This window comes from Mesorhizobium sp. M7A.F.Ca.US.006.01.1.1, assembly GCF_003997935.1.
In the GTDB taxonomy this organism is placed as follows: Bacteria; Pseudomonadota; Alphaproteobacteria; order Rhizobiales; family Rhizobiaceae; genus Mesorhizobium.
The window spans coordinates 1-42813 of record NZ_RZQL01000025.1; the positions used below are offsets into that span (position 1 = coordinate 1).

Below are 42813 nucleotides of genomic sequence, written 5' to 3' on the forward strand. Positions count from 1 at the left end.
TCGCTTTGCGGCACCGCCAGTCCGACAAGCTGCATGCGGTTTCCGCGCGAGGCCTCTTCGGTGAACAACGAGCGGCGGCCGACGAACTCGGTCTGGCGTTTGGCGCGCGGGCCGTCGACACCGAGGTCGTGTGGCAGCGTGGTGCCGTCAGTGTCCTTGCCGATGACGATGAAACCTTTCTCTGCACGCAGGATCATCAGCGCTTCGAGGCCGATGACGACGGCGTCGAACGCCTGGCCCGCCTGGCGCAGTCGCGCCCATAACGGTTCGGCGCGATCGGCCCGGATCGAAATCTCGTAGCTCCTGTCACCGGTGAAACTGACGCGGGCGATGCGGACCTCATCACTGGCATAGGTGCCGTGGCCGATTGCCATATGCGGCAGGTCGGCGTCGTCGAGCGAGAGGCCGAGGCCAAGCGTTTCGAGCAGTTTTCGGGAGTTTGGCCCCGAGACGGTCAGCGTCGCCATGTCTGATGTGGCGTTGTGGATGTAGACGGCGTTGCGGCCAAAACGGTCCTGGCGCCATTCCTCCAGCCGCGCATGCACGGCAGCGACATGCGAGGACGAGCACGACACGACGAAGCGATGTTCGTCGAGCCGCACCAGAACGCCGTCGTCGAAGACCGCACCATTCTCCGACAGCATGAAGCCATAGCGGCAGCGGCCCGGCTTCAGCGTCGACATGGTGTTATAGTAGAGGAAATCGACGAACGCCGCCGCCTGCGGTCCAATCACCTCGATCTTGCCGAGGGTCGAGCCATCGAACAGCGCGACCGACTCGCGTGCGCGCCGCGCCTCGTCCGCGATCGAACGCTCCGCGTCCGCGTTGCCGCCATAGTGGACCGGGCGCAGCCAGCCGCCATATTCCTGGAAGACGGCGCCGCTGGCGCGGTGCACGTTTTCGAGCGGCAGCCGGCGCACCGGGGCCATCAATTCGCCGACGCGCGCGCCGGCAAAGCTTGCCAGCGGCACCGGCGTGAACGGCGGGCGGTAGGTGGTGGTGCCGACCTCCGGCACCGTGCGGCCGGTGATTCCGGCCATCAGCGCCAGGCCGGGCAGATTGGAGGTCTTGCCCTGGTCGGTCGCCATGCCAAGCGTCGTGTAGCGCTTCAGATGTTCGACCGAGACGAAGTTTTCGCGTGCGGCCAGCTCGACGTCCTTCACCGTCACGTCGTTCTGGTAGTCGATCCAGATGCGTCCCTTCGAGCCCGGCATTGGCCATGCCGCCAGATTGCCGCCTGTCGCCTCTGGTCCAGTGCTGCGCGGTGGGGCAGACTGTGTCTGGCCGAGCGATGCCACGGCGGTGCCGGCGCCAGCAAACACCTCCGACAAGGAAACCGCGCCGGCGGCGGCACCAGCCGCGGCGATGCCGTCGACCGGATCGCCCGGCAGGAAGGCCGCGCGCGCCTCGCTCCAGGCGAGCTTGCCCTTGGCCTGGCCGAAGAGATGAATCGTCGGCGTCCAGCCGCCGGAGACCAGCACGCAATCGGCATCCAACCTTGTGCCGTCGTCGAGCGTCACACCGTCGACGCGCAGCTTGCCGCTGGCGGATACGAGAGAACGCCCTTTGACCAGCCGGACATTGGCCGGCGCGGCAGGCGTGCCGTCGCGCCGGATGTCAACAAGCGTGACTTCGGCGCCGGCCTCGGCAAGCGCCCCGGCCACCTCATAGGCGCTGTCATTGTTGGTGGCGACGGCGATGCGGCGGCCGACAAGCACGGCGTGGCGCCTGAGATAGGCGAGTGCCGCATCCGCCGACATGATGCCCGGCAGATCATTGTTGGCGAAGGGCAGCGGCCGCTCGATAGCGCCGGTCGCCAACACGATCCGGCGCGGCCTAACGCGCCACAGAGTATCCGGCCGGGCGTCGAAATGGCGCTGGTTCAGCCCGACCAGATTGTGGTCGTAAATGCCGAAGGCAGTGGTCGAAGGCAGGATCAGCTGGCCGGCCGAAGCAAGCTCCGCAACCGTCTCCGCAATCCAGACGGCCGCCGATTTCCCGTCGATCTCACCGGCGCGGTGGCTGAGTGATCCGCCTGGTTTCGGCTGGTCGTCGACCAGCAGGACGGTCAGACCCGCACCAGACGCCAGTCTTGCCGCCGCCAGCCCGGCTGGTCCCGCGCCCACCACCAGCACGTCGCAATGATGGTTGATCTGGTCGGCTGTGCCCGGCGAGGTCCAGTCCGCATCGACCTTGCCCAGTCCCGCCATGGCGCGGATGCGCGGCTCGAACCTGTGCCAGTCCGGCCACATGAAGGTCTTGTAGTAGAACGCCGCCGGAATAAAGCGCGCGAAACGGTCGAGGAAGGCGTTGCGGTCGGCCAGCGCGCTGGGCGTGGCGTTGACGCTTCTCGCCACCAGCCCGTCGCGCGCCGGCTCGGTCGTGGCGCGTGTGTTCGGCGTTGCCGGCACACTACCGCCGAGATCGACCAGCGCGTTCGGTTCCTCGACGCCGGCGCCCCAGATGCCGCGCGGCCGGTGGTATTTGAAACTGCGGCCGACGACCGCGGCATCACCCGCCAGCAATGCGGAGGCGATGGTGTCGCCGACAAAAGCGTCCACGGTGGTGCCGTCGAAGCTGAAGCGGATCGGGCGCGAGCGGTCGATGGCGCTGCCGCCGGTGGCAAGACGCGAGGCGGTCACGCGACGTGCTCCCCACCGAGAGCGGCCGAGGACAGCACCTTGTGGCTGACAGTGTCGCGCTCCATGACGAAGAACTCGCCGCAGTTCATGTGGACCCAGATTTCGCGCGCCGTGCCCTTCGGATTGGTGCGCAGATAGAGATAGTCAGCCCAGCGCTCGATCGGCACGTCAGTGCCATCCGGCCTGATGTTGCCGGCATCGCCGCCATAGTGGAATTCGGTCTCGTCGCGGGGGCCGCAAAACGGGCAAGGGAAAAGCTGCATGATTGCCTCTAATGCGCGATGCCGGAGCCGGCCGCTTCGTCGATCAGCCGCCCGCTGGCGAAGCGATCGAGGTCGAACGGACGGCTGATGTCGTTGTGCTTGCCTGATGCCAGCAGGTTTGCCAGCAGCGTGCCGCCGGCGGGAATGGCCTTGAAGCCGCCCGTGCCCCAGCCACAATTGAGGAACAGGCCGGGCAGTGGCGATTCGCCGATGATCGGCGAAGAATCCGGCACGACGTCGACAATGCCGGCCCATTGCCGCATCAGCTTGAGCTGGCCGAAGATCGGGAACATCTCCAGCAGGCCGGCAATCACCCCCTCCAGCGTCGGCAGATTGCCGCGCTGGGCATAGGAGGGAATGCGGTCGAGGCCGCCGCCGATGACGATCTCGCCCTTGTCCGACTGGCTGACATAGACGCCGCAGCCCGGCGACAGCACGACCGTGTCGAGGATCGGCTTGACCGGTTCGGAAACGCAGGCTTGCAGCGCATAGGAATTGATCGGCAGCCGGAAGCCGGCCTTGGCCGCCAGCACCGAGGAATGCCCGGCCACCGCCATGCCGATACGCTCGGCACGGATCACGCCACGCGAAGTCTGGACGCCGCGACAGCGGCCGCCCTCGATGATGAAATCGGTGATCTCGCAGTTCTGGATGATGTCGACGCCGAGCCGGCTCGCCGCCCGCGCATAGCCCCAGGCGACGGCGTCATGGCGCGCCGTTCCCGCCCTGCCTTGCCAGATGCCGCCGAACACCGGGAAGCGCGCGTCCGGCGAAAAATTATAGATAGGCGCCACCCGGCGCACATCGTCAGGTGAAAATAGTTCCGCATCGATGCCGTTGATCTGCATGGCGTTGACGGTGCGCGCGCCGATCTCCATTTCGGCGGTCGAGTGGCAGAGATTGACCATGCCGCGCTGCGACAGCATGACGTTGTAGTTCAGGTCTTTCGACAATCCCTCATAGAGCCGGTGCGCCAGACCGTAGAGCTCGACGCTTTCCGGATAATAGTAGTTGGAGCGCACCACGGTGGTGTTGCGGCCGGTGTTGCCGCCGCCGATCCAGCCTTTTTCCAGCACGGCGACCCTGGCGATGTTGTGATTCTTGGCCAGGTAGTAGGCGGTCGCCAGGCCATGGCCGCCGCCGCCGATGACGATCGCGTCATAGGATGACTTCGGTTCTGGCGAACGCCAGGCCGGCTGCCAGCCGGTCTGGTCGGCCAGGCCCTCCTTGAACAGCGACAGGGCGGAGTAGCGTCGGGTCATGGCGTGCCGGACAGGCCTGATTTCGAGGGAGAACCGTGGATCATCGCATGGTCTTCCGCACCGACGTCATCGGTTCGATCGGTCATGCCCGCATCGCCTTGCCCACTGGATCGTATGGCGACGAAGCGATGACGCGCGTACCTCTTTCGACGCCGACGATGTGGGTTGTCAACTGCGTATCGATATCGGCCGCTTCGCGGTCGACCAGCGCCATGGCGAGGCTCTTGCCGACCGTATGGCCATAGCCGCCGGAGGTGACGAAGCCGGCAAGCCTGCCTCTGTTCCAGACCGGCTCGTAGCCACTGGCATCGGCGTCCGCCGCGCCGATTTCGAGCGTCACCAGCGTGCGCCTCGATGGAGCCTTCTGCTCCTTCCGGGCCGCCTCACGGCCGATGAAATCGCCCTTGTCGAAGGCAATCCAGCGGTCCATGCCGGTCTCATCAGGCGTGTAATCCTGCGTGAACTCGCGCGACCAGATGCCAAAACTCTTTTCGAGCCGCAGCGAATTGACCGCGCCGAAGCCGTATTCGGTGACGCCCAGATCCTTGCCTGCCGTCAGCAGCGCGCGGCGCAGCGCCGCGTGTTCATTGGCCTGGCAATGGATCTCGTAGCCGAGTTCACCGATGACCGACAGTCGCCCGACCTTTGCCCGCACCAGCCCGACATCCAGCGTCCTGCAGGCAAGAAAGCCAAAGGCCTGGTGCGAAACGTCCTGATGTGTGAGGCGCTCAAGCAGAATTCGCGCATTGGGACCGGCTAGCGAGAAACCGACGACGGCGTCGGAAATGTCGCGGACGGTGACGCCGTCGCCGAGATGCTGTTCGAACCAGCGCATATGCCACTGGCGCAGATAATAGGACCCCATGATCCACCAGGAGCCATCGCCCCAGTTGAAGACGGTGAGGTCGCCCTTGAGCTTGCCGTTTTCACCCAGCATCGGCGCGAGTTTGGCACGGCCCGGCTTGGGCAGCGCACAGGCAAGCAGCCGGTCGAGCCAGGCTTCCGCCTGCGGCCCGGTGATCTCGTAGCGCGAGAAGGCGGATATATCGAGCAGGCCGACACCTTCGCGCACTTTGCGGCATTCCTGCGCGACGATGTCGAAGGCGTTGGAACGCCTCAGCGTTGGTGTCTCGACGAAGCCCTGCGGCGCGAAATAGAGCGGCACTTCCATGCCCCATGAATTGCCCCAGCGCGCGCCGGCGGCATCCATTGCGTCATGCGCCCCGGCTGTCTTCAAGGGCCGTCCCGCCGGCAACTGCTCGTTGGGATAGCTCATGACGAAGCGGCGCGAATAGAACTGCCCGGTGGTCTGCTTGATGTATTCGCGGTTGGAGGCGAAATCGCCATAGCGGGCGATGTCCATGCCGTAGACATCGGCTTCCGGCTCGCCATGGATCATCCATTCGGCAAGCGACTTGCCGACGCCGCCGCCTTGCAGGAAACCGGCCATGACGCCGCACGCCACCCAGTAGTTGGGAACGCCGCGCACCGGGCCGACCAGCGGATTGCCGTCCGGCGAGAAGGTGAAGGCGCCGTTCACCCAGCGCTTGATGCCGGCATTCTCCAGGCAGGGGTAACGGCTGAAGCCGAGCGCCAGTTCGTCGGCTATGCGGTCGGTGTCTTCCTGGATCAGCTCGATGCCGTAGTCCCACGGCGCGCCGTCCATGTTCCAGTGCTTGTGGTTGATCTCGTATATGCCGAGCAGCAGGCCCTTCTGCTCCTGGCGCATGTAAGTGAAGCCTTCGAGATCGACGATCAGCGGCAATTCCTTGTCCAGCGCCTGGATTTCGGGCAGCGCCTCGGTGACGAGGTAATGGTGCTCCATCGGCGATACAGGCAGGTCGATGCCGGCCATCCGCCCGACCTGCTTGGCCCACAGCCCGCCGGCATTGACGACATGCTCGGCAATCACCGTGCCCTTCTCGGTGACCACGTCCCAGGAGCCGTCCGCGCGGCGGTTGAGTGCCAGCACGCGGTTGTGCTCGATGATGTCGGCGCCGCGCAGCCTGGCTGCCTTGGCATAGGCGTGCACGACGCCCGAGGGATCGATATGGCCTTCGCGCGCGGCATAAAGCCCACCCAGCATGCCGTCGGTGTTGAGGATCGGGCAGCGCTGCTTGATCTCATCGACGCCGACCAGATGGACATCGTCGATGCCCATGGTCTGGAAGATGCGGTAGGAGGCCTTCAGCCATTCCCAGCGTTCCGGCGCCGAGGCGACGGAGATGCCGCCGGTCATGTGCATGCCGATGCTCTGGCCCGATTCCTTCTCGACTTCGGAGAGCAGGTCGATCGTATAGGCCTGCAGGGCGGCGATGTTGGGATCGGCGTTCAGCGCATGGAAGCCGCCGGCCGCATGCCAGCTCGACCCTGCGGTCAGCACCTCGCGTTCGATCAGCGCGACGTCGCTCCAGCCGAGCTTCGCCAGATGATAGAGCACCGAGGCTCCAACCACGCCGCCGCCGATGACGATCGCCCTATATTGGGATTTCATCCTGTCGCACTCCACCCAGTCAGTGTGGCGCACCCTACCGGTATTGTACATGTGTGTCTAGATCTTGACAGACGACGGAATGAACGGCCCATGACGCCGCTCTGCGCCGATGCGGCAGAGAGCTTCTCTGCTTCTGTCGGCAGAAACCGTGCTTGCTATTGGCTGATGCGCTAAGCGAAATCGTCAGGCCGCGGCGGCCGGGCGGGCCGTACTATCGGTTGCGTGAAAGCGTCTTCTCGACATAGCGCGAGAAGTCCTCGACATCCTCCGCCGGAGGCTCCTGGCCGGTGAAGCTGCGCAGATAACCGGCGACGTGAGGAAGGCGGCTGCTCATCGGCTCGTTGAGCTCAAGCGAGTAATAGCCGATCTGCATGAAATACAGCACGCGGGCGCGCACGAAGGCGTCCTCTTCCTCATAGCCATGGCGCGTGAACATGTCGCGAATGGCGTTGACGCGTTCCTCGTCGGCCTCGTCGAGCGCGCGCCGGATGGCGGGCGAGCGGCGGGCCCAGGCCCTGATCGCGAAATCCAGCTGCGGATCGAACAGCCTTTCGTCCACCCAGCATTCGAAAATGCTCATCACCCCGCGGATGACGGTCGCGGAAGGCCGCCTGGCCCGTTCGACGATGAATTTGGTGTTGGTCTGCCGCCAGTAATCCAGCAACTGGTCGAGGAGGTCCTGCCGGCTTTTGAAATACCAGTAGAAGCTGGAGCGCGACACATCGAGCTTCTGGCCAAGCGTCAGCACGCGGACGCGTTCGACACCGTCTGAGATCAACGTTTCAAGCGCAAGCTTTAGCCAGTCTTCGCGAGTGGCCTTGATGTTGCCGGTGGCGCCGGCGCGCTGAATCGTCGTTTCGAGAGCTGCCATCGGCACGACGCATGACACGCTGCCTCAGGCAAATCAAGGCTATGGACATAAGTGTACAGGGTAAATCGACCGAAGCTGGGCGATGCGTCATGGATGTTGGCCGCATCGAGGGCTCGATGAGGCGTTGTCGTCACCCCGCCATCCGCGCGGCGCAAGCAGGGGGATTTTTGTCGCGGCTGCTGGCTCACTGTTTGCTTTCCCGCGACGCAATTGTCTGGCAAATACCAGTTCAGACAGATGCCCGCGCGGCCAACAAGCAGGAACACACGATATGACGCTGTTTCGAAAGAACCTCATCGATGGCGAGTGGGTCGGCGACGCCGGTTCGCGCAACATCAACCCCTCGGATACCGGCGACGTCGTCGGCGACTATGCCTCGGCGGGTGTCGAACAGGCCCAGCAGGCGATCGCCGCGGCCAAGGCAGCGTTCCCGGCTTGGTCCCATTCCGGTCCGCTGGCGCGTCACGCGGTGTTGAAAAAGGCCTCCGACGAGATTCTGGCGCGCAAGGACGAGATCGGCCGCAATCTGGCGCGAGAGGAAGGCAAGACGCTGGCAGAAGGCATCGGCGAGACCATTCGCGCCGCCCAGATATTCGACTTCTTTGCCGGCGAAACGTTGCGTTTGACCGGAGAGGTCGTGCCGAGCGTGCGGCCGGGCGTCGGCGTCGAGATGACGCGCGAGGCGGTCGGCGTCGTCGGCATCATCACGCCGTGGAATTTTCCCATCGCCATTCCGGCGTGGAAGATTGCGCCGGCGCTGACCCACGGCAACACCGTCGTCTTCAAGCCGGCCGAGCTGGTTCCCGAGAGCGCCTGGACCATCGTCGACATCCTGCATCGCGCCGGCCTGCCAAAGGGCGTGCTCAATCTCGTCATGGGCAAGGGTTCGGTCGTCGGTCAGGCGATGCTCGACAGTCCCGATGTCAACGCCATCAGCTTCACCGGCTCGGTCGGCACCGGCAAACGCGTCGCTGCGGCAAGCATCGAACACATGCGCAAGTTCCAGCTTGAAATGGGCGGCAAGAACCCTCTGGTCGTGCTCGACGATGCCGACCTTGCGATCGCCGTCGATTGCGCGCTCAATGGCGCCTTCTTCTCGACCGGCCAGCGCTGCACCGCCTCATCCAGGCTGATCGTGACCGAGGCCATCCATGACCGTTTCGTCGATGCCCTCAAGGATCGCATGAGCAAACTGGTCATCGGCGATGCGCTCGACGCGCAGACCCAGATCGGCCCGGTCGTCGACGCGACGCAGCTGAAGCAGGACGAGGACTATATCGCCATCGGCGTCAGGGAAGGTGCCACGCTCGCCTTCGGCGGCGAGCGGCTCGACCGCAAGACGCCGGGCTTCTACCTGCAGCCGGCACTGCTGACCGAGGCCACCAACGCCATGCGCAGTTCGCGCGAGGAGATCTTTGGGCCTGTCGCCAGCGTCATCCGCGTCAAGGACTATGACGAGGCGCTTTCCGTCGCCAACGACACGCCCTTCGGCTTGACGTCGGGCATCTGCACCTCGAGCCTCAAGCACGCCACCCACTTCAAGCGCAATTCGGAGGCCGGCATGGTGATGGTCAACCTGCCGACGGCGGGTGTCGATTTCCATGTCCCCTTCGGCGGCCGCAAGGGTTCGAGCTATGGCCCGCGCGAGCAGGGCCGCTATGCGGCGGAGTTCTACACCACGGTGAAGACGGCCTATACATTCGCAGGCTGATCGGCCACTGGCGGATCATGCCGGGCTGATCGGCCGTCGAGTATGCCGGCAACTCGCCATGCACATCTGGATTGGAGCGGCGCGAAGGGATGACAGTGCAGAACCTGACCTGGCTTAACCCGCCGCCGCACCATTCTATCGACGGCGACAGCGTTCGTGTGCGCACCGGCAAGGAGACCGATTTCTGGCGCGAGACCTTCTACGGCTTCTGGCGCGACAACGGCCACTTCCTGCACCGGCCGGTCGAGGGCGATTTCAGCGCCGAAGTCACGGTCAAAGGCGACTACCAGGTCCTCTATGATCAGGCCGGGCTGATGATCCGGCTCAGCGAAACGCACTGGATCAAGGCCGGTATCGAGTACACCGACGGCCTTGCCTATTTCTCCGTCGTCGTCACCAACGACACGTCGGACTGGTCGCTGGTCGCCATTCATGCCGGTCCGGACGGCGTCAGGATTCGGTTGACCCGTCACGCCGAGACGATCCGTGTCCAGTACCTCGATGCTTCCGACGGCCACTGGAAGCCTGTGCGGCTCGCCTGCTTTCCGATCTCCAGGACGGTTGATGTCGGCATGATGTGCTGTTCGCCGCAGCGCGAGGGTTTCGAGGTCACGTTCTCCGATTTCTCCGTCGGTCCGCCAATATCGCGGGAATTGCACGATTGACGCTTTCGGTTATCCATCCAGGCTAGGAGTTGCCGATGGCCAAGTTGCGATGGGACCGCGTGAAAAGAGCCGTCTATCCCAAGGCGCTGAGGTTTCTCGGCGTTCCGCCCGTGCTGTGGTCCCAGGGCATCGGGCATTTCTGCGATTTCGCCGGGCCACCCTGGTACCGCTGCGCACCAACTGCATCGACACAGAGCGAGGCATTTTTCCGCCAACACTTTAGCGGTGCGCACGGCATCGTCTGGCTGCGCCTGAGCACCTTGTCCAGGGATGCTCAAACCTGCGACCTCGACACGTTCGTCAGGATCGTGCTGCCGACGATCACGGCACCGTTCACGCTGCTGACGACCGATGGGGATGCTTCGGTGCCGTCGGATCTGGCGAAGGGCACCGTGGACCAGCTTCTCGCCAACCCTTTCCTAGTCTCCTGGTACAGCCAGAATTGTGATGGCACTCATCCAAGGATCAAGCCTTTTCCGATTGGGCTCGATCTTCACACACCTCGGTCCCTTACCACGCCGGCAGCGCTTGTGAGGCAACTGGAAATCATACGCGCCCGGCAGGATCATGTGGGCCGCCGCCCGCCGAGGCTGTTCTCTGATTTCAGCATCAGCAATGGCTCGAGACAGCGCCGGGAACTGCTTGATGCCTTGGGCGGATGTCCGCATGTCGATTTCCTGACGAAACGCGTCTCGCAGCGCTCGATCTGGCAACTGTACTCACAATACCCGCTTGTGCTGTCCACCGAAGGCAACGGCCTGGACTGCCATAGGACATGGGAGCTGTTTTATCTCGGCTGCATCGTCGTCACCAAGACCTCGCCGCTCGACTCGCTCTACCACGGCCTGCCGGTCATTGTCGTCGACGACTGGCATGAGGTCAGGGACCCAGATGCGCCGAGACGCTGGATAGAGCAGGTCGCGCATCTGACCGACCGGGACCATGTTTGGGGACGCTTGCATCCGCAAACCTATCTCGAGCCCATTCGGCAAGAACTTCAGCACGCATCCCGATAGGGCCACGAAATTCCGCTTGGACGCTGTGCGAAGCGGGGCTCCTGCAAGCGATGTCGAACGATGCCGCTCCTCCATATCTGGCGGAGGCAGGATCATGCGCCAGCCTCGTCCAGCCCCAGCCCGCCGCGGACTGCATCGCGGATGGCTTCTGGGCCGAACCTTGCCCAAACCGCTTGATGCGCGCGGATGCGCTGCCGTGCTCTGCGGTCCGCATCCAGGCAAAGTCCGACGGCCATCTCGGCAAGCCCTTCATCGGTCTCCGACAGCAGCAGCGCCTCTCCGTCGACCAGATCCAGACCCTCGGCCGCCAAAGGCGTGGCGATCACCGGCACGCCCCACGCCATCGCCTCCAGAATCTTGATGCGGGTGCCGCCGCCTGCCGCAAGCGGGATGATGGTGAGATGCGCCCTCGACAGAAGCGGCGCCATGTCTTCGGGGTCTTCCACGAGCTTCACGCCAGGCAATCCTGCCAGTGCTTGCACGGCCGTTTTAGGATTACGCCCGGCGAGAATTAGTGTCGCGGTCGGCAGGACCCGTCGGATTCGCGGAAGTATGGAGCCGGCTAATCTCTGGACGGCATCGACGTTTGGCGGATAGCCGAGATGGCCGACGAACAGGATCACCGGAAAGCTTTCGTCGGATCCGGGCTCGGCGGGCAACGTTTCGGGACTGTGCCCGGCGTGCGGAATTCCATTTGGAACGACATCGATCGGCGGTCTGTGCCGGGAAAGCGCCATCAGCCGCTCTCGATCCTCGCTCGAGCAGACCCAGACCCTGTCGACAAGGGCAAGCGCCTTTCTCTCGAGACGCCTGATGCCAAGGCCCGCGCTGATCGCCGCCACCGCGGGCCGCTTCGCATCCACGTGCCGCAACTGTCCCGCCAGGTCGGACTCGACATTATGCATGTCGAGAATGAGCTGTTTCGTCAGTGCCCGCAAAGGCCGCAGCAGCTTGAACAGGCCGATACCCTCGATCAGCACCGTGTCCGGACGGAAGTCCCGAACCAGTGTCTCCAGCCGCGTCAAGGCGACGCGTGAGATGCGACGCTCCGCCCTTATGCGCCACCACCCGATCGAGGCGGAGCGGGCCTCTCCCTTGATCGACAAGGCTTCGGTGCGGATCGACGGATCGGTTGTTTCCGTCGCCTGCGGCAGCACAGATACCAGGCAGACCGGGGCGAATTGCGCAGCAGACTCAGCATTGCGATAGGTCCGCAGATCCGCGCCGGAGATCGGCGGAAAGGCCGGATCGTGGGACACAACCAGCACACGTCGCCCGGTTTTCGCGGCGGAGACAACGTCGGGCGGTTGTGCGCTCGAGGGCTTCAAAGCGGACGCTCTGGGCTATGCGCCGGAGGCTTCATTCCAGACGGCATGCGAAACGGCTCCAAAACCACAACAATCGGCTTCGACTTGTTCAGCCGAACGCCGCTTTCGTCAAGCGCCGCATCGTCTGAATGTCAGATGCACCAGCTGCGGCGAGCTGCCGGAATGTCACCATCGCCTGGACCACGCCAACCAGCGGCCAGCCAGACGCTTGCACGATGAGGTGAGCCTTGTCCGCCGATAGGCGTCGCCGGCCATCTTGATGCCATGCGCTTGCGTCGGGAATGGATGGATGACGTCGGCCAGCGCACGCAATCCCATGCCCGATTTGATCGCCAGCGACACCGCATTGATCATCTCGCCGGCATGACTGGCGACGACCGTGGCGCCCAGGATGCGGTCGGACCCTTCCCTGACGTGGATTTTGACGAAACCCTCTTCCTCGCCGTCCATCACCGCACGGGCGACGTCGTGCATCAGCACTGTATAAGTCTTGACCGGGATGCCGTTCTGGCGCGCCTCCGCCGGATAGAGGCCGACATGGGCGATCTCCGGGTCAGTGTAGGTGCACCACGGAATGACCAGCTCGCTCAGTTTCCTGCGTCCGAGAAACAGGGCATTGCGCACGACCATGCGGGCTGTTGCCTCGGCGGTATGGGTGAATTTGTAGGCGAGGCAGACATCGCCCGCCGCATAGATGCGCGGATTTGTGGTGCGGAGATAGTCGTCCACCTTGATGCCGTCGGCATCATATGCCACCCCGGCGTTCTCCAGGTCGAGACCGTCGACATTGGGCGATCTGCCGATGCCGGTGATGATCTCGTCGACGGAAATCGTTGTCGTGATGTCGTCGCACACCAGGTCGGCGAGCTTCTTGCCGCCTTCCGTTCGTACCGCCACCACCTCGGTGTTGAGGCGAACCTCGACCCCTTCGCGCGCCAGCGCGTCCGAAAGGATCTGGGCGGCATCGCGTTCCTCGCCGGGCAGGAACATCGGTTCGCGCTGCGCCTGGATGACCTTCGCGCCCAGCAGGCAGAAGGCCTGCGCCGCCTCGCAACCGAGCGGGCCGCCGCCGATGACCAGAAGCCGCTTCGGGCACTCGGTGAGATCGAACATGGTCTCGTTGCTGAGATAACCGGCCTCGGCAAGCCCCGGGATCGTCGGCAGCCTGGGGCGCGCGCCTGTCGCGATCAGCGCCTTCCTGAAACGCAAGGTTTGTCCGGCTACCACGACAGCGTCCCTCCCGGAAAACCGCGCTTCGCCGAAATAAAGGTCGATGCCTTCGGAAACCAGGCTATCGGCGGCATCGGCACGGCTGATCCGCTGCCGGATCTGCCGCATCCGCGTCATGGCGCGCTGAAAGTTGACGTGAAGACGGTCCGGCGTGTCGCCGCCGAAATTCTCGGCATCGCGCATGTCGGCATAAAGCCTCGCGGTGCGGATGATCGACTTCGACGGGATGCAACCGACATTGACGCAAGTTCCGCCGATCAGGTTGCGCTCGATGAGCGCGACCTTTGCGCCGAGGCCGGCCGCTTCGTAGGCGGCAGTCAGCCCAGCCGGCCCGGCACCGATGACAACGAGGTTGTAGGGCCCGTCCGGCTGCGGGTTCTGCCAGTGCGGCGGATGGGCGCTCGCGATCAGCTCGATGTCGTTGCTGTCGACGGGGAAGGCGGTGGTCCTGGCCCGGTCACGCGACATCGCCGCCACCTGACGCCGGGCTTGCCGACTGAGACAGCCAGCCGCCATTGAATCCGGCCTTGCGCAGGCCGTTGCGGATGTGCTGATTTGACCGCATCAGCCGCCAGATCAACCCTGATCGATGGTTCTCGATCATCATCGCCACGATGCCTTGATCCAGCCCATAGTGGCCTTCCGACACCCAGCCGTGCCGGCCGAATTTCCGCCGGTTCGCCAATGTCGGATTGAAGCCGCTCGGCAGCCGGAAATTGTCGATCACCTCGGGGTAGCGATCACCGAGATGGCGCAGCGCCGCCAGGCAGATCTCCGGGGCGAAAGGCAGTGATGCCGGATAGGACCAAGGCGCGATCGTCCCGTCATCGGGCCCGAACGGAGCGCCGCGCGCGGCATAGCCGGAAAACCGTCGGCGCTGTCGCTCCACGCTGGTGCGAAAGCCGCCTGGGCCGTCGCCCGCCGAAAGTCCCCACAAATTCTCGTCGTAGCCGCTATAGCTGTAAGGGTTGTGGCGCGCATAGTCGCGGTGCAGGTAGGTCGAGCGGCGGCTGTTCTCGAAATAGTCCGAGTTCTTCTCGCGCATGAAGGCGTCGCGGATGCCGTCGAAGTCGATCCAGGCATGCGAGAATTGGTGCATGAACAGCGGACCGCCATACAGCACGTCGTAGCCGTAGATGTTTTCCCACTGATAGGTCGCGGTCCAGCCCTCGTAGCTGTTGTCCGAGGTTGGACTGTCGGGCGAAGCCATCGACAGCACGTAGAGGATCGTCGCTTCGTTGTAGCCCTCCCAGCCATAGTGGAGAAAGCCGCCCTTCGGCTTCCAGCCTTGTCGCAAGGTCGGGCTTGAGCCTTGTGCCCACCGCCAGTCGACGCGCCGGTAGAGCGCCTCCGCCAGTTGCCGGATTTCGAATTCCTCGTCATCGTCACCGGAGAAATAGGCGCCTGCCACCAGCATGCCTGATATCAGCAATGCGGTATCCACCATCGACAGTTCGCAGCGCCAGACGCGCAGGCCGGTCCGCATATCGAGGAAATGGTAGTAGAAACCCTTGTGGCCGGTGACGTCGTCGCCATTGCCTTGCGGGCTGGCCGAGAAGAAACGCAGCGCGGCCAGCGTAAGCTTCGCGGCGGCATCGCGCGCCATCCAGCCGCGCTCGACGCCGATCGGATAGCTGGACAGCGCGAAGCCGACCACAGCGATGCTGGCCGGCGAATTCGGCCGCGACGTGTCGGCGACCAGACCGTTTTCGGGATTCACGTTCTCGATGAAATAGTCGAAGGCGGCGCGCTGATAGCGGTCCAGAAGCTCGTCGTCGGACAGTGCGGCAGGCTCGGCTCTAAGCAAAAGAAGCAAGCTCCCGCCGGATGGCTGCATCCCCTGTCATGATTTCCCACTTAGCTTCGTTGCATCATTGTCGATTCGAAGTCTGGGACTATACGCCCGTGCGCTCCCGTTCGTTGCACCGTCACGCGGAATTGAGATTCGCTCTGCCTCAGTAGGTGGCGCGGCCGCCGGAAACATCGAACACGGCGGCCGTCGTGAACGAACACTCTTCCGAGGCGATCCAGCAGATCAGCGCCGCCACCTCTTCGACCTCGCCAAAGCGCGCCATCGGGATCTTGGACAGCATGAAGTCGATGTGCTCCTGGCTCATCTGCTTGAAGATCGCGGTGCGCACGGCCGCCGGCGTCACACAATTGACCGTCACCTTGGTCTTGGCAAGTTCCTTGCCGAGCGACTTGGTCAGGCCGATCACCGCGGCCTTCGAGGTGCTGTAGGCGGAGGCGTTGGGATTGCCTTCCTTGCCGGCGATCGAGGCGATGTTGACGATGCGGCCATAGTTGCGCTCGAGCATGTGCGGCACGAGCGCCTTGTTGCAGTAGAAGACGCCGTTGATGTTGATGTCGATGACCTTCTGCCAATCCTCGGTCGTATAATTCCAGGTCGTCATGTTGGGGCCGGTGATCGCGGCACTGGTGACCAGGATATCGACACCGCCAAGCGCTTCGAGCGTCCGTGCGGCGGCAGTCTCGACACCTGCGGCGTTGGCAACGTCGACAACCACGCCATGGAGGCCTGGGACAACAGCCTTGGCCTGTTCGATCTGGGCGGGATCGCGATCCCAGACCGAAATCCGTCCGCCCTCTTCGACGATTCTCTGCGTCACCGCCAACCCGATGCCCGATGCGCCGCCGGTGATGACCGCTACCCGATCGCTGAACCGTCCTGCAAAATTCATAGGCATCCGATTTCCCCCGTCACCTGAACCCGATGGACGCTGACGACGCGATCGCTGTACCATCGGCGGCGACTGTGCGGTCACCGCCAGGTAAGTTCAAGCCGGCATGCAGGCCGATCGTCTGGGCCAATCCCGTTACCCGGGATTTCCCTCGAGCTCTCTGCCCAGCGCCTTCACCATCGCCATCAGCGCCGGTCCGATCTCGGCATGCGCGCGGTCCTCGGTGATGATCTCGCCGATGCCGCCGCAGGTGATGGCAACCAGTGGCGAGCCGTCACGCGGACGGAACGGCACGCCGACTGCATGGATGTAGCTGTGCCAGGCGCCGAACGACGTCACATAGCCCTGGCGTGCATATTGGGCGATCGCATCGTCGATCGCCGCCGCGACCATAGCTGTCTTGTCCGGCTCCGCCTCCTGCAAAGCCCGCACAAGGTCGGCGCGATCCTCGGGTGAAAGGGCCGCCGCATAGGCCAACCCCATCGATGTCTTCCAGATCGGCAGGTAGGAGCCCGGATTGAGCCGCAGCGTGACAAGACTCTCCGACCGGCAGTTGGCGAGATAGACCATGTTCAGGCTGTCGCGCGTGCCGAGAGCCACCGCCGCCCCCGTCAAATCGGCCAGCGGCTGCATCAGCGGCCTGGCGACGTGAACGACGGCGCTGGAACTGAGCGCCGAATAGCCCAGCGCCACGGTGGCCGGTCCCAGGCTGTAGCGGCCGAGGTCCTTGTCGTACAGGAGGTAGCCGAGCGCGCTCAGGGTGTAGGTGATGCGCGAAACCGTGGCTTTGGGCAGGCCGGTGCGGGCAATGATGTCCTGGTTGCCGAGCGAGGCATCGCCCGGCCGGAAGGCGCGCAGGATGCCGAGCCCACGCATCAGCGACGATGAAAGCTGCGCGCCTTCGCCTTCAAGCTCCGTCTCGTCCCTGGTCGCTCGCTTGCGCACGCTGCGGGTCTTTCTGGCGTCGTCGTCCGCCTGTCGGGCCGGGGGAGCCGGCGCTGTCGATCAAAAATGAAATTAAATTCCATTTATATTGACAGCGGCTTTCGCGGACTGTCAATATGCTTCCATCGATGGCATGTCCCAGCGCCTTGTGCCATCTTACGAAACCCCTCCTTGTGAAGGTAGCCACGTGTCTCGCTATATTTTGCGCCGGCTTATCGCAATGCCGTTTCTGGTGCTCGGCATCGTCACGATCGCCTTCCTGATCACCACGGTGACCAAGGGCGATCCGCTGACCGCCATTGTCGCCGAACAGCAGATGAGCAACCCGGAAGTGGTGGCCGCCGCCAAGGCGCGTTGGGGTCTCGATCGTCCTTTGCCGGAACGCTATATGATATATCTCGGTAATCTGCTGAGCGGCGATCTTGGCACCTCCTTCATCACCAAGCGCAATGTCGGCACCGACATCCTCTACCGCTTGCCGGCAACGCTTGAACTGGTTTTCGCTGCGATGATCTTCGGCACCACGCTCGGCATCGTGCTTGGTGTGCTGGCCGCCTATTTTCGCAACAGCCTGATCGACCATGGCGCGCGGCTGTTCGCCTTGTTCGGCTCGTCGCTGCCGGTGTTCTGGTCGGGGCTCGGCCTGTTGTTCATCTTCTCGGTCACGCTGAACTGGCTGCCGGGGCCGGGCAGGGTCGATGCCCGCCTGGCATTGCCGCCCGGCATCACCGGTTTCCTCACCATCGACTCGCTGCTGGCCGGCGACTGGACCGTCTTCAAGGACGCCCTCCGGCACCTGCTTCTGCCGGCCTTCGTCCTCGGCTGGACGGTTTCGGGCACCATATCGCGGCTGGTGCGCGCCAACATGCTTGATGTGATGAGCCGCGAGTTCGTGCTCACCGCGCGCGCCAAGGGGGCGAGCGAATTCCGCGTCGTCATCGTTCACGCGTTGCGCAACACCATGGTGCCGACCTTGACCGTCATCGGCTATTCCTTCGCCTATCTGATCACCGGCGCGGTGCTGACCGAAACCATCTTTTCCTGGCCCGGCATGGGCTCCTATGCCGTCGAGGCGGCGCGCGCGCTCGACTTCCCGGCAATCATCGGCGTCACCATCGTCGGCGGCCTTGCCTTCCTGATCACCAACCTCATCACCGACATCCTCTATGTCGTGGCCAATCCGCGTGTGAGGTTGAGCTGATGTCGGCGGTCGCAACCAAATCCCGTTCCGCCGCCGTTCCTGAATGGCTGACCGCGCCATTGGTCATCGGCACGGTCGTCATCCTGTTCTGGCTGTTCATGACCGTCTTCGCCAATCTGGTCGTGCAGTTCGATCCGCTCGAAATGGTGGCGCGCCGCTTGCAGCCGCCGAGCTGGGCGCATTGGCTGGGCACCGACGCACTCGGCCGCGATGTTCTCGCCCGCACCTTGCACGGGGCGGCGCATTCGCTGCCGATCGCGGTTCTGGTCGTCGTTTCGGCCGTCATCATCGGCTCGCTGCTCGGCGCCATTTCCGGCTTCGTCGGCGGCCTGACCGGCGCGGCGATCATGCGGCTTGTCGACGTGACCTTGTCGTTCCCGCCGATGCTGCTAGCCATGGCCGTTGCGGCGTCGCTTGGGCCGGGCCTCGGCAATGCGGCCATCGCCATGGTGCTGGTCTGGTGGCCGGTCTACGCCCGGCTGATGCGGGCGCAGGTGCTTGAGGTGAAGGAGCGCGAGCATGTCGAGGCGGCGATCGCCGCCGGCGCCAGGCCGCGCCGCGTGCTGCTCACACACATATTGCCGCTTTGCTGGACCCCGGTGCTGATCAGCGCGACCATGGATCTCGGCCAGGTCGTGCTGCTTGCCGCGTCGCTCAGCTTCATCGGCCTCGGCGCCACGCCGCCGACGCCCGAATGGGGGTCGATGATCTCCGATGGTGCCGTCCACTTCTACCAATGGTGGATCGCCTTCGGCCCCGGCGTCGCCATCCTCACCATCGTGCTCGGCTTCAACTTCATCGGCGACGGTTTGCGCGACATTCTCGATCCAAGGTCGGACTAGGCGATGAGCGCACAGATATCTTCAGCGCAGTCCGGCGCAGTCGACAAGGCAGGCGAGCGCGCGCCGCTGCTGTCCATACGCGGCCTGCGGGTCGGGTTCCGCAAGGCCGGCAGTCAGTTCGAAGCGGTGCGCGGCATCGACCTCGACGTCGCCAAGGGCGAAGTGGTCGGCATTGTCGGCGAGTCCGGCTCGGGCAAGTCCGTTGGTATGCTCGCCGCGCTCGGCCTCACGTCAAAGAACGCGGTGGTCACCGGCTCGGTCCGCTTCAACGGCGACGAACTGGTCGGCAAACCGGCACACGAGATGCGCAAGATCAGGGGCGCGCGCATCGCCATGATTTTTCAGGACCCGCTGTCCTCGCTAAACCCGGTGATGACCGTCGGCGCCCAGATCGCCGAGGCGGTCAGGCTGCATCAGCGCGTGACCCGCAAACAGGCGATGGCGCGCGCGGTGGAATTGCTCCATCTGGTGGCGATCCCGCAGCCGGAGCGCCGCGTCAACCAGTATCCACACGAATTCTCCGGCGGCATGCGCCAGCGCGCGGTCATCGCCATGGCCGTCGCCAACGATCCAGACCTGTTGATTGCTGACGAGCCGACCACGGCGCTCGATGTCACGGTGCAGGCGCAGATCCTGTCGGTGCTGCGTTCGTTGCAGGAGCGGCTCGGCCTTGGCCTGGTGCTGATCACCCATGATCTCGGCGTCGTCGCCGGCCATGCCGACCGCGTCGCGGTCGTCTATTCCGGCCGCGTCGTCGAACAGGCTGGCGTGTCCGAGCTGTTCGCCGACCCGCGCCATCCCTACACGCGCGGCCTCATCGCCTCGATCCCCAACCTCGAGGAAAGCCGCGAGCGGCTGTTCTCGATCGACGGTTCGCCGCCCGCGCTCGGCCGCTTGCCGGGCGGCTGCGCCTTCCATCCGCGCTGCATCTATGCCGAGGCACGCTGCCGGACCGAGGACCCGCCTTTGCACGATATTGGCGGCCGTCTCTCTGCCTGCCATTTCGCGACGACCTTGCCGCCCTTCCACAGTGCTGTGCTGGCGGCGGCAAGCCTGGACAGTGGAAGCGTGGCCCCATGAGCGCGGCGGAGCAAATTCAAGTCGAAACCAAACCGGCGTCCGCATTGTCGGTTCGCCATCTCGTCAAGGACTTTCCGGTTCGCGGCGGCCTCGCCTTCGACCGCGCCGTTGCCCATGTCCGTGCGGTCGCCGATGTCTCGTTCGACGTAGCGTCAGGCGAAACGCTGGGCCTCGTCGGCGAATCCGGTTGCGGCAAGTCGACCCTCGGGCGCTGCCTGATGCGGCTGATCGAGCCGACCAGCGGCGAAAGCTGGTTCCGTGGCCAGAACCTGCTCGCCCTCAACCACGAAGACATGCGCCTGATGCGGCGCTACATCCAGCTGGTCTTCCAGGACCCCTACGGGTCGCTGCATCCACGCATGCGCATTGCCGACAACATCGCCGAGCCGCTGCGCATGAGCGACATGTCGGCGGCCGACCGCCGCGCGCGCGTCGCCGAACTGCTCGAACTGGTGCGGCTCAATCCCGAGCATGGCAAGCGCTATCCGCACGAACTGTCCGGCGGCCAGCGCCAGCGTGTCGTCATCGCCCGCGCGCTCGCGCTCAATCCGCAAGTGGTGATCCTCGACGAGCCGGTTTCGGCCCTCGACGTTTCGGTGCAGGCCGGCGTGCTCAACCTGCTCAAGGACATCCAGCAATCCTTCGGCACATCCTATCTGTTCATCGCCCATGACCTCTCGGTCGTGCGCCACATCTCACATCAGGTCGCGGTGATGTATCTCGGCAAGATCGTCGAAATTGCGCCGGCGGCCGAACTCTATTCGAGGGCGCTGCATCCCTACACGCAGGCGCTGCTGTCGGCGGTGCCGCTCGCCAATCCCGAGAAGGAGCGCAAGCGCGAGCGCATCGTGCTGACCGGCGATGTGCCGAGCCCGCTCAACCCGCCCTCCGGCTGCCGCTTTCGCACGCGCTGCTTCAAGGCGCAGGCGATCTGCGCAGCCGTCGAACCACCGCTCGATCCGGCTGGCGGTTCGCATCGCGTAGCCTGTCATTTTCCGGAGCCGGTCAACACGTTCAAGATCGTCTGACAGACCTGCCGAATTCATCCGCGAAGGAATTTTGATCGTGACTGAGGACCATTCCGAAAATGCCGGTACGGCAGGACCCGCACGCTTGCCGCTCGAAGGCATCAAGGTTCTCGACCTCTCGCGTGTGCTGGCCGGGCCGTGGGCGACGATGAGCCTTGCCGATCTCGGCGCCGAGGTCTGGAAGATCGAGAACATCGATGGCGGCGACGACACCAGGGCGTGGTCGGTGCCGAGCTACAAGGGTGTCTCGACCTACTATCTCTGCGCCAATCGCGGCAAGCAGAGCATCGCACTCGACATGAAGAGCCCGCAGGGGCTGGCGATCGTGCGCGAGCTGGCGGCCAAGGCCGACATCGTCGTCGAGAATTTCCGCTCCGGCACCGCCGACCGCCTCGGCGTCGGTTTCAAGGAACTCAGCGCCTCAAACCCGCGCCTGATCTACTGCTCGATCTCCGGCTACGGCCAGACCGGGCCCGATGCCGGACGGCCCGGCTATGATTTCGTCATGCAGGCCGAAAGCGGCCTGATGGCCATCACCGGCGAGAGCAATGGCGAGCCTATGCGCGTCGGCGTCGCCATCACCGATATCGTCTGCGGCATGGTCGCGACGCAGTCGATCCTGGCAGCGCTTTTCGAACGCGCGACGACCGGCAAGGGCCAGTTCCTCGACCTGTCGCTGATCGACTGCGCGCTCAGCCTGCTGATCAATGTCGGCAGCGGTTACCTCAACACCGGCCGCGAGGTCGCCCGCTACGGCAATGCGCATCCGACAGTCGTTCCCTACCAGATATTCGAAGCTTCCGACGGCGGCTTCGCGCTGGCCGTCGGCAACGATCGTCAGTTCGCGGCGCTGTGCGAGCAGGTTGTGCACTTGCCACATCTGGCTAGGGATGCGCGCTTCATCAAGGCGGGAGCGCGGGCCACCAACCGCGAGGCGCTGATCCCGCAGCTTGCCGCAGTCTTCAAGACCAAGCCACGTGACCACTGGATGGCCACCTGTGCCGCCGCCAGCGTGCCGGCCGGCACGGTAAAATCGATACCGGAAGTCTTCGACAGTCCCAATGTGCGCGAGCGCGGCCTCGTCCAGACCTTGCCGCATCCGCATCTCGGTTCCGTCGCCATGGTGCGCCCGGCGCAGGGACTTGCCGCGCAATTGGCCGCCGACTTCACCGCGCCGCCGATGCTGGGCCAGGACACAGCTGCCGTGTTGGCCGACGTGCTCGGCTACAGCGCCGAGACCATCGACCAACTGATCGGCTCCGGGGCTGTCAGCGTCTATGCGCCTGCAGCCGAACCGATCCTCGCCTGATTTTCCACGGAACGTGGCAGCCCTCGTCTCGCATTTGCGGGTCGACTGAGTGGTTCTTCACTTCAAGAGCGCGAAGAGCCGTTCCCGGAATTGCTCGGCCGGCTACTTCTGCTGGCCGTAATTCTTGTAGCGCCCGCGAATGGCGGCAATCTCGGTGCCCTCGATCAGCACCGGCGTGCCGGCGCTACGCGCCAAAAGATATTGCCGCGCCAGGGTTTCCAGCTTGATGGTGCGAATGAGTGCCGTGTCGAGATCCCCGCCGAAGGCGATCATGCCATGATTGGCGAGCAGGCAGGCCGATCTGTCCTTGAGCGCGACGACGGCGACCTTCGCCAGTTCGCTTGATGCGAACAGCGCATAGTCCGAACAGCGCACATCATCGCCACCGAAACCCGCCACCATGTAGTGGAACAGCGGCAGTCCTTCGCGTAGGCACGACAGTGCCACGCAATGGTCGGGATGGGCATGCACGACGGCGCCGGCCTCGGGAAACGCCTTGTAGATTTCGGCATGCATTTCCCATTCGCTCGACGGCCGGAATGCACCTTCCCAGGATCCATCGAGCTGCATCGCCACCATCTGCTCCGGCCGCAAGGCGCTCGTGGCTATTCCCGTCGGCGTGATCAGCATGCCGCTTGTCGTACGCACGCTGATGTTGCCGGTGGTGCCGACATTCATCCCGCTGGCGTCCAGCGTTTGCGTCGCGGTGATCAGGCTCGTGCGCTCGATTTCGAGATCCATCACGATGCTCTCCTTGCCGGGGGCCATGTGTCGATTGCCGGCGCAATAGTGCTCGGCCGTGTCATGTCTCGCAAAACGTCGGTGAAGATATCGGGGCCGCCGAGCTTCCCCGATTTCAGCATCAGCGCCAGCGGATCGGATGGCAGGCCGGGGAGGTGGGCGATGGCGCGCGACAGTCCGGGGCCCTCATAGGCCCCCATGGCGATGCGGTCGATGCCCAGCGCCTTGACCACCGAACCGGCGGTCTCGCCGCCGGCGACGACCAGCCGCCGCACACCGAGATCGAGCACAAGAATTTGTGCGATCCCGGCCAGGATCTCTTCCGCCCTTGCCGCCACCACATCGCGGCCGTGCGCCTGCTGCAGCGCTTCGACCGTCGCTTGCGGCGCTGTCGTGGCAATGGCGATCATCGTGCCGGGCAAATGCTGCTGGGCGAAGGCACGCGCTTCGGCCACGACATCGGCGCCGGCAAAGGCGCTGGCAAGGTCGATCGTCAGCAGTGGATTGTCTTGCGCAAAGCGTTCGAGCTGTTCGATGGTGCGGTCGGCGACGCTGCCGGCCAGCACCGCTGCCGGCCCTTCGACGGCCGGCAGGCTGGCGGCAAGGAGATCGCCTGAATTCAGCAGCCCATGCGTGAGCCAGGCCGGTGGCAGATGCGCAGCGACTGAGGAATTGCCGGTCATCAGCGGCAGGTCGAAAGTCGCTTCCGCGATCGCCGCCAGGTCGCGCTCGCGGATCGTGTCGGTGACCAGCAGCGTCTCGCCGCGCGCGCTGTGCTCTCCTATGGCGCTGCGAATGGCCTGAGCGCCGGCATCGACGACGGGATAGGGCACCAGTCCGACCTTGCCCTTGCTCTGCGCCTGCAGCACGCGCACCAGATTTGAATCGGTCATCGGCGTCAGCGGATCGAAGCGCTTGGGCGATTCAGCCAGCAGCTGAGCGCCGCCGAACATATGCCCCTGATAGACGGTGCGGCCGGTCTCACACAGCGCAGGGGCGAACAGCGTGACGCCGCCGCCAAGCCGCTTGAGCAGCGCTTCGGCGCAAGGGCCGATGTTGCCGGCTGGTGTTGAATCGAAGGTGGCGCAGTATTTGAAGAAGATCTGCCGCGCGCCCGCTTCCACCAGCCGGTCCGCTGCCTCCAGCACCTGGCGCACCGCATCGCAGGCCGCGATGACGCGGGTCTTGAGCAGGATCACATGGGCGAGATTGCCTGATGGGATCGGCGCGTCCAGCCCGACCGTGCATCCCGTTGGAATGCCGCGCGCCACCAGCATCGACGCCAGTTCTGTGCCGCCGGTCAGGTCGTCGGCAATGGCGCCGAACAGCAGGGAAGGCATCGACGCGGTCATGCGGCCCGTCTCATGTCTGCCGGTTTCATGTCGGTGGTCAGGCCATTCGTGGTATCATATACACAGGCCACGCGACGCAGGCGACACCTGCGCTGTTGCAAGAACGGAGAGCGGATGTGACTGCTTCTATCGCGCCGATCGCGCGCGACAATCTGACGACGCGTGTCTACGAGGAGCTTCGCCGCGCCATGATGGAAGGCCGTTTCTGGCCGGGCCATCGCTTCAAGATCCGCGACCTTGCCGCCAGCCTTCAGGTTTCTGAGACGCCAGTCCGCGAGGCGCTGATGCAGCTGGTCCGCGAAAAGGGTCTGGAGATGGAGGCGGGCCGCTCGATCACCGTCGCCCAGTTGTCGCTGGCCCAATATCTGGAACTGCGCAGCATCCGGCTGCATCTCGAAGGCATGGCGGGTGCAGCGGCGACGACGCGCATCGAGCCGCGCGAGATCGACCGTCTGGCGGCGGTGCATGAGAAACTGATTGCCAACGAGGACCATGGCCATTGGTTCGAAGCCGTCCGCGACAATTGGGAATTCCACCACTCTATCTACCAGGCGGCGCAAATGCCGGAGCTGCTGGCGATCATCGAGGGCATCTGGCTGCGCAACGGACCGCTGGTGAACTATCAGTACCCGCACGCGCGGCCGACCTATGACGGCCGCCACCGGCATCTCGACATCCTCGACGCGCTGCGCGCCCGCGACGAGAACGGCGTGCGCAAGGGCATTCAGCAGGACATGATCGAAGGCGGCCGCCTGTTGGTCCAGGTTCTCGAACGGCTGAACGACGGTGCGGTCACGCCGGAGGAACTGCGCCGCGCCGCGCAGAACGGCCGACTGGTGTCGGCCGCCGGCTGAACAGTCTGTTCTTTCCCACCGCATCGGCGCCGGTCACGCCACCTGCGCCGCAGCAGCCATGCCGGCATCGGCAGCCTGCAGCGCGAGATCTATGTCTTTTGCGGTGTGCGCGGCGCTCAGGAACATGTTGTGCCGGGGATGGAAATAGGCGCCTTCGCGCAAGGCGGCCGAGCAGAAGGCATTGGCCAGCTTGAATTCGGCATCTTCGTCGAACAGCACCATCGGCATCGACACCGGACCTGTCTGGCGCAGCGAAAGGCCATGCTTCTTCGCCGCCGCGTCGAGACCTGAGCGCAGCCTGTCGCCGGTCTGCGTCATGCGGGCGATAGCGTCGGTGTCGCGCAGCGTGTTGATGGTGGCGATCGCGGCGGCCATGGCGACGGCGCCATACCAGAACGACCCCGTCACATAGACCTTGGTAGCGGCTTCGCGGAACCGGTCGGTGCCGGTGATCGCGGCAAGCGGATAACCATTGGCGATCGCCTTCGAGAAGGCGGAAAGGTCCGGCCGTACGCCGAGTGGCTCCCAGCTGCCGGCGAGGTCGATGCGGAAGCCGGCCCTGACATCATCGACGATCAGCGCCGCGTCGGCGGCGATGGTGAGCTCGCGCGCCCGTCTGGCGAAGGCGGCGGTCGGCAGTTCCTGGTCGCGGGCGATGTCGTGCCGGAAGGCGGTCACCACGACAGCGGCGAGATCGTTGTCGGCCTGCTCGACGGCTGCCTCAAGGCTGGCAATATCGTTGTAGTCGAAATGGATCAGATGGGCGCGGTCCTCGGCGGTGACGCCGGCGAGCGAGGGTGTGCACCACGGCACGGCGCCGTGATAGGAGCCGCGCGCGACCAGCACCTTGCGCCGGCCGGTGCCGGCGCGTGCGATCGTCACGCAGGCTGTGGTGGCATCGGTGCCGTTCTTCTGCAGCATCGCCCAGTCGGCATGCGCGACCGTCTTGACCAGCAGTTCGGCCAGCTCGACCAGCACTTCACCCGGGCCGTTCATCGCATCGCCGAGGCGACGCTGCCGCTCGGCCGCCGCCTCGACTGCCTGGTGATGATGGCCGAGGATGTTGGGGCCCCAGCTGCACATCAGGTCGATGTATTCGCGCCCGTCGACGTCCCAGACCCGGCAGCCGTCGGCACGCTCGAAGAACTGCGGATAGGCGGAGCCGAGATAGCGCGTCGCCATGTGTCCCCACATGCCGCCCGGAATGACCGAGGCCGCGCGCTCGCGCAGCAACTGGTCCTTGGAGTTGATCAGGGAAGGCATAGCGAGGTCTCCGCACGTTGATATATCATATATTGATTTTGGCGCTGGAAGAGCAGGATTTGCTGGTCGTCCAGGATGAGGAAGCGGAGGGCGTCTGGCCGCCTCCCGCTTCTTTTCGCCTAGTGGCTGAGTTCCGCCAGCGGCAGGTTGCAGCAGGCACTGTAGCGTATGCCCTTGACGTCCGACTTGTAGGCCAGGATCAGGTTAGGACTGATCAACGGCAGGATGATCCTGTCCTTGATCATCTCTTCGCCGGCCTGGTGCCAGAGCTTGGCGGCCTCGTCGCCGCTTGCCGCAAGGGCTGCCTTGTAGATCTCCGCTTCCTTCGGGTTGAGCACCGACGGGTCGCGCTCCGCGCCGGCGCGGCGCGACCACGGGCTGCCCTTGGTCATGGCGAAATAGTCGATGTATTGCGAGGTGCCGTAATAGTCCGGCGCGTAGAACACCGCCGTCATCGGGATGCCGTCGCCATTGACGCGTTCGCGCCAGTTGGCGAAGGGGATCGGCTGCAGGTCGAGCTTGATGTTGATCTTGGCCAGATCCTGCTGGACCTTCTGCATTAGAAGCGACAGATCGACGCCATAGACGTTCATGCCGGGGAACGCCGCTTCCATCTCGAAGCCGTCGGCATGGCCGGCCTTGGCCAGAAGTTCCTTTGCCTTGGCGACGTCATAGGGCTGCGCCTCGAAGCCCGAACCGCCGGGGAAGCCGAGCGGGATCGGCGCGCTGATCAACTGGCCCTCGGAGCCGATGGTGAAGTCGAGGATGCTCGGACGGTCGAGGCCGAGCGAGATCGCCTCGCGCACCTCGGGCGTCAATGGCACCTTGTTGGCCTTGGCGCCGGGCGACAGCGCCACATAGATGAAGTTGTAGGACGGCACGGTCTCGATTTTCACGTCGCTGCCGGTCATCGTCTTGGCCGTGTCCGGGTCGATCTGCATGGCGATGTCGGCCGTGCCGCTCTGCAGCATCTGCGCCTGCGCCACCGCATCCTTGGTCTGCCGGATGACGACTTCGCTCAGCGCCGGCGCGGTGCGCCAGTATTTGTCGTTGCGCGCCAGCCGCAGTTCCGAATTGGGCTCATAGGATTTCAGCACGAACGGTGCGCTGCCGGCTGAATGCGCCAGGAACCAGGCCTCGGCATTGTCTGTCGTCGAAGCGTCCGCATCGGCCTTGGCGCCGGCTTCGGAAGCGACCTTGCTGTTGACGACAGCTGCGTAGGGCGCCGCCGCGATGTTGAGGAATTCGGAGCTCGGCGCGACCATCTTGACGACGACCGTATGCGCGTCCGGGGTCTCGATCGAGGCGACATTGTCCATCAGGAACGAGGCGCTGCCCTTGAGGTTCTTCAGCCGCTCCCAGGACCATTTGACGTCCTTGGCTTCGACCGGCGAACCATCCGAGAATTTGGCGGCCGGGTCGAGCGTGAAGGTGAAGCTGCTCTGGTCGGCATTACCTTCCCACTTCGAGGCGAGCAGCGGGATCAGCTTGTTGTCCTTGTCCAGTGTCAGCAGCGATTCATAGACGCTGGAATTGTAGATCTGGCAGGTGTCGCAGAAAGCGCGGTGCGGATCGAGCGAGTTGAGGTCGATGTTGCGCGCGATGACCAGCGGCTTGCTGTCCTGCGCGAAGGTGGCTGGTGCCCAGAAGGCGCTGGTGGCCAGCAGCACCGCTGCCAGCATCGTCGCCCTGGTCTTGTTTCTCGGTAGGATGGTCATGTCAGTTCTCCCATTTTCTTGTCGGATCTTGTGGCAATGCGTTCGCTCTATCCACCCACGGCAGTGAGGGATTGAAGCGCGGCCTTGAGCTTTTCAGCGCCGCCCAGTGCGGCACGGTTGAGCGGGGCCGATACGACGGGAGCCGAGAGGCTTCCCGTCACATGCAGAATCTCGTGATCGAGATAATCGAACACGCGATCCTGAATCTCCTGTGTCAGCCGTCCGCCAAGCGACAGCCCACGCTGCACCTGCTCGACGACGGCCACCCGGTTGGTCTTGCGGATCGAGGCCTCCACCAGCGGCCAGTCGAGTCCGGTCGGGTCGAGGCTGCGCAGGTCGACGATCTCGGCGTCGATGCCGGTCTCCTCGACCACCTGGCTGGCGACGGCAACCATGCTGGCGCTGGTGAGCAGTGTACAGGCGCTGCCCGGCCTGACGATCTTCGCCTTGCCGAGCCGCACGCAATAGTCGCGGTCATCCGCAGGCACAGGCCCCTCGCTCGGGAACAGTTCGACATGCTCGATGACGACGACCGGATCGTCGCATTTCAGTGCTGAATTCATCAGGCCGATATAGTCGAAGGGCGTCGTCGGGGCGACGATGCGCCAGCCGGGAAACAGGGCGAAAAGCCCGGACGGATCGCCCGAATGCTGCGAGCCGTAGCCGGTGTGCGGCGAGACGCGCACCCTGACCACGATCGGCACCGGGAAGCCGCCGCCGAACATGTGGCGCACCTTGCTGACTGCGTTGAACAGCTGGTCGGCGGCCACCAGGCAGAAGTCGCCGAACATGATCTCGACAATCGGCCGCAGGCCGCAAAGTGCTGCACCCAGCGCCACGCCGACAAAACCGTTCTCTGCGATCGGCATTGCCAGCACACGCTCCGGCCAGCGTTCCAGCGCACCCTTTGTGGCGCCCGAAACACCGCCGCGCAGACGGTGCACATCCTCGCCCATGATGATGATGCGCGCATCCAGCTCCATGGCGCGCGCAATCACCTCTGACGCGGCAACCATGAACTTGACCGGCCTGGTGTCGGCAGGCGGCACGTCCTCGATCTCGAGGAAACGCTCGTCTCTCAGCTCGGAAAGATCACCGCGTATCTGGTTGTCGACGCCGCCTGGGTCTGGCCACAGATGGTCGGGAATGCGCAGCGCGTTGCCACTCATCTCGGTGAGCGAATCGGCGGCGGTGTTGACCACCTCCATGACGCGTTGGTCGAGTGTCCCGAGTTCCGAAGCGTTCAGAATGCCCATCGTTTTCAGGCGAGCGGCCATCGTGACCAGTGGATCGCGCGCTTTCCAGGCATCCTCTTCGGCCTTGGTGCGGTAGCCGAATTCGCTGCCGGGACGGGCGCCGCTCTGGTGCAGAAAACGGTAGCAAAGCGCCTCGACCAGCACCGGGCCGCCGTCTTCCTCGATCGTCCGGCGTGCCTCGCGCATGGCGTGATGGACCGCCACCACATCCATGCCGTCGCATTCGATGCCGTGAAAGCCGAGCATGGGTCCGCGCGAGGCCAGCCGCGTCTCGCGCGTCTGCTCCTTGATGTGTGTCGAGACCGCATAGAGATTGTTTTCGGCGAAAAAGATCACCGGCAGCCGGTAGAGTGCGGCGATGTTCATCGCCTCATAGGCCGGCCCCGCCATCATCGTACCGTCCCCGAAAAAAGCGACCGAGATGTTGCCGGTGTCGAGCAGCTTGTCGGCCAGCGCATAGCCGGCCGCGTGCGGCAGGTTGCCACCGATAATGGCGCTGGTGCCCGGTATGCCGGAGGTATCGTCGCGCATATGCATCGAGCCGCCACGGCCGCCGCAATAGCCTGACTTGAGGCCCATGATCTCGGCCATCAGGCCGCGCACCGAGCCCTGCATGTCCGGGTTGAAAGCGTCATGCAGCGGGTCGAATCCGCCGGGCGTCTGCGCGTTGACAAGCTTGGCCAGGACCTGGTGATGGGCGCGGTGGGTGCCGTTGATGCGGTCGCCGGTGCCGAGCACGGACATGGCGCCGACCGCCGTCGCCTCCTGGCCGATGCTGGCATGCGCCGGACCATGCACCAGCCCGGCATTGGCAAGGTCAAGCACTTTTTCCTCGAAACGGCGGACGAGCAGCATCTGGTGATACCAGCGCAGCAGGCTCGAAACCTCGGCATCGTTCCAGTCCGAATCATCGACCTCTAGCCGCAACCAGGGCGCCGATGGCTGGATCGATGTCTGCTGGACCATGTCAGCTAGTTCCGTTCTGGTAGATGATATATCAAATATTTTCTCAGTCGATTGCGTCCGAGCATTTTCTTCGAAAGGCTGTGACCTGCAGACTCGTCAATAAATGGAATTAAATTTCATTTTCTGCCCGAGGCCGAGACTAAGCCGGGATGGCGGCGTTCCGCAAGAGGAATTTTGAGGCGCGCTTTTGGCCATTCCAGAGATAAGCCAGAGCACCGATTTGCGGCGGGAGCTTGCTGGCGGATCGGCAGGGTAGACGCTCGGCTACCGCTCCGCCCGGTGCTGAAAAAACTGCAAAAACAATTCCCGCTCGGTGGTGATGTCGAGCTTCTCGTAGATGCGCCGGCGATGGTTCTTGACCGTGCCGACGGTGATGGCGAGGCGCTCGGCGATGTTGGCCGTCGGGTGGCCGGCGAGGATCAACTGGACCAATTCCCGCTCGCGCAGCGACAGCTCCGGCCACAGGCTGGCCGGAATGGTCGGCTCCTGCCGGGGCGATGCGCCGGGGCCTGTCGGCGCCGACGTGCGGGAGAATTCGGTTCCGCGCGCCTTGATGTCGAGCGCGTGCAGCGCTGCGAATACCGGCAGCCGCTCATCCAGCAGGGCAATCTCGCTATCCTTGAATGGGGTGGTCGAGCGATCAAGAAAGATGCCGAGGCACCAGTCGCCGCCGTCGGCCAGCATGATGCCGACCTCGTCGCAGATCTCCGACTGCGCCAGGAAGCCGGCTATATACTGGCCGCGCTTGGCCTCGTCGTCGGCAAGCCGTTTCAGCGGCATGATGCCCAGCCTTCGCTCGCGCCGCCACGAGGCATAGAACGGGTCGAAGACGTAGTAGTTGTCTAGATAGCGCCGGACCATCTCGTCCGAGAAGCGCCGGTGCTTGATGAATTCCGGCGTCTGCGTCGCCGAATAGCGCGTCACCGTAACGAGGTCGTGCTCGATGTCGGCGCCGATCAGGTCGATCAGGCAGTCGACATGCCTGTCCGTGCCGGTGGCGGCGATCGCCCTGGCGAGCGGCGCCCAGATGGTCCCCATGCGCATGCCCTTTTCTCGGCGATGTCAGCCCAACCGTCATTATGTCTTTAGGCATATGGCGCGAAGCCGCCCATCGAATCTAGCCTGGTGTCAACCTAGACCAGATCCCGAGGCGACCGTGACCCAACCCAATCTCACCGCCCCTATTGTCGGCAACCCAATCGTCATCGGCATCGACGCCGGCGGCACCATGACCGACACGATCCTTGTCGATCAGGACGGCCACTTCAAGATCGGCAAGTCTGCGACCACGCCGAAGAACGAAGCCGAAGGTTTCCTGGCCTCGGCGGAGGACGCGGCGGATGCCTGGGGCATCTCGCTGGAATCATTGTTTTCCGGCGTCAACGTCGTGCTCTATTCCGGCACCGGCATGCTTAACACGCTGTTGTCGCGCACCGGCCGTCGGCTCGGCCTGATCACCACCAAGGGCCTCGAGGACATGATCCTGATGGGCCGCGGGCTGCAGGCCTGGGCCGATTATTCCTACGCCGACCGGCTGCATGCGGTCACCCACCATCATCCCGATCCGCTGGTGCCGCGCCGCCGCACCCATGGGGTCACCGAGCGCATCGACCAGTTCGGCGACATCGTGCTGCCGCTCTACGAACATGAGGTCTCCGCCGCCGTGAAAAAACTGATCGCCGACAAGGTCGAAGCGATCTGCATCATGACCATCTTCTCGCATGTCAATCCGGTGCACGAGAAGCGCATCGCCGAGATCTGCCGTGAGGAGGTCGACAAGGCCGGCGCCGACATCATCGTCTACACCAGCCATGAGGTCCGCCCGGTCATCCGCGAGCAGTCGCGGCTGAACTCGGTGCTGATCGAGGCCTACGCGACTTCGCGTGGCCGCAAGCAGCTTAGGGGCATCGAGGACGTCTCGAAGAAATACGGCTTCAAATATGGCGTGCAGACGCTGCTCTCCTTCGGCGGCCTGACGTCGATCAACCATCCGCGCCTGCATGAAACCATGATCTCCGGCCCGATCGGCGGCATCCTCGGTGCTGCCTATGTCGGCAAGTTGATCGGCAATGATTCGCTGATCTGCTCCGATATGGGCGGCACCTCTTTCGACATGGGCGTCATCACACGCGGCCAGACGCGGATCGAGAACGAGCCGCTGATGGACCGTTTCAAGCTCAACGTGCCGACGCTGCATCTCGACACGATCGGCGCCGGCGCCGGCATGATCCTCAAGGTCGACCCGCTGACCAAGAAGGTCAGTCTCGGGCCGGAAAGCGCCGGCTCGGATCCCGGTCCGATCTGCTTCGATCGCGGCGGCACCGAACCGACCATCGCCGATTGCGACGCCATTCTCGGTCGCCTCAATCCGCACTATTTCCTCGGCGGCAAGGTCGTGCTGCAGGTCGAAAAGGCCCGCCGCGCCTTCCAGGAGAAATGCTCCGACATCCTGGGCGTCGGGCTGGAGGAAGCCGCCGAAGGCATGATCGACATGCTGGAGTCCGATGCCAACAACGCGTTGCGCCGGGTCATCTCGGGTCAAGGCATCCACCCCTCCGAGTTCACGCTGCTGTCCTATGGCGGCTCCGGCCCGTTGCATCTGGCCGGCTGCTCCAGGGGCATCGGCTTCAAGGACATCATCACCTTCCAGTTCGCCGCCGCTTTTTCCGCCTTCGGCTGCACCACCGCCGATTTCATGCGCCGGCATTCGGTATCGACGCAGCACGACATCCCGTCACGCGCCGACGAGGCAACGCTGGCCGCCTTCGGCGCCAAGGTCACCACGGTCTGGAACGACCTGACCAAGGCGGCGGTTGACGAGATGATCGCCGACGGCCATGCCCGCGAGAAGATCAGGACCGTGCCGTTTCTGATGATGCGCTACACCGGCCAGCTCGAGGATGTCGAAGTCATGGCGCCGCTGGCCGAGGTCAATTCGGCCGACGATATGCGCAAGGTGATCGACGAGTTCGAGGCAGTCTACGCCAAGGTCAACCACCGCGTGTCGCGCTATGGCGAAGCCGGCTTCACCATCACCGAACTCGGGCTGATCGCCACCGCTGACAAGGTCAAGCCGGTGCTGCTCAAGCGACCCCTCGGCGCTTCCAATCCTGCTTCCGCCCACAAGGGTGTGCGCGAGGCCTACATCGGCGGGCGCTGGCACAAGGCCAATCTCTACGAGATGGATCTGCTGCAGCCCGGCCACGAAGTGATCGGCCCGGCCATCATCGAACATCCCGCCACCACGCTCGTCGTTCATCCGCAGGACCGCGTCCATGTCGATGAATGGACGCTGCTGCACTACACCCACGCTTGAGAGGGCATCGCCATGTTGGACAAACCTGCTTCGGCCCTGCGCCTTCGCGAAAGGCTGCTCGATTCCGAGCGGCTGATGGAAGAGACCGGTTGCTATGACGGCATCACGGAACTCACGCTGCGCAACCAGGATCCGCTGAAATTCGAGACGCTGCACACCAAGCTGCGCGCCTATTGCGTCTCGGCACGCGAAATGGCCCGCCGCATCTCGGCCTCGCCCGGCGTGCGCGAGGTCGGCGAAATGGTGGTCGCCATCTACACCCCCGAGGGAGACGCCATCGCGCTCTCCAACGGCATCATGGTGCATGTCCATACGATGAGCCGCTTCATCAAATGGATGATCAAAAACGGCTACGAGGACAACCCGCGCATCCGCGAAGGCGATATCTTCGCCAACAACGACGCCTTCATCGGCACCGTGCAGGTGCCCGACGTCATGGACGTGGTGCCGATCTTCCATGAAGGCACGCTGGTCGGCTGGGCGGGCGCCGTCTGCCACGAGCTGGAAGCCGGCGGCATCACGCCTGGCGGCGACGTCTGTCTCGCTCAGGAGCGCTTCACCGAAGGCCTGTTCGTCTGCGCCGAGAAGATCGGCGAGAACGATGAAATCCGCCGCGACTACGTCATCCGCTGCGAGCGCAATCTGCGCATGCCGATCTACTGGGTGTTGGATGAGAAGGCCAAGGTAGCCTCCTGCATCGACATGCGCGAAAGCGTCAAGCAGCTGATCTCCGAGATCGGCCTCGACTACTGGATGAAGGTGTCGAAGGAGTTCATCGAGGAAGGCCGCCGCGCCCAGCTTGCCCGCGCCCGCCAGCTCACCGTGCCCGGCATCTATCGCGGTCACACTTTTTACGGCCACGTCACGGCGGGAAAGCCCGGCTTCCAGCTGCTCGGCGATCCCGACTGGCTCTACAACATCCCGATCGAGATGGAGATCACCACCGACGGCAAGATCACCATGGACTTCGAGGGCACGCAGCCCTGGGGCTACCATTCGATGAACTGCACGCCAGCCGGCATGGATGGTGGCATGTTCGTCACCTTGACCCAGCACATGAATTTCGAAGGCCTGGTCAATGACGGCGCCTGGATGGCGACCGAACTGAAACTGCCGCACGGCACCTGGACCAACCCCGACAACGAAATGGTGGCGACCGCCACCTCATGGGCCCTGCTGCTGCCGGCCTATGGCGTCTTCCAGCGGCTTTTGTCGCGCAGCTTTGTCGCGCGCGGCTTTGTCGAGGAGGCCTTCGTCGGTCAGGTCAACAGCCCGATGATCGAGATGGGTGGCGAAAGCCAATACGGCACGCCGTTCGGCATGGCGCATTTCGAATGTGCCGCCGCCGGCTCCGGTGCGCTTGCCATCAAGGATGGTCTCGACACCGCCTATGTCGGCTGGAATCCGGAATCCGACATGGGCAACATCGAGGTCTGGGAACAGTCGATGCCGATGGTCTATATCGGCCGTTCGATCGTGCCCAACTCCGGCGGCGCCGGCAAATATCGCGGCGGCTGTTCCTTCGTCTCCACCTGGCTGATCAACAAGACCTCGCATCTGCGGCTCCACACCTCTGAGCACTCCTCGCGCGTGTTCGACAACGCCGGCATGTGCGGCGGCTATCCGGCGCCGACCTGCCAGAAGCATCGCGCCGTGCGCAACTCAGACATTCACGAACTGGCGGCAAAAGGCGAACCGCTGGCGCATGCGCCCGGCATCGATCCGCATGTCTCGGACTACGAGCGGAACATCGGCGGCGACCATGTCGTGGTCGAGGGGCCCTACATCACCTCGCCGCACAAATCCGGCGATATCTTCAGCCATTCTTACAATGGCGGCGGCGGCTATGGCGACGTGCTGGAGCGCGATCCGATCAAGACTGCCTGGGACGTCGAGAACGGCTTTCTCACCCGGCAAGCGGCTGACCAGGTTTTCGGCATTGTGCTGAAGGACGATGAAGACGGTTATCCCATCGCCGATATCGACGCCACCGTCGAGCGCCGCGCCGCCATGCGCAGGCAGCGTCTGGCCAAGGCGATCCCAGTGGCGGATTGGATCGCCAAGGAGCGTGGCCGTGTCGAAAAGGCTGACTTCGCCCCGGAGGTGAAGAAAATGTTCGCCAGCGCGATCAAGCTGTCGTCGCGCTTCACCAGGGAATTCAGCGATTTCTGGAACGTCGACGCCAGATCGATCTTCACGCCGGGAGCAAAGCCATGACCTCATACAGCAAGGAAGTCCTGGGTGATCTGGCCGCAGGCAAGCTGCCCTGGCCACAGACAAGGCGCATCATGAGCGCCTACAAGGACGATGACCGTTTCTTCAGGATGGTCGCCGTCTATCAGGACCGCGTCGCCTGGAAGGATCCGATCCTGCTGCCGGTCTCCGACCATCTGTTCATCTGCCAGAGCGGCGATGAGCGCATCACCCGCTGCGAATGCGGCCACTCCTTTGGCGACTATCGCAAGAACTGGAAGCTCAACGCCGCTATTCATGTGCGCAACACCGAGGAGGCTTTGCGCGAGATCTATCCCAACAGCGATCTCCCCGATCCCGAATGGATGGAAATCCGTGAATTCATCTGTCCGCAGTGCGGCACGCTGCACGAGGTTGAAGCGGCGGCACCCGGTTATCCCATAGTCCACGATTTCGAGCCCGACCTCGAAGGCTTCTATCGCGAATGGCTGGGCAAACCGCTCCAGGAAATGGGGGCTGCGCCGGTGTGATTGCCAAATCCGGTCAGGCCTGATTGCCTGTCCGGAACGAAGCGGAGAGCGTGCGCCATGAACAACCTTTCCGGCCGCAGTGCCATCGTGACCGGGGGGTTCTCGGGCATGGGCTTTGCCATTGCCACGGCTTTGGCTGAAGCCGGTGCCAATGTCGCCGTCGGCTCCTACATCGCACCCGCCGGCGCCGACAGATCAGACGCCGCCTATTATCCAGGCGCGGACGAGATCGAGCGCGTGAGTGCGGCTCTTGCCGCCCATGGAACAAGGGTTCACGCCGCCCATCTCGACGTGCGCGACAGCGACGTCACCAACCGTTTCGCCGCGGACGCCGAAGCGGCCATCGGCCCCGCCGATATCCTGGTCAATGCCGCTGGGACGACCGCGGAGCAGCCGGTCTGCGGCCATTCCGACGCGCTGTGGGACAAGATCGTCGACACCAACCTGACCGGCGCCTTCCGCACTACCCGCGCGGTTCTGCCCGGCATGATCGAGCGCGGCTGGGGCCGCATCGTCAACATTGGCTCGACTGCCGCTTCGGTTGGCTGGAAGGACAACCCTGCCTACTGTGCGTCCAAGGCCGGCCTTCTCGGCCTCACGCGCTGCGTGGCGCTGGAAGGAGCGGCGCACGGCGTCACCTGCGTCATGATCAGCCCGACCTGGGTCGAGACCGAACTGATGCGCCGCAATGTGGCGCAGGTCGTCGAGCGCGAAGGCAAGGGGCGCACGGCAGAAGAAGCGATGGCCGAGATCGCCGGGGGCAACCCGCAGCAGCGAATACTGCAGCCGCAGGAGATTGCCGCTCTGGCGGTGTTCCTGTGCTCGGATCTCGCCAAGGGCATCACCATGGAAAACATACAGATCACCGGCGGAGCGCTGTGGTAGCGCTCCTGCCGGATGGGCGGCGTCCTTGGGACGGATGTTCATTTTTCGCGCGCGCCCTGCATCTCGCATGTGCGAGAAAGTTCTTTCGCATCTGCGAGAAAAGGTGTTTACTGTTCTTGTAGCGCTCGCCATTCTCACAGGCTGATCCTAGATGAAAGTAGCCGGTCTTCGGCCATTCCTGATAGCCGTATTGGCGGCAGCTGGGTTAAATGGGCTCACCGATCGCTGTGCGCTTGCCGGGGAATCGGAGTTGCACGGCGCCCGGCTGGTTGGTCGCTTTTTAGCGACGGGAACCGAAGCCACATTCGAATGGCCGGGAACTGCCATCGAGGTCGAATTCCAAGGGGCATGGCTCGACGTAGTGCTTGACGACACAGGTCGGAACAGCATGGTCGTTGACGTTGACGGTTCTGTATCCCGCCTCGACTTGAAGAAGGGCGAACACACCTACAGGGTCTTATCGGATACGGTGGCTGCCCGGCACGCCGTACGTCTTGTCCGCCGAACCGAAGCGTCATTCGGCGCGACTGTTCTCAAGGATATTCGGACCGACGGATCTTTTCTGCCGCCGCAGCCGAAAACCCGCAGCTTTCTAGTCATTGGCGACTCCATCTCGGCTGGTTACGGCGTCGAGGGCAAGGACGCCAAATGCCGGTTTAGCGCCGATACCGAGAACCAGTACTTGACCTTTGCCGCAGTCGTGGCGCGCCGCTTTGGAGCAGACGTCACGACGCTTGCAGCGTCCGGGAAGGGTCTTGTCCGCAATTATGATGGCAGCACAAACGCAACGATGAGCGACCTCTACACGCGACTGCTGCCGTCACGTCCAGACCGGGAACAACTGCCTGATACCAGTGTCATTGTCGTGCATCTCGGCAGCAACGATTTCAGCGGCGGCGCGCGGCCGCCCGATTTTGTCGCACGCTACGCGGACTTGCTTGCCCAATTGCGCGCCAACGCGCCTGACGCAATGATCTATGCCGGTATCGGCCCGATGCTTTGGGGCGCTGACCTTGATGCCGCGGTTTCGGCCGTGAACAAGGCCGTGGCGGTCCGTCGTGCCGCGGGTGAAAGAAAAATTGCTCTGATACGATTCGATAGTCCGCGAGGAGTTGCGTCACGCGGCTGCGACTCGCATCCAAATGAAATCGGCCAGGGTCATATGGCGGACGAACTTGAGGCCCGTGTGAAGGCCGACCTTGGCTGGGAAGAGACAAAATGACTGTAGCTTCGACGGTCGCCGTAGAATCACGAACGGTGCCGGGTAGCAGCAATGTTCGTCGCAAGCTGCTCGGGCTCCAAGTTCTAAGGTTCGTCGCCGCCTTTGCGGTGGTATTGTTCCACATTGGAAGCGGCTTTCAAATAGAGTTTGGTTTTAAGAGCAATATCTTTGCCTTCGGAGCGTCAGGCGTTGATATATTCTTCGTAATCAGTGGATTCATAATCGCTTACACGACCGATGAGGCCAAAGGCGCCTGGCAATTCTGTCGCCGCCGCCTGGTTCGTATCGTTCCGCTATATTGGACGCTGACGGCAGGTATCGTGGTGATTGCGCTGATGAAACCCGGTCTGCTGAATTCGACCGTCGTGAGCGGCGAAACGATCCTGAAATCACTGTTCTTCATCCCGTTCGAAAAGCTCGACGGGTCGATTCAGCCGCTGCTCTTCCTCGGCTGGAGCCTTAATTATGAGATGTTCTTCTATGCAATATATGCTGCGTGCATAGCTGCCGGCCTGCGCGGCCCACTGCCGCCATCCATGTTCATAGTGATTCTCGTAGCGGCGGATCAATTCATCCAGAGTGAAAATGTCGCTTGGCGCTTCTACACCAATCCACTGATCCTGGAATTTGTTTTTGGCATCTTACTTTACTTGGCATATGTGCATGGTACGAAAATTTTCGTGGGACGTACTTGGCTTATGCTTGCAATTTTCGGGGCGACAATAGCCATACGGCAAATGATGCCTGGCTTGCCTTGGCTTCTGGCGAACGGCATCCCTGCCGTGCTTTTAACCGCCGCCGCTTTGTCTTGGTCGCCAACCCGGACGCGCGCGATAACATTTCTGGTTTTGCTCGGAGATGCATCATACTCGCTCTACCTCTCGCACCCTTATGTAATCCAGCTGGCGAGCAAACTGCTACCGCATCATTCGGGGCTGATGGCGCAGGGGCTGGCTGCCATCGTGGCATGCGCGCTGTCCATAGCGGTATCCATTGTCCTTTATACAATGATCGAGCGACCCGCGCAGAGTCTCTTCAATGGCTCGGCAGGCCGTAGGCAAGCCTCCTCGACGCCTAGGAAAACCGAAAATCATATCTGACTCGCGACGGAAACAGGCCGCGCACTGCCTCTGGATTTGTGGCGATCGCCCCGTTCGAAGGTGCGACGACTCGGTATCCGCCGCTTGGCCAATTCGCGTAAGATAAGTTGACCGGATTTGCCATTGAGCGCAGGGCACGATAGGTTATATTGCACTGCACAATGGAGAAGCCGTTTATTGCACGCCCCTGTCTGCGAAAATTCCGGCCGGCTCATGGCTTGCCGGCACTGGGTCGTGCCGGCGGGACTCTGAGATGAAGATTCCAAAGTCCCTGCTGGTCGACCCCGAGAAGAACTCGGTCTATGGCGCCTTTGCCGTAGCCGTCTCGATCTGGGCGTTTTCCTATTCGTTCATTTTCGGTCAGGCACTGATCCTGGCCTACTACGCGGTCTGGCTTCCACTGGTCCTGGTCGACTACCGGCGGTTTCTGCGGCATCTGTCCAGCGCCTGGCTGCCGCTGCTGTTTGCCGCCTATGTCTGCTTCTCGGTTTTCTGGTCGGCTGCGCCGGGCACCACGGCAAGGACGGCGTTCCAGTACCTCTCTCACATCGCTTGTGCCTACATCGCGGCGCGCGCCGTCAGCGTGCGCACATTGACGATAGGTGCCCTGGTCGGGATTTTCTTCATCCTGCTTTATTCGTTGCGGGTCGGCAATTATTCCGACGATGTTCTCGACGGCACCTACAATTTCGTCGGCGCGTTTGCCTCCAAGAACCAGCTCGGTTTTGTTGCCTCGCTCGGCATATATTTCAGCGTGGTGTTCCTTGCCTTTTACAGGCGCGGCCGGCTGAGCCTCATGCTTACAGCGCCTCTCATTCTGCTATCGGCCTATCTGCTGTTCGTCTCGCATTCCGCCACCTCGATGGCTTCTATACCGGCGGTTCTGGCGCTGGTGACGCTTCTTGCGATGAGCAAACTTTTGTCACGGCGCTACCGCCGGGTGATTTTCCTGATCGGCGCCGGCCTGCTGGTCGTGACTGCCTTTGTCGCCTTGAATCTCGGGCTTATGGACTTCGTCCTCGGCCTCTTCGGCAAGGATTCGACGCTCACCGGACGGACCTATCTGTGGGAGCAGGGCTGGAATGCCGTGCAGAAATCGCCGATTCTCGGCGTCGGCTATGCCGCCTATTGGGTGCAGGGCTTCGCCGAAGCCGAGCGGCTGTGGAACGAGTTCTATATCACCACTCGCACTGGCTTCCACTTCCACAACACCTATATCGAGGCTCTCGTCGAGCTCGGCTTCGTCGGGGCGACGCTGGTATCGCTGATCGTGCTGCGCACGCTCTACGGCCACGTCTCGGCAGTGGTCTTCAGGACATGGCAGGCCGATCCGGTGGTTCTCGCCGGCGTGATGGTGCTGCTGCTGATTCGTTCCTTCGTCGAGGTCGAGATACTCAACCCCTACTTTACGGGCTCCTTTCTGATGTATTTCAGCTTCTTCAAGCTGGCGCGGCTGCCCGTTACCACCCGCACACGGCGGTCCCAGGCGCTGGAGCCGGCGGATGCGGCCACTGGTGAGGCTGACTGGCCCCGGCATGCCGGCCGTCCGGCGGTCGCCGGCCCTTCATGAGCGTCATCTCGCGGTCCGACGTCGGGTCGCGAGGGGCTTTCCCAGCGGACCGATTTTAGCTGGGCGGGGCCGGCGCGCCTTCCTGCCCTTGATGTATCGGTGGTTGAGCAGGTCGAGCAGCTTCTCTGCCTGCAAAAGGTCAAATCCAAGAGCCCCATCGAACATTCGGCTGCCCGACGAGCACGTTGACGATCGACCAGAGACCGTCAGCTTACCTCCGCATGCCGTAGCGTCCTGTCACGGAGACACAGCTTCGCGGATAAGTCCCGATCAGCTGTGTTTTGCGACGGAATCTTCAGATGAAGCTTACAAGGATGGCACGAACGGCAAGCCCCGTCATAACCACCGCACACACGATACAAAATGAAAGCCCTGCTATGGTGAGTATTTGAAATCCGGCGGGGGCGTCACGGAAAGATTTCCACGTAATCTCCTCGCGATCCCATTGCTGAAATCGAGCGACGTCATTCCTCTGCTCGATAGGTTCGGAGTGTTGGCCTCCATTTTCGGTCAACCTGTTCTCCCCTCGGTGGGTGGGTGCCGAACGCGCATAGCTGGCGCCTGTCGCATCATTGAGCATTTTCGAGCTTCATCATGTCTCTCGCTCGTGCCGCGGTTTCGCCGTTCAGTTCAACGGACTGGGATGCATCGGGCAGGAATCTCGGGCCGACAACTCGGACATTCCTGCGATACGCCGGCATCGGCTGCGATGCGCCGCCGATCGACATCGCCGCCTTCCGTGGCAACCGGTCTCTGTTGTCGGCGTCTTGTGAGCAGTCGCTGGCGCATGCCGGGTCCTGCGGCCGTGGTGTTGGCGTCGGCGCCGTAATGGGGAGCCGAAAATTTTCGGAGGCAGTCAATGGGCTTGCGGAGCCCATCTGAAAAGCTGCGACAAGAACGAAAAGATGCTTCCTTGAACAAGGTCGACGGACGAGCCGGGCCTCACAAGCACGAACCATTGATCGCTTTTTCATCGAAGGAGCACGCGTGAGCTGTCTGCCAGGGGAATTCATGCAAAGGCTATCGATGGCGAAAGTTCAGCGACGAGGCCATGAGGTAAGCACCTGAGGCAGCACAGGGATATTCCCTAGACCGGTCCGCCGTTCGCTGAACGGCGAGCCGCTCTGACGCAATTGCGGACGGAAACGTCTCGTGCGTTTCCGGGATTTGCTCTACCATCGAGATCGATGTGTCGCGGTCGCAACGCACTCCAAGCGATCATCGCCTGGTGAAGAGGTCAGCAGGAATGAGGTGCGGT

At 63.4% G+C, this 42813-nt stretch carries 33 protein-coding genes; 16 read left to right on the forward strand and 17 right to left on the reverse strand.

Annotation, left to right across the window (positions count from 1 at the left end):
* The 5 genes from EN943_RS07165 to EN943_RS07185 form a co-directional block, all read right to left on the reverse strand.
* On the reverse strand, nucleotides 1-2642 hold a 2642-nt coding region (locus EN943_RS07165; RefSeq protein ID WP_127412071.1), incomplete at its 3' end, for a sarcosine oxidase subunit alpha family protein.
* Nucleotides 2639-2905: a sarcosine oxidase subunit delta gene (locus EN943_RS07170; RefSeq protein ID WP_127412072.1), complete on the reverse strand. Its 267-nt coding sequence runs from the start codon at nucleotides 2903-2905 to the stop codon at nucleotides 2639-2641. The genes EN943_RS07165 and EN943_RS07170, both read right to left, overlap by 4 nt.
* An 8-nt stretch (nucleotides 2906-2913) precedes the next feature.
* Entirely contained in the window at nucleotides 2914-4167 is a 1254-nt protein-coding gene (locus EN943_RS07175) for a sarcosine oxidase subunit beta (protein ID WP_127412073.1), read from the reverse strand.
* Between the two features lie 82 nt (nucleotides 4168-4249).
* Nucleotides 4250-6661, reverse strand: coding sequence for an FAD-dependent oxidoreductase (locus EN943_RS07180; RefSeq protein WP_127412074.1), 2412 nt, complete (start codon nucleotides 6659-6661; stop codon nucleotides 4250-4252).
* Between the two features lie 211 nt (nucleotides 6662-6872).
* Nucleotides 6873-7532, reverse strand: a complete 660-nt coding sequence (locus tag EN943_RS07185) for a TetR/AcrR family transcriptional regulator (RefSeq protein ID WP_032901429.1) — start codon at nucleotides 7530-7532, stop codon at nucleotides 6873-6875.
* A gap of 271 nt (nucleotides 7533-7803) precedes the next feature.
* Between EN943_RS07185 and EN943_RS07190 the strand changes: the two genes are divergently transcribed.
* The 3 genes from EN943_RS07190 (at nucleotide 7804) to EN943_RS07200 (ending at nucleotide 10924) form a co-directional block, all read left to right on the forward strand.
* Complete coding sequence (locus EN943_RS07190; protein WP_127412076.1) at nucleotides 7804-9243, forward strand: aldehyde dehydrogenase family protein; 1440 nt, start codon at nucleotides 7804-7806, stop codon at nucleotides 9241-9243.
* A gap of 89 nt (nucleotides 9244-9332) precedes the next feature.
* On the forward strand, nucleotides 9333-9908 hold the full coding sequence (locus tag EN943_RS07195) for a DUF1349 domain-containing protein (protein WP_127412077.1): 576 nt from the start codon (nucleotides 9333-9335) through the stop codon (nucleotides 9906-9908).
* A gap of 35 nt (nucleotides 9909-9943) precedes the next feature.
* Complete coding sequence (locus EN943_RS07200; protein WP_127412078.1) at nucleotides 9944-10924, forward strand: hypothetical protein; 981 nt, start codon at nucleotides 9944-9946, stop codon at nucleotides 10922-10924.
* A 92-nt stretch (nucleotides 10925-11016) separates the two neighbouring features.
* On the opposite strand, the gene EN943_RS07205 is transcribed toward EN943_RS07200, so the two are convergent.
* The 5 genes from EN943_RS07205 to EN943_RS07225 form a co-directional block, all read right to left on the reverse strand.
* Nucleotides 11017-12192 (reverse strand): glycosyltransferase family 4 protein, encoded by a 1176-nt coding sequence (locus EN943_RS07205; RefSeq protein ID WP_245475625.1) that lies wholly within the window; start codon nucleotides 12190-12192, stop codon nucleotides 11017-11019.
* A gap of 225 nt (nucleotides 12193-12417) precedes the next feature.
* Nucleotides 12418-13950: a mercuric reductase gene (locus EN943_RS07210; RefSeq protein ID WP_127412080.1), complete on the reverse strand. Its 1533-nt coding sequence runs from the start codon at nucleotides 13948-13950 to the stop codon at nucleotides 12418-12420.
* Nucleotides 13940-15289, reverse strand: coding sequence for a glucoamylase family protein (locus EN943_RS07215; RefSeq protein WP_127412101.1), 1350 nt, complete (start codon nucleotides 15287-15289; stop codon nucleotides 13940-13942). Before EN943_RS07215 ends, EN943_RS07210 begins: the two co-directional genes overlap by 11 nt.
* A gap of 148 nt (nucleotides 15290-15437) precedes the next feature.
* Nucleotides 15438-16190, reverse strand: a complete 753-nt coding sequence (locus EN943_RS07220) for an SDR family NAD(P)-dependent oxidoreductase (RefSeq protein ID WP_127412081.1) — start codon at nucleotides 16188-16190, stop codon at nucleotides 15438-15440.
* A 129-nt stretch (nucleotides 16191-16319) separates the two neighbouring features.
* Entirely contained in the window at nucleotides 16320-17129 is an 810-nt protein-coding gene (locus tag EN943_RS07225) for an IclR family transcriptional regulator (RefSeq protein ID WP_127412082.1), read from the reverse strand.
* A gap of 187 nt (nucleotides 17130-17316) precedes the next feature.
* On the opposite strand from EN943_RS07225, the gene EN943_RS07230 reads away from it, so the two are divergent.
* From EN943_RS07230 to EN943_RS07250, 5 genes are read left to right on the forward strand one after another with little or no spacing between them, the layout of a single operon-like run.
* The gene (locus EN943_RS07230) at nucleotides 17317-18330 is read left to right on the forward strand and encodes an ABC transporter permease (RefSeq protein WP_127412083.1); all 1014 of its coding nucleotides are present in this window, start codon (nucleotides 17317-17319) and stop codon (nucleotides 18328-18330) included.
* A complete protein-coding gene (locus tag EN943_RS07235) occupies nucleotides 18330-19172 on the forward strand; it encodes an ABC transporter permease (protein WP_127412084.1) in 843 nt (280 codons plus the stop codon). The genes EN943_RS07230 and EN943_RS07235 overlap by 1 nt, the downstream gene beginning before the upstream one ends.
* Nucleotides 19173-19175: 3 nt before the next feature.
* Nucleotides 19176-20252 carry an ABC transporter ATP-binding protein gene (locus EN943_RS07240; protein WP_127412085.1) on the forward strand — a complete coding sequence of 359 codons (1077 nt, stop codon included), beginning with the start codon at nucleotides 19176-19178 and terminating at the stop codon, nucleotides 20250-20252.
* Nucleotides 20249-21280 (forward strand): dipeptide ABC transporter ATP-binding protein, encoded by a 1032-nt coding sequence (locus EN943_RS07245; RefSeq protein WP_127412086.1) that lies wholly within the window; start codon nucleotides 20249-20251, stop codon nucleotides 21278-21280. The genes EN943_RS07240 and EN943_RS07245 overlap by 4 nt, the downstream gene beginning before the upstream one ends.
* 37 nt (nucleotides 21281-21317) lie before the next feature.
* Complete coding sequence (locus EN943_RS07250) at nucleotides 21318-22589, forward strand: CaiB/BaiF CoA-transferase family protein (protein ID WP_127412087.1); 1272 nt, start codon at nucleotides 21318-21320, stop codon at nucleotides 22587-22589.
* 102 nt (nucleotides 22590-22691) lie between these two features.
* On the opposite strand, the gene EN943_RS07255 is transcribed toward EN943_RS07250, so the two are convergent.
* Together EN943_RS07255 and otnK are read right to left on the reverse strand one after the other, a co-directional pair.
* Entirely contained in the window at nucleotides 22692-23330 is a 639-nt protein-coding gene (locus tag EN943_RS07255) for a class II aldolase/adducin family protein (RefSeq protein WP_127412102.1), read from the reverse strand.
* Nucleotides 23330-24682, reverse strand: a complete 1353-nt coding sequence (otnK, locus tag EN943_RS07260) for a 3-oxo-tetronate kinase (protein ID WP_127412088.1) — start codon at nucleotides 24680-24682, stop codon at nucleotides 23330-23332. The genes EN943_RS07255 and otnK overlap by 1 nt, the downstream gene beginning before the upstream one ends.
* A 116-nt stretch (nucleotides 24683-24798) precedes the next feature.
* Between otnK and EN943_RS07265 the strand changes: the two genes are divergently transcribed.
* On the forward strand, nucleotides 24799-25536 hold the full coding sequence (locus EN943_RS07265) for a GntR family transcriptional regulator (RefSeq protein WP_127412089.1): 738 nt from the start codon (nucleotides 24799-24801) through the stop codon (nucleotides 25534-25536).
* Between the two features lie 33 nt (nucleotides 25537-25569).
* Here the strand turns inward: EN943_RS07265 and EN943_RS07270 are convergent, their stop codons facing one another.
* From EN943_RS07270 to EN943_RS07285, 4 genes are all read right to left on the reverse strand, one after another.
* Nucleotides 25570-26799: an aminotransferase class III-fold pyridoxal phosphate-dependent enzyme gene (locus EN943_RS07270; protein WP_127412090.1), complete on the reverse strand. Its 1230-nt coding sequence runs from the start codon at nucleotides 26797-26799 to the stop codon at nucleotides 25570-25572.
* A gap of 119 nt (nucleotides 26800-26918) precedes the next feature.
* A complete protein-coding gene (locus tag EN943_RS07275) occupies nucleotides 26919-28481 on the reverse strand; it encodes an ABC transporter substrate-binding protein (protein WP_164778112.1) in 1563 nt (520 codons plus the stop codon).
* An 83-nt stretch (nucleotides 28482-28564) separates the two neighbouring features.
* Nucleotides 28565-30739, reverse strand: a complete 2175-nt coding sequence (locus EN943_RS07280) for an alpha-ketoacid dehydrogenase subunit alpha/beta (RefSeq protein ID WP_127412092.1) — start codon at nucleotides 30737-30739, stop codon at nucleotides 28565-28567.
* Between the two features lie 264 nt (nucleotides 30740-31003).
* Nucleotides 31004-31783 (reverse strand): LuxR C-terminal-related transcriptional regulator, encoded by a 780-nt coding sequence (locus EN943_RS07285; RefSeq protein WP_127412093.1) that lies wholly within the window; start codon nucleotides 31781-31783, stop codon nucleotides 31004-31006.
* Nucleotides 31784-31895: 112 nt separating this feature from the next.
* On the opposite strand from EN943_RS07285, the gene EN943_RS07290 reads away from it, so the two are divergent.
* From EN943_RS07290 to EN943_RS07320, 7 genes are all read left to right on the forward strand, one after another.
* A complete protein-coding gene (locus EN943_RS07290) occupies nucleotides 31896-34055 on the forward strand; it encodes a hydantoinase/oxoprolinase family protein (protein WP_127412094.1) in 2160 nt (719 codons plus the stop codon).
* 12 nt (nucleotides 34056-34067) lie between these two features.
* Nucleotides 34068-36272 carry a hydantoinase B/oxoprolinase family protein gene (locus EN943_RS07295; RefSeq protein ID WP_127412095.1) on the forward strand — a complete coding sequence of 735 codons (2205 nt, stop codon included), beginning with the start codon at nucleotides 34068-34070 and terminating at the stop codon, nucleotides 36270-36272.
* A complete protein-coding gene (locus EN943_RS07300; protein ID WP_127412096.1) occupies nucleotides 36269-36778 on the forward strand; it encodes an acetone carboxylase subunit gamma in 510 nt (169 codons plus the stop codon). The genes EN943_RS07295 and EN943_RS07300 overlap by 4 nt, the downstream gene beginning before the upstream one ends.
* 57 nt (nucleotides 36779-36835) lie before the next feature.
* Nucleotides 36836-37663 carry an SDR family NAD(P)-dependent oxidoreductase gene (locus tag EN943_RS07305; protein WP_127412097.1) on the forward strand — a complete coding sequence of 276 codons (828 nt, stop codon included), beginning with the start codon at nucleotides 36836-36838 and terminating at the stop codon, nucleotides 37661-37663.
* Between the two features lie 151 nt (nucleotides 37664-37814).
* Nucleotides 37815-38885 carry an SGNH/GDSL hydrolase family protein gene (locus tag EN943_RS07310; protein ID WP_127412098.1) on the forward strand — a complete coding sequence of 357 codons (1071 nt, stop codon included), beginning with the start codon at nucleotides 37815-37817 and terminating at the stop codon, nucleotides 38883-38885.
* Nucleotides 38882-39985 (forward strand): acyltransferase, encoded by a 1104-nt coding sequence (locus tag EN943_RS07315; protein WP_127412099.1) that lies wholly within the window; start codon nucleotides 38882-38884, stop codon nucleotides 39983-39985. The genes EN943_RS07310 and EN943_RS07315 overlap by 4 nt, the downstream gene beginning before the upstream one ends.
* Before the next feature lie 253 nt (nucleotides 39986-40238).
* Nucleotides 40239-41555: an O-antigen ligase gene (locus EN943_RS07320; RefSeq protein WP_127412100.1), complete on the forward strand. Its 1317-nt coding sequence runs from the start codon at nucleotides 40239-40241 to the stop codon at nucleotides 41553-41555.
* A gap of 569 nt (nucleotides 41556-42124) precedes the next feature.
* On the opposite strand, the gene EN943_RS37580 is transcribed toward EN943_RS07320, so the two are convergent.
* A complete protein-coding gene (locus tag EN943_RS37580; RefSeq protein ID WP_164778110.1) occupies nucleotides 42125-42283 on the reverse strand; it encodes a hypothetical protein in 159 nt (52 codons plus the stop codon).
* Nucleotides 42284-42813: the final 530 nt, after the last annotated feature.

Excerpts from the sequence above, each read along its gene's own strand:
- EN943_RS07235 (WP_127412084.1), top strand. The coding sequence starts at position 18,330 with ATGTCGGCGGTCGCAACCAAATCCCGTTCCGCCGCCGTTCCTGAATGG.
- EN943_RS07245 (WP_127412086.1), top strand. The coding sequence starts at position 20,249 with ATGAGCGCGGCGGAGCAAATTCAAGTCGAAACCAAACCGGCGTCCGCA.
- EN943_RS07280 (WP_127412092.1), bottom strand. The coding sequence starts at position 30,739 with ATGGTCCAGCAGACATCGATCCAGCCATCGGCGCCCTGGTTGCGGCTA.
- EN943_RS07310 (WP_127412098.1), top strand. The coding sequence starts at position 37,815 with ATGAAAGTAGCCGGTCTTCGGCCATTCCTGATAGCCGTATTGGCGGCA.
- EN943_RS07315 (WP_127412099.1), top strand. The coding sequence starts at position 38,882 with ATGACTGTAGCTTCGACGGTCGCCGTAGAATCACGAACGGTGCCGGGT.
- EN943_RS07195 (WP_127412077.1), top strand. The coding sequence starts at position 9,333 with ATGACAGTGCAGAACCTGACCTGGCTTAACCCGCCGCCGCACCATTCT.
- EN943_RS07210 (WP_127412080.1), bottom strand. The coding sequence starts at position 13,950 with ATGTCGCGTGACCGGGCCAGGACCACCGCCTTCCCCGTCGACAGCAAC.
- EN943_RS07300 (WP_127412096.1), top strand. The coding sequence starts at position 36,269 with ATGACCTCATACAGCAAGGAAGTCCTGGGTGATCTGGCCGCAGGCAAG.
- EN943_RS07170 (WP_127412072.1), bottom strand. The coding sequence starts at position 2,905 with ATGCAGCTTTTCCCTTGCCCGTTTTGCGGCCCCCGCGACGAGACCGAA.
- otnK (WP_127412088.1), bottom strand. The coding sequence starts at position 24,682 with ATGACCGCGTCGATGCCTTCCCTGCTGTTCGGCGCCATTGCCGACGAC.
- EN943_RS07320 (WP_127412100.1), top strand. The coding sequence starts at position 40,239 with ATGAAGATTCCAAAGTCCCTGCTGGTCGACCCCGAGAAGAACTCGGTC.
- EN943_RS07270 (WP_127412090.1), bottom strand. The coding sequence starts at position 26,799 with ATGCCTTCCCTGATCAACTCCAAGGACCAGTTGCTGCGCGAGCGCGCG.
- EN943_RS07285 (WP_127412093.1), bottom strand. The coding sequence starts at position 31,783 with ATGCGCATGGGGACCATCTGGGCGCCGCTCGCCAGGGCGATCGCCGCC.
- EN943_RS07305 (WP_127412097.1), top strand. The coding sequence starts at position 36,836 with ATGAACAACCTTTCCGGCCGCAGTGCCATCGTGACCGGGGGGTTCTCG.
- EN943_RS07180 (WP_127412074.1), bottom strand. The coding sequence starts at position 6,661 with ATGAAATCCCAATATAGGGCGATCGTCATCGGCGGCGGCGTGGTTGGA.
- EN943_RS07220 (WP_127412081.1), bottom strand. The coding sequence starts at position 16,190 with ATGCCTATGAATTTTGCAGGACGGTTCAGCGATCGGGTAGCGGTCATC.
- EN943_RS07255 (WP_127412102.1), bottom strand. The coding sequence starts at position 23,330 with ATGGATCTCGAAATCGAGCGCACGAGCCTGATCACCGCGACGCAAACG.
- EN943_RS07185 (WP_032901429.1), bottom strand. The coding sequence starts at position 7,532 with ATGGCAGCTCTCGAAACGACGATTCAGCGCGCCGGCGCCACCGGCAAC.
- EN943_RS07200 (WP_127412078.1), top strand. The coding sequence starts at position 9,944 with ATGGCCAAGTTGCGATGGGACCGCGTGAAAAGAGCCGTCTATCCCAAG.
- EN943_RS07275 (WP_164778112.1), bottom strand. The coding sequence starts at position 28,481 with ATGCTGGCAGCGGTGCTGCTGGCCACCAGCGCCTTCTGGGCACCAGCC.
- EN943_RS07175 (WP_127412073.1), bottom strand. The coding sequence starts at position 4,167 with ATGACCCGACGCTACTCCGCCCTGTCGCTGTTCAAGGAGGGCCTGGCC.
- EN943_RS07240 (WP_127412085.1), top strand. The coding sequence starts at position 19,176 with ATGAGCGCACAGATATCTTCAGCGCAGTCCGGCGCAGTCGACAAGGCA.
- EN943_RS07190 (WP_127412076.1), top strand. The coding sequence starts at position 7,804 with ATGACGCTGTTTCGAAAGAACCTCATCGATGGCGAGTGGGTCGGCGAC.
- EN943_RS37580 (WP_164778110.1), bottom strand. The coding sequence starts at position 42,283 with ATGTCGATCGGCGGCGCATCGCAGCCGATGCCGGCGTATCGCAGGAAT.
- EN943_RS07295 (WP_127412095.1), top strand. The coding sequence starts at position 34,068 with ATGTTGGACAAACCTGCTTCGGCCCTGCGCCTTCGCGAAAGGCTGCTC.